The organism is Ectopseudomonas oleovorans, assembly GCF_029845265.1.
GTDB lineage: Bacteria > Pseudomonadota > Gammaproteobacteria > Pseudomonadales > Pseudomonadaceae > Aquipseudomonas > Aquipseudomonas oleovorans.
This window is the reverse complement of sequence record NZ_JAOCLK010000010.1, coordinates 55,729-111,065: the sequence shown is the minus strand read 5'-3', so window position 1 is coordinate 111,065 and position 55,337 is coordinate 55,729. Positions and strand designations below refer to the sequence as shown.

Below are 55,337 nucleotides of genomic sequence, written 5' to 3'. Positions count from 1 at the left end.
ACAGGCCGAGGAACTGCACCAGCACGAAGTTATTGACCAGGATGGCGCTGACCATGATCAGGACGAGTTCGGTCATCGGGTTGCCGTCGAGTGCGCAAAGGCCATAGGAAAAGGGCGCCTATTATCGGGAAGCGCGTAGATGCAAACAAGCCGGCATTGGCCGGCTTGTTCGACGCCTATAAGCCTAGCTGGTGCTTACTTGACGCGCTGGCCAGGCTTGGCGCCGCTGTCCGGGCTGAGCAGGTAGATTTCCTCACCACCGGGGCCGGCCGCCAGTACCATGCCCTCACTGATGCCGAACTTCATCTTGCGCGGTGCCAGGTTGGCGACGTACAGGGTAAGGCGGCCTTCCAGCTTGCTCGGGTCCGGGTAGGCGGACTTGATGCCGGAGAACACGTTGCGCTTCTCGTCACCGATGTCCAGCGACAGGCGCAGCAGCTTGTCGGCGCCTTCGACGAACTCGCACTTCTCGATCAGGGCGATACGCAGGTCGACGGCGGCAAAGGCGTCGAAGTTGATCTCAGCGGCCAGCGGGTCCTTGGCCAGTTCGCCATTGCCCTGTGGCTTGGACGCTTCGGCGGCCAGGTCTTCCTTGGAGGCTTCGACCATGGCGTCGATCTTCGCCGGCTCGATGCGGGTCAGCAGCGGGTTGAACGGGTTCAGCTGGTGGTTGGCCAGCGGCAGCGAGAGATCGGCCCAGGTTTGTGGCTTCACATTGAGGAAGGCTTCGGCATCGGCGGCCAGCTTCGGCAGCACGGGCTTGAGCATGATCACCAACTGGCGGAACAGGTTGATGCCCAGCGCGCAGATTTCCTGCACTTCGGCCTGCTTGCCTTCGACCTTGTTCAGTGCCCAGGGCGCCTTGTCGGCGATCCAGGCGTTGGCGCGGTCGGCCAGCGCCATGATCTCGCGCATGGCGCGGGAGAAGTCGCGCGCTTCATAGGCCTCGGCAATGCTCGGTGCGGCGGCCTGGAAGGCGTCCCACAGCTCCGGCTCCGGGTTGGCGGCGACCAGCAGGCCATCGTTGCCCTTGTGGATGAAGCCCGCGCAGCGGCTGGCGATATTCACTACTTTGCCGACCAGGTCCGAGTTGACCTTCTGCACGAAGTCCTCGAGGTTCAGATCGAGGTCGTCCACGCCACGGCTCAGCTTGGAGGCGTAGTAGTAGCGCAGGTATTCCGGGTTCAGGTGGTCCAGATAGGTGCGCGCCTTGATGAAGGTGCCGCGCGACTTGGACATTTTCTGGCCGTTGACCGTCAGGTAGCCGTGCACGTTGACCGCGGTGGGCTTACGGTAGCCGGCGCCTTCGAGCATGGCCGGCCAGAACAGGGCGTGGAAGTTGACGATGTCCTTGCCGATGAAGTGATACAGCTCGGCGGTCGAGTCCTTGCCCCAGAACGCGTCGAAGTCCAGTTCCGGGCGTTTGCTGCAGAGGTTCTTGAAGCTGGCCATGTAGCCGATCGGCGCGTCCAGCCAGACGTAGAAGTACTTGCCCGGCTCGTCCGGAATCTCGAAGCCGAAGTAGGGGGCGTCGCGGGAGATGTCCCACTCCTGCAGGCCGCCATCGAGCCACTCGGCGATCTTGTTGGCCACCGCTTCCTGCAGCGCGCCGGAGCGCGTCCACTGCTTGAGCATGGCTTCGAAGTCCGGCAGCTTGAAGAAGAAGTGTTGCGACGCCTTGAGCACCGGTACCGCGCCGGAGATGGCCGAGCGCGGGTTCTTCAACTCGGTTGGCGAATAGGTGGCACCGCATTTCTCACAGTTGTCGCCGTACTGGTCCTCGGTGCCGCATTTCGGGCAGGTGCCCTTGATGAAGCGGTCGGCGAGGAACATGCCCTTCTCGGGATCGAAGTACTGGGTCACCGCGCGAGTGGCGATATGGCCCTTGTCGCGCAGCGCCAGGTAAATGGACGCGGACAGCTCGCGGTTTTCCTGCGAGTGGGTGGAGTGGTAGTTGTCGAAGTCCACCAGGAAGTCGGCGAAGTCGGCGGTGTGCTCGGCCTGCACGTTGGCAATGAGCTGCTCGGGCGTGATGCCTTCTTTCTCGGCGCGCAACATGATCGCCGAACCGTGGGCGTCGTCGGCGCAGACGTAGATCGCCTGATTGCCGCGCAGTTTCTGGTAGCGCACCCACATGTCGGTCTGCACGTACTCGAGCATATGGCCGAGGTGGATGGAGCCGTTGGCATAGGGGAGGGCGCTGGTAACGAGAATCTTGCGGGCTTCGCTCATGGTGATCGGCTGCACTGGTAAAACAAAGGGAGTCGGCAACTATAAAGCAGTGGACAGTTGCAAGCCACCTGCACCCGGCAAGCGTGGTCGATGTACCGCGCATGGTTCGATGCTGCTGCTATGATGCTGGCCTGTTTTTCCGCTGCCTTCTGGAGTCCATGCATGAGTGCCGTCACCCGCGAAGCGGTCGAAGCCTGTCTGCGTCAGTTCACCGACCCCCATCTCGATCAGGACCCGGTCAGCGCCGGTTGCCTGCGCGAGGTCGACATCCAGGGCGCGCGCGTCACCGTACGTCTGGAACTGGGCTACGCCGCCGGTTTGTTCAAAAACGGTTGGGCGCAGATGCTGCAGATGGCGCTGGAGAACCTCGATGGTGTCGACAGTGCGCAGGTAAAGGTCGATTGCGTGATCGACTCGCACCAGGGCCAGGCCCAGGTGCCGGCACTGGCCGGGGTGAAGAACGTGATCGCCGTGGCCTCGGGCAAGGGCGGAGTGGGCAAATCCACCACCGCAGCCAACCTGGCGCTTGCGCTGGCCCGTGAAGGCGCGCGGGTGGGTATTCTCGATGCCGATATCTACGGTCCTAGTCAGGGCATCATGTTCGGCATCGCCGAGGGCACGCGGCCGCAGGTCAGGGATCAGAAATGGTTCGTGCCGCTCGAGGCCCATGGTGTGCAGGTGATGTCCATGGCCTTTCTCACCGACGACAACACGCCGATGGTCTGGCGCGGGCCGATGGTCAGTGGCGCTTTGCTGCAGTTGATCACCCAGACCGCCTGGAACGACCTCGATTATCTGGTGGTGGACATGCCGCCGGGCACCGGCGATATCCAGCTGACCCTGGCGCAGAAGGTGCCGGTGGCTGGCAGCGTGATCGTCACTACGCCGCAGGACCTGGCGCTGCTCGATGCCAAGAAAGGCGTGGAGATGTTCCGCAAGGTGCACATCCCGGTGTTGGGCGTGGTGGAAAACATGGCCGTGCACATCTGCTCCAACTGCGGCCATGCCGAACACCTGTTTGGCGAGGGCGGCGGCGAGAAGCTGGCTGCGCAATATGGCGTCGAGCTGCTGGCCTCCCTGCCGCTGTCGATGGCGATTCGCATGCAGGCCGATGACGGCAAGCCCACCACCGTTGCCGATCCAGAAAGCCAGATCGCCATGATCTACCAGGACCTGGCGCGCAAGGTCGGCGCACGTATCGCTCTGGCTGGCAAACCGGCCATGCCCAGCATCGAGATCAGCGAGGACTAAAAGCAGCCGCGCAGCGGCTTTCTGATGACCCTCTCCCATTTATGGGAGAGGGTGCCCGAAGGGCGGGAGAGGGCAATGCAGGCGACTCGGTTCTGGCTTGGCTTTCCAATTGCCCTGCGACGTGGGCATCCTGCGCAGCTCTACCACCCGACTTAGTTCAAGCGTCGGAGTATCGAATTTGTAGGAGCGGCGCCCCGCCGCGAATCAGAGCGGCGCACATTTGAAAAGCTTCGCCCCGGGGCGGGGCTCCTACGAAAAGCTGCTTTGGCAGCCTTTCCTGCTTTTGTAGGAGCGGCTGGGCGGCATTCCGCTTCAGCCGCGAATCGCGGATAAATCCGCTCCTACAGGGCGTGCAAACACCCATAAAAAAGCCCCGCACTAGGCGGGGCTCTTTTCAAGCAGGTCAGCTCAGGTTAGACAACCTGAACTTCCTCAGCCTGCATGCCTTTCTGACCACGGGTGGCCACGAAAGTCACTTGCTGGCCTTCTTTCAGGCTCTTGAAACCATCGCTCTGAATGGCTTTGAAGTGTACGAAGAGGTCGTCACCGGATTGCGGGGTGATGAAGCCGTAGCCTTTCTCATCGTTGAACCACTTAACGGTGCCAGTCTGACGATTGGACATGTGATGTCTCCTAACAAAAGTAATAGCAGCCCTGGAAAAGCCCAGGCCGGGACTGAGTGCAACGAGTACTAGGAGTCGGACGATGTTTGGATCGAGATCTAGGCATCAAGTAGCGATTCGCGGTGACACATGCAGCACAGTGGGGACACCATACGTGTTTTTATCGCCAAGTGCGAATAGTCGATGCACCTTTTTTGCAAATAATCTCCGGCGCTGGAGGCTGCGCTCTTTGAAGCGTGGCGCCTGCATCGGTAAGATGCGCTCACTTTTCTTGCAATAGCCCACTCAGGACACCTCGCCATGAGCATCAAATCGGACAAGTGGATTCGCCGCATGGCCCAGGAACACGGCATGATCGAGCCCTACGTCGAGCGCCAGGTACGCGGTGCCGACGACAGTCGCGTCATCTCCTATGGCGTTTCCAGCTACGGCTACGACGTACGCTGCGCTGATGAATTCAAGGTGTTCACCAACATCCATTCGGCCATCGTCGACCCGAAGAATTTCGATGAGAAGAGCTTCGTCGACATCAAGAGCGACGTTTGCATCATTCCGCCTAACTCATTTGCCCTGGCCCGTACCGTCGAATACTTCCGTATTCCGCGTGACGTGTTGACCATCTGCCTGGGCAAGAGCACCTATGCGCGTTGCGGCATCATCGTCAACGTCACGCCGCTGGAGCCGGAGTGGGAAGGTCACGTGACCCTGGAGTTCTCCAATACCACCAACCTGCCGGCGAAGATCTATGCCAACGAAGGTGTGGCGCAGATGCTGTTCCTGCAGTCCGACGAGGCCTGTGAGGTGTCCTATCGCGATCGCGGTGGCAAGTACCAGGGGCAGACCGGTGTAACCCTGCCCAAGGCCTGATCGAACCTCCTGATGCGAAGAAGCCGGGCATTGCCCGGCTTCTTCGTTTCTGCCCTCTGCGATCAAGGCACCAGCGGCAGCTCGCGCTTGTGGCGGGTGGCGTCGTAGGTGCGCACGATGGTGGCATAGGCCTCGACGCTGACGGTCTCACCATGCAGGAAGGCGTCGATCTCGGCATAGGTCACGCCATGGGCTTCCTCGTCCGGTTTGCCCGGGCGCAATTCTTCCAGATCGGCAGTCGGCGTTTTCATCACCAGATGCTGCGGTGCTCCCAGGTGTGCGGCGATGGCGCGTACCTGTTTCTTCACCAGGCCAGACAGCGGGGCCAGGTCGCAGGCGCCATCACCGAATTTGGTGAAGAAGCCCATGACCGCCTCGGCGGCATGATCGGTGCCGATCACCAGGCCGTTGTTGGCATTGGCGATGGCGAACTGGGCGACCATGCGGATGCGTGCCTTGATGTTGCCGATCACGAAGTCGCGGCGGGCGTCGCTCAACTGTTGCAGGTGGCTGACCTGCTGGACCAGGCCGTTGACGCTGTCGGCAATGTTGACCGTGGTGTTCTCGTCAGCGCGGATGAAGTTCAGCGAGGCCTGGGCGTCGTGCTCGTCATGCTGGGTGTTGTGTGGCAGGCGTACGGCAATGAAGCGATAGCCCGCATCGCCGGTCTCTGCACGCAGCTCTTCGACCGAAAGTTGGGCCAGACGCCCGGCCGTGGTCGAGTCGACGCCACCGCTGATGCCCAGCACCAGTACCTTGAGGCCGGAATTCTTCAGGGTGTTCTTGATAAAGGTCTTGCGCCGTTCGATTTCGGCGCTCAGCGCTACCTCATCGGCGAACGGCGGCACGACGTCGAGGGCGGCGGCGATTTCGGCTTGGCGGTTGCTCATGTCTGGGTCCTCACTGGGTCACGCGAAAGACGTGTTTCAGGTAACTGACGAAATTCTCGTCGCGGCATTGGGTCTTGCCAGGCGTATCGGAAATCTTCGCCACCGGCTGACCATTGCAGGCGGTCATCTTGATCACGATGTTCATCGGAGTGACGCCAGGGATGTCGCAGGTCAGGTTGGTGCCGATGCCGAAGCTTACGTGGATTCGCCCGGAAAGTGCACGGTAGAGCTGCAGCGACTTGGGCAGGTCGAGCCCGTCGGAGAACACCAGGGTCTTGCTTCTGGGGTCGATGCCGAGTTTCTCGTAGTGGGCGATGGCTTTTTCCGCCCATACCAGTGGGTCGCCGGAGTCATGGCGCAGGCCGTCGAAGAGCTTGGCGAAATACAGGTCGAAATCGGCCAGGAAGGCATCCATGGTGATGCAGTCGGTCAGGGCGATGCCAAGTAACCCGCGGTATTCGCGCACCCAGCAGTCGAGTGCGGCGATCTGGCTGTCGATCAGGCGCGGGCCGAGTTGCTGGTGCGCCATCAACCATTCGTGGGCCATGGTGCCAATGGGCTTGAGGTCGAATTCGCGGGCCAGGTGCACGTTGCTGGTACCGACGAAACGCCCGGGGAAGTCGCGCTTAAGGATATGCACCGCCTGCTCCTGCACGCGGTAAGAGAAGCGCCGGCGAGTACCGAAATCAGCCAGCTGGAAGCCGGCCAGTTCGCTCGGCGAGGCTTCGGCCTTGAGCCAATCGAGCTTCTCGTACAGGCGCTCGGCGGCCTGTTCGAGCAGCACTTCGCGGTAGCGATAGCGGTTGCGCACTTCGCTGACGATGGCCAGCAGCGGTACTTCGAAGAGGATCACGTGCAGCCAGGGACCGCGCAGGCGGATGTTCAACTGGCCGTCTTCGATGCTGGTGTGCACGTAGCGCAGGTTGAAGCGGAACAAACTCAGAAAGCGGATGAAGTCGGGCTTGATGAAGGGAATGCTGTCGAGAAAGGCGAGCTGGTCGACGCTTAGACTCAGCTCGCTGAGACGTTCGATCTGGTAGCGAATCTCGGCCAGGTAGGGCGTCAGATCCTCGCTGCTGCGGCAGCGGAACTCCCATTCCACTTCGGCGTTGGGGTAGTTGTGCAGCACCGCCTGCATCATGGTCAGCTTGTAGAAGTCGGTGTCCAGCAGGTTCTGCACGGTGCGCTCGGCGAAGATGCTCTCGCTCATCGCAGGTTCTCCTTGGCGAGGGTGTCATCCAGCTGTTCCAGGCTGGTGGCAAGTGTGATGCCCTGTTCGCGCATGGCGATGCAGGCGGTTTCGGCCGTTTCGCTGGCAATGGCTCGGCAGGCCGGCAGATGCACGATCACCTCGAAGCCGGCGCGGCGCAGCTGCAGGGCGGTGGTCTTGACGCAGTAGTCCAGGGCCAGGCCGCCGACCAGAACGAGGTCGACGTCATTTTGCCGGAGAAACTCGATCACGCCCGTGCTGCGCTTCTCGGCCAGGTCGTGATAGCAGGCACCGTAGGGGTGCAGATCCGGTTCGACGCCTTTCCATACGAAGTAGTCGTAATCCAGCGGCGCGGGCAGGTCATCGAGCAGTTCGAAGCCGGGCGTACCAGGCACGCAGTGGCTGACCCAGGTCAGGTCTGCATTGGCCAGCGGCAGGGGGCGCAACATCTCATCGTGTTTGTCGACGACCCAGGCCGCTTGCGGGCTATGGGCATCCTTGCTGCCGATGCGCAGCTGGGCGCGTGCGGCCAGTTGGTTCAGCGCCGGGACGATGGTGTCGCCCTCGGGCACCGGTAGCTCGTTGGGGCACAGTGGGGTAAAGCCTTTCTGAGCGTCGACGTCGAAGCTGGCGATCTTCATGGTGCGCCTCCCTCTCTTGGGTGAGTGACTACATATTTCATCTGATGAAATATGTAGTCAGGTGTTTTCGCCAAATCCTGCGTGAAAAAATATGAGTTATTGGTCAAGATGAAATAAGTACATGAGGGAGCAAGCAACAGGATGAGTGCAGTTGAGGTGCTGGCCGGGGTAGATATCGTCGCTTTGCGTCTGAGCGAGGAGGGGACGCTACAGGTGCTTCTGTTGCGTCGCCAGCGTGAACCTTACGCTGGGCAATGGGCGCTGCCGGGCGTGCTGGTCAACGGCCGTTGTGCCGATGCCAGCCTGGACGCCGCCGCTGCCCGTGCACTGGCCGACAAGGCGCGCCTGCAACCGCAGTATCTGGAGCAGGTGGCGACAGTTGGTAATGGTGTGCGCGATCCGCGCGGCTGGTCGCTGAGCACCTGCTATCTGGCGCTGTTGGCGTCTGATGCGGAGCCACAGGATGAAAACCTGCGGTTCGTCGAGTTGGCGGGCGTCATTGCAGGGGAACAGGCATTGCCGTTCGACCACACGCAGTTGGTGCGTCTGGCGGCTGAACGGCTGCGGGGCAAGTCGGTCTACAGCTCGCTGCCGCTGTACCTGCTGGCACCGCGATTCACCGTGACCGATGCGCTGACGGCATTTCAGGGGTGTCTGGGGGAGCCTGTGCAACATACCACCTTGCGCGGGAGGCTGGAGCGGATGAAGGCGCAAGGCTGGATCAGTGATACCGGCGAGAAGAATTACCCGAAGATGGGGCGGCCGCAGAATCTGCTGGCGCATAGCCCGCACGCGGGTGAGGCGTTTATCTTCGACCGCAGCCTGCTGGCTTAGCAGGCGTTCTCTGAATTGCAGGCAAAAAAATAGGCGCCAGAGGCGCCAGGGGAGCATTTCAATCGATGCATAGTCTCTGAACCTGCTTTGTCCGAGAAGTTCCATTCGGTGATGGAAAAAAGCCATCTTTTTCTTCGGGCAAAAGAAAAGGCGCCAAGGGCGCCTTAAAACGATGATCTATGGAGTAAGTCGAATATTCAGAGTGGGGCGCTGAGGCAAAGGTTCAGCGCCGCCCGACGAACGGTCATTACTTGGCCGGCATCAGCAACAGGCGCTGGTTGCCATAGACCTTGTCCAGATTTTCCGCCTTGAACGGGAAGCTCATGTAGCCGCCCTTGAGCCATGCCTCGATGCCGTCGGCGTAGTGTGGGCTGGCTGGGTTGCCCGACTGCCCTGCGCTGTTGACGCCGACCAACGGCTCGTCGGCGGCAAAATCCACCACGATACGCATGGCCGGGATGAGGAAGGTATTGAAGTCCTGGCCCCAGGCGTAGGCAGAGACGTTCAGCGTGCTGTGGTCGCCCCCGGCCGGATAGGGGCCGCGATCCAGATAACCTTTCAAGGCGTTGATGCTGCTGCGCTGGCTGGCGCTCATGTAAGGCGCCATGCGCGTGGTGTCGGTCACCCACTCATAGGTGTGCAGCTTGCCCCATTGCCAGTTGCGACGCTCGGCGCCCAATCGGCTCTCCAGCAGCTCGATGCTGGCGGCCAGGCTGCGCGCGAGGATAGTCGGTTTGTCTTCCTGCTCTGGCGTGCGGATGTCATTCCAGAAGGGGCTGTCGGCACGGCCGAGCAGGTGGTCGGCCTGCGCCGAGTAGGAGGTGTTGGCGGCTTGCACTAGCGCCTGCCAGGCCGGGCTGTCTTCCGGGCCCAGTTCGTCGAGGAAGATCTGCCGTGCGCTTTCATGCAGGAAGGCGCCGTAGATGGCGGCATCGGCCGAACTGGCGGCAAGCTTGCCGTCGAACGCCAGCAGGCGCTTCAGGGCTTCATCGGCACGTGCGCGCTGGTCAGCCGGCAGGGCCGCGATGGCCTGGCGCAGCGAGTCGTGCATGGCCGGGTCATTGAACATGGCCTGCAGTTTGGCGACAAAGGGTGAGGTCTGGTCGTACTGCATGGCGATCATGCTGCGGCCATCGTGACGGCCATTGCCGGCCAGCTCGGCGATGCGTTCGGCGCGTTCCGGGTAGTACCAGGAGCTGGACAGTTGCATGCCGTAACCGGGCGGCACGCTGCGTTCGTTGGCGGTGCCCAGCCAGCCTTGCGGCGGGTCCTGATCATAAGGGTGCAGCATCGGGTCAGCGAAGCCGTCCCAGGCGTAGCGCTCGTCCCAGCCGGGGGAGGGCAGCAGGCCACGACCTTCGCGGCGATTCGGGTAGCGCCCGGTGACCTGCCAGCCGATATGCTGGGCGTCGGCGAAGACGATGTTCAGCGGCATGGCGCGGATCTCCCGCGTCGCCTCGAAGGCCTGGTCCACCGACTGTGCTCGCGACAGGTCGAAGAAGGCGTCGAGGCTCTGGTCACGCTCGAACTGGGTGGTTTTCAGCGCCAGGCCGTAGCCGCTCTGCAGCACCAGGGGCTGCAGCATATGCTTGCGTTCGCCCAGTACCGAGTTGAGCAGCGGCCCGTTGCGGGTTTCATAGAGGGTTTCACGAATCGGGCGTTGGCCCTTGATGAAAAAGGTTTCCTGGCGCTCCATCACTGGCAGCCACGTGCCGTTGGCCTGATACATCAGACGACTGCCTTCGCGCTTGATGCGCTCCAGGTAGATGTCCTGATTGTCGCCCATGACCATGGTCATGCCCCAGGCCAGCTTGCCGTTGTAGCCGGCCACAATGGCCGGCACGCCGGCCAGCGAGATGCCAGCAGCCTGGTACTTGGGCGAGCGAATCTGCACGAAATTCCACAGCGAAGGCATGCTCAGCGGCAGGTGCGTGTCGTTGGCCAGCAGGCTCTTGCCGCCACGGCTGCGCTGCGGGGCGATGGCCCAGTTGTTCGAGGCAGCAACGCCGAGCATGTGCTGGTCGGCGATCTGCGCTGCAGTGCGGGAAATTGCCTGCAGGCCTGGCAGCTGGCCCTTGAGGTCGAGGCCGGCGAGTTTTTCTGCTTCAGCAAAAGGCAGCGGCTCGTCCGGGTAGATCGGCAGCAGCCAGGGCAGCTTGTCGGCACCCACCTGCTGGGCCATGGTCAGTGCGGCGATCTCTTCCTGCAGGTTCACTGCCAGGCCGAAATTCAGCAGGCAGAACAGCAGTACCGAGTCCTCGGGCTTCCAGTACTCGGGGCGGTAACCGGACTCGGCCAGATCCATCGGCAGGCGGTTGCGATAGCGGAACATATAGGCGTTGACGCCACGCGAATAAACCTCAAAGAAGCGCTTCAGGCGCGGTGAGGCATCGGCGTAGAGGATTTCTGCGCTCTTTTTCAGGTTGACCGCGCGCATGAAACGGTCCATTTCCAGCACGCCAGGGCCGGCCATCTCGGCCAGGCGGCCCTGGGCCAGCAGGCGCATGCCGACCATCTGGCTGAGGCGGTCACCAGCATGCACATAACCGAGGGTAAAGAGGGCATCGTGGAAGGTGCTCGACTCGATCAGCGGCATGCCCAGGGCGTTACGCCGCACCGACGCACTTTCGGCCACGCCCTGAATGCGCTCGACGCCACGCGTGGGCGGCACGCTGTCGGCATAACGGCTGTTGAGCAGGGACTGGCAGCCGGCGAGGCTGGTCAGAGAGGCGGCAAGAGTCAGGCAGGCCAGCGCGCGCATGGCGAATTTCCTTGGTGTGCGGACGGTCGAGGCCGGTCGCGCAATGACCGGCCACAAAGGCGCCAAGTTAATGAGGCCAGTGAAGCCTGGCAAGAGGCCTCAGACGCTCGTTTGAGGCTTCTTCAGCCCTTCATCGAGTAACCAGCGCGCGGCGCTGCGTGCGGCGGCCTTGTGCTGCAGTTCCAGCTCGTTGAAGCGTTTTTCGAAGCGGCGCCGTTCGGTCTTGTCCAGAGCCTTCCAGGCTGCATGGGTAGGCACTTCGGCGGTGGCTTCGAAAAGCAGATGGAACACCTGGCAGCGGCTGTCATTGCTCAGGGCACTGTCATAGTTATCGAGCAGCACCTTGATGCGAATGGCGCCTTCGATCAGCGGCAACTGCTCGTCGAGCAGGCTGCTGGCGAGGATGCTCAGGTCGCCACCGAGACGCTGCTGGCGCTCCTGTTGCGCTTCATCACGGGCGCGCTGGGTGGCCCACACGCGGCGCCACAGGTGCCAGGCATAGGCGGCCAGCACGGCGATCAGCAGCAGGCCGCCAAGCAGGATTAGGGTCATGGTGCCCATGCGCGAGTCAGGCGCCGTGGCACTTCTTGAACTTCTTCTCGCTGCCGCATGGGCAAGGGTCGTTACGGCCGACATCCTTCAGTGCGTTGCGTACCGGCTCCTGATGGCCATGGTTGCAGTGCGGGCCATGTACATGGCCGTGATCGTGATGATCGTGATCATGGTTGCAGTCGGGGCCGTGGACGTGGGGTTGGTTGCTCATGGTGTCACTCGCACAGGTTATTCGGGGATGAAATCGCCGGGAATTATCTCGCCATTGCGCGCCATATGCACGCTACGGCCAAACAGCATGCCGGTTTTTACTTCACCTCGGAGGCTGTAGCGAATGGGCACGTCGGGTTTTTCCAGTGCCTTGACGATCTGTCGGACATGACGCCAGAGGTTGGTACGTACCAGCACCTCGAAAGTGTAGTGGCCGTGGGCGGGTACGGTGAACCACTCGTTGGAATAGCCTTCGGCGAGCTGGATGCCGTTGAGCTGGACGTTATAGTCCAGCCCGCGTACCGGCAGGCTGACGCCATTGGGATTGTCGATTCGAAAGCGCAGGCGAAACTCCTGCTCGAGCAGCCTGGCCTTGACCACGTCAACGTTGATGAGTTGGACGTCCGGATCCTTGAAGCTACCTGTTACCCAGGTGGAACATCCTGTCAGGCCTGAAAGCAGGCCTAAAAACATCAGTAGGATGGTAATTCTTATCATTTGCGCCTGAGAAAGCATTTCATACCCCCGTTGCGGCCCAGTGTAACAAGCAAGCGCTTGGCTGCAATGGGGTACAACCATTATTTTCAAGGCGATAGCGTGCCGGTCGCGGTCTGTCGGTAATCGATGAGGCGTGAATGAGACGTCTGCAGTGTCAGTGCAAAAGAACCTGCGCCATACTGAGCGGCGAATAGGACAGGAGTGTGACCATGAGTCGCTATGAGATCGCCTTCTCCGGGCAGCTGGTGCCGGGCGCCCAACCGGAGCTGGTCAAGGCCAATCTGGCCAAGCTGTTCCAGGCTGATGCTCAGCGTATTGCCCAGTTGTTCTCCGGGCGCCGCATCGTGATCAAGAACAACCTCGATGCGGCCGGGGCGGAGAAGTACCGGGCAACGCTGGAGCGCGCCGGTGCGCGGGTGGAGGTGGTCGATATGGACGTGCTGATCGAGGAGGTCGAGCTCGCACCGCCGCCACCTGTCGAGCCGCCTCCTGCCGTGGTGACTGCCCCTGCCGCCAGGGCCGGTCGCCTGCAGATTGCTCCGCGCGATGAATACATGGCGGCCTTCAGCGATGTCGATGCACCGGATTTCGGCATCGCTCCGGTGGGCAGCGATCTACAGGATGCCCGGCCTGACGTGGCTGCACCGGCGGTGGACCTGTCGCAATTCACGCTGGCGCCGGTCGGCAGTGATATGGGCCAGGCCACGTCCTCGACACCTGCGGCAGCACCGGATACCTCGCACCTGAAACTGCTGGACTGATCGTCCAGCAGGCAAGTGCCGTGAGTGGTGCAGGCTGTCACGGCGTTTTCATCTGTGATGCGTGTCAGCCGTGCAGATACGGTGCGCAGCACTTCTTGAATTTCTGCCCACCCTGGCAGGGGCAGGGATCATTGCGCCCAGCTTTCAGGGGCACTGTCGGATCGAGGAAATACCAGCGCTCTGCTACCTGCACGAAGGCGGAGCATTCGCGATGCCGATGCTCGCCTTGTGCGTCATGCCAGCGGGCGATGAAGGTGACCTGCGCGTGCTCCGGCTTGCCGCCGAACACCTCGCCACCCTCAACTTCCAGGCCCAGCCAGGTGCTCTGGGCGCTCCAGGCGGCCATGGCCTCACGGTCGAGCGCCTGCTGTTGAGCGGGTAGGGTGGTGGCTATCAGATAATCCACCAGGCCCAGCACATAGGCGCTGTAACGAGAACGCATCAGCCGTTCCGCGCTGGGGGCGTGGGTGCCGGCATGATAATGACCGCAGCACTGGCTCAGTGGATTGCCGCTACCACACGGACAATTGGAGTCGAGAGGGTTCATCGCTCTACCACCAGTACTTGCCGAAATTTTCCGGGTTGGCCCAGAACTTTGCGTTCAACCAGTCAGGAACTTGCTTGTAATCGAGCAGATCGTAGGTGAACAGATGCAGGGTCTGTCCCTCGCGCTGGAACTGTTCACTGGCTTGCATGGCCAGGGCGAAAAAGTCGGTTTCCTGCCAATCACCTGCCTTGAGGTCGAGCAACACGCCGACCCTGCTGGCGTTGAGGTTGCGAATGCCACCCAGTAGTTGCAGTCCTTCGCGTTTGGGTAAGTGCTCCAGACAGTCGATCAGAATTGCCAGGTCGAAGCGCTGTGCGGCCAGTTCCGGCGCCAGGGGAGCCGCGGGTGCAGTGGTGATCTGACACTGCGGGTGAGCGTCGCTAAAGGCGTTGACTGCGGGTAGTTCGCTTGCCCCGAGCAACAGCAGTTTCTCGGGGTTGTAGCGGGCAAGCAGTGCCGCAATGGCCTGCTGTGGAGTACGGGTGCTAAGGCTGGCGGTCATCGAACTTCCTCGAAAAGTTTGCAAAGACTAACGTGGTGTCGGTATCTGGCCTAGAGTGAGAGAAAATTATCCGCAGAAGCTGCTATAGCTGGCGGATTGTACAACTCCTGTCTTTACTACTATCGAGTCGGTTATGGGCCGATGAACATTGGAGACCTAAAGTATGAGTATCACAAGGAACGCAGTACCCCTGATTCTGGCTAGTACCATGCTGACCGGCTGCGCCGGCTTGCAGAAGACCGACTGGCCCACCTGCGCGGCGGTAGGCGGTGTTGGTGGTGCTGCATTAGGGGCAATCGAAAGTTCTACCTGGGCGGGCGGTGGTGCGCTGGTAGGCGCCGGCATGGCTGCGGCCTATTGCTGGGTGCATGGCGCCGAAGCTCAGCAGGTTGCCGTTGTCGAAGAAGAGGTCATGGTCGAGGAAGTTGCCGTTGCCGAGCCGGCTGAAGCTGTCCGCGTCGAACTGGACGTCAAGTTCGACTTCGACAAGGCCCAGGTCAAGCAGGAAAGCTACGGCGATATCAAAGCGCTGGCCGACTTCATGAAACAGTACCCGCAGACCAGCACCGTGGTTGAAGGTCACACCGACTCCGTGGGCAGCGATGCCTACAACCAGGGTCTGTCCGAGCGCCGCGCCAATGCCGTTCGCGAGGTACTGGTCAACCAGTACGGTGTAGAGTCCGGCCGCGTTCAGGCGGTTGGCTATGGTGAGAGCCGTCCGGTTGCTGACAACGCCACTGCTGAAGGCCGTGCCATCAACCGCCGGGTTGAAGCTGAGGTCGAAGCTCAGCCGTAAGGCGTTCGCTCAAGCCTGGCAAGGCGTTATCCACAAAGGCACGACCGGTTTCTACCGGCCGGGCTTTTTTGTGTGTACGACTCCGGCTGCACGGGGAGGCGCGTGCCCAGGGGATGTTCTGTGGCAAGGTCTGAGTGGGACTGTTCGAGCCTGCTTCTGGAGTTTGCGTGCGTCAAACAAAGTCATGAAAAAACTGTCGTCGCTATGGCAGTCCCGGTGGTGAGGGGGTAACGTGCAGCGCTAACTAGAAAAAGCGCTGCACGAGGGCGGGGATGAAAGCATTGTTGAGAATGGGCAAGGCGTTGGCCTTGATCTTCTGGCTGGTCTTCGGGGCCGCCTTGAGCAAGCGTTTGGAGGCCCCTTTCGAACAGCTCGTTTACCTGCTGGCGGGTTTTCTGGCGTTCTTGCACGTCGCGCAGTTATGGCTGTTTTCCAGCCTTGTGGCGGCGCGGGCCAACCCCTGGCTGGATCGTGTACAGGTCCTGCTGTTCGGCATTTTTCACCTCTATCCGCTGAAGACCGAGCAAGGGCCTGAAAGCGCTGCTGCTACAGTGCTTGAGGAGGCGGCTCATGCGTAGTCTCGCTCTGTTGCTCTGCCTGTTCGCAGGTCCGTCGTTGGCCGCTACGCAGGTCACGGTGGCGTCCAATACGCTGATGCGTTTGCCGGTCGCCAGTAGCAGCCTGCAGCTCGAACGGCTGGAAGTGGCGGATCAGGCGACCCTGATGATCCCGGCAACGGTGACCGAGTTGCATATCGGTGAGTTGCTGATGGGCCGCGACGCGCATATTGGCGTTGCGCCCAGCGATCAGCCACTGCGACTGGTGGTAGAGGACGCCAATATCGGCCCGGGCGCCTGGATCAGCGCCAAAGGTGCCGCTGGTACTTACACCCGGCCAGCCACGGCTGGGCGGGAGATCAAGCTCAAGCTGCACAAGCTGACATTCGAATCCTTGACTCTCGATGTGCGTGGTGGTCAGGGCAGACCGGGTTATGCCGGGCTCGATGGCGCGCATGGGCAGCCGGGTGGTTGCACCTGGGGTCAGGCCAGTGCTGGCCACGATGGTCAGGACGGCACCGATGGGCATGAAGGTGCTGCAGGCGGTAGCGTGGTGCTGGAGGTGCCGCACCATGTCGAGGTCGAGCGCATGCAGGTATTGCTCGATGGCGGCGCGGGTGGTGCCGCCGGTTCGGCGGGGCGCCCCGGTCGTGGGGGCGCTGCCAAGGGCTGCCTGCTCTACGGCGTAGAGGGTGCGGCCGATGGCAAGCCTGGCCAGCCTGGGCGCGAAGGTGCGGCGGGCCGCAGTGGTGCCGTGCAGGTCTTCCGTTTCTGAATCATCGCTGCTGCCTGGGTTCGCCAGGCAGCAGCAGTCAGAATACCGGGCGCATGGCCGCCAGCGTCATCAGTGCCAGGCCGATCAGCAGGTTGCTGCCGACCAGCCTGCGAATTCGCCCCAGCATCTCACCGCCTGCCGGCCAGTTCTCGCTCTCAACGGCGCGCCGCAGCTCCGGTAGCTGCAGTGCTTGAATACGCAGGAACAGGGCGAGCATCACCAGGTACAAGCCCATCATGATGTGCACATAGCGCGGTGCGGCATCGAAACCGGCATAGCTCATGTGCAGCATGCCGATGCCAGTCAGGGGCAGGACTGCCACCGCTCCCCAGACCCAAACGAAGAAACGTTTGAACACACTCAGCCATAGGCGCAGGCGTGCTGGCGGCTCCAGTATGTCCACCGCCGCCGGGCGCAGGATTATCCAGGCGAAGAACATCCCGCCAACCCATACGACGGCGGCCAGCAGGTGTAGCGCATAGAGTGGTGCGTAGGGTGTCATGCGGTATCTCCAGGGGGCCGTTTGGCAGGTCGGTTCATTCGATTGGCACGCGACTCAGCGCCAGATCGACAGGCGCGCTATGATAGCGGCCGCTCCGCGAATACTGAAAATTTATCCAGCCTTTTTCGTTTCAGAATCCATGCTCAGTACCGAACTCAAGTCCCAGATCCAGGGCGCCTATTCGCGCTTTCTCGAGGCCAAGTCGCTCAAGCCGCGCTATGGCCAGCGCTTGATGATCGCCGAGATCGCCAAGGTGCTCGGCACCATCAAGACCGATGACGAGGGCAAACGTCTGGGTGATCCGGCCGTGGTCGCGGTCGAGGCGGGCACCGGTACCGGTAAGACGGTGGCTTACAGCCTGGCCACCATTCCCACGGCCAAGGCTGCCGGCAAGCGTCTGGTGATCGCCACCGCGACGGTCGCCCTGCAGGAGCAGATCGTGCACAAGGATCTGCCGGATCTGTTGCGCAACAGCGGCCTGAACTTCAGCTTCGCCCTGGCCAAGGGTCGTGGCCGCTACCTGTGCCTGTCCAAGCTTGACCACCTGCTGCAGGACGGCGCCGCGCAGAGCGCCACCGCGCAGTTGTTCGAGGAAGAAGGTTTTCGCATCGATGTGGATGAACAGGGTCAGAAGCTGTTCACCGCGATGATCGAGAAGCTCGCCGGCAATAAATGGGATGGCGACCGTGACAGCTGGCCGGAGGAACTGGAGGACGTGAGCTGGGCGCAACTGACCACTGACCATAGCCAGTGCACCAACCGCCACTGCCCGAATTTCCAGCAGTGCGCCTTCTACAAGGCGCGCGAGGGCATGGGCAAGGTCGACGTGATCGTCACCAACCACGACATGGTGCTAGCCGACCTCGCGCTCGGCGGCGGCGCAGTACTGCCTGACCCGCGCGAGACCATCTATGTGTTCGACGAGGGCCATCACCTTCCGGACAAGGCCATCGGCCACTTCGCCCATTTCACTCGCCTGCGTTCCACCGCCGACTGGCTGACCCAGATCGACAAGAACCTGACCAAGCTGCTGGCGCAGAACCCGTTGCCGGGCGATCTCGGCCGCCTGATCGAACAGGTGCCGGAGCTGGCCCGCGAGCTCAAGACCCAGCAGCAGTTCATGTTCACCGCCTGCGAAGAAATCGCCGACTTCAAGGCCGGCGAAGACATGGAAGGCCGCGAGCGCCCGCGTCACCGCTTCGTCGGCGGTGTGGTGCCGGAGCACCTGACTGAGTTGGGGCTGGAGCTGAAGAAGGGCTTCTCCAAGCTCAATGACCTGTTCACCGGCGTTACCGAGCTGCTCAAGGAGGCCATGGACGGCGAGGGCGCCGTGGGTATCGCCAGCCACCAGGCCGAGGAGTGGTATCCGCTGTTCGGCAGCCTGATGGCGCGAGCCAAGGGCAACTGGGAGCTGTGGCTGGCTTTCACCGCTGAAGACCCCGAGGAAAGCCCGCCCATGGCGCGCTGGCTGACCCTGGCCGAGAGCGGTGCGCTGTTCGACATCGAGGTCAACGCCAGCCCGATCCTCGCCGCCGAGACCTTGCGCCGCAACCTGTGGAATGTTGCCCATGGCTGCTTGGTGACGTCTGCGACCCTGACCGCGCTGGGCACCTTCGATCGCTATCGCATGCGTGCCGGGTTGCCCAAGGTGGCGGTCGCGGCGATAGTGCCAAGCCCCTTCCATCATGCCGATGCCGGCTTGCTGCGGGTACCGGATCTGAAGGCCGACCCGCGCGAGGCGGCTGCGCACACGGCGGCCATCATCCGCGAGCTGCCGAACCTTGTGGCCGGCAGTCGCGGCACGCTGGTGCTGTTTTCCTCGCGCAAGCAGATGCAGGACGTGTTCGACGGCCTGGATCGCGACTGGCGCAAACGGGTGTTCATCCAGGGCAACCTGTCCAAGCAGGAGACCCTGAACAAGCACAAGGCACGCGTCGATTCAGGTGAGGAAAGCGTGCTGTTCGGCCTGGCCAGTTTCGCCGAAGGTGTCGATCTGCCGGGTGCCTACTGCGAGCACGTGGTGATCGCCAAGATACCCTTTGCCGTGCCGGATGATCCGGTGGAAGCGGCGCTGGCCGAGTGGATCGAGGCGCGTGGCGGCAATCCCTTCATGGAAATCGCCGTACCGGATGCCTCGCTGCGCCTGGTGCAGGCCTGCGGCCGCCTGCTGCGCACCGAGGCCGACCGCGGCACCATCACGTTGCTGGATCGCCGTGTGGTGACCCAACGCTACGGCAAGGCCATCCTCAATGCCTTGCCGCCGTTCCGCCGGCAGATCGACTGACTGATCTATTCACCGCCCCTGTTGCGCTGCTCCAGCTCATCACCCAACCGCCCGAGCGTCGGCCGAATGCCGGCGCGATGTGCAGCGCGGGCAATGGCGTGCGCCGCCAGCGGGGCGCTGGCCAGCAGAATCAGCAGGCCGATAAAGGTCTCCAGGGCCAGCTCGCCACTGCTGGCCAAGGCCACTGCGCCCAGTAACAGGACGGCGCCGAGAACCCCGGCCTTGCTCGCCGCATGCATGCGGCTGTAACTGTCGGGCAGGCGCAGCACGCCAATCGCACCGAGCAGAGAGATCACCGCGCCGCTCAGCACCAACAGCGAGGCCAGCCAGGCTTGTACGTCGTTCATGGGCGTTCCTCTCTCTTGTCCGGTATCTGGCTGTGGGCGTCGTCGAACAGGAAGGCGAAGGCTGCCGTTCCAAGAAACGACACCAGTGCCAGCAGCACGGCGACGTCGATGAACAGCGCCTCACCGCGCATCAGGCACAGCAGCGCCATGGCGGCGACCGCCAGCAGGGTCAGGGCATCGATGGCCACCGCGCGATCCGGTCGGCTCGGCCCGCGCAACAGGCGATAGAGGACGATAAGGCCGCTCAGCGCGAGCAGGGCAGCAGCCAGGGGCAATACCCAGGCGGCCCCGGCCAGATGTAGGGTCATGGCGTTACTCCTTCGGCTTTGCCCGCGTCGAGCCAGGCCAGCAAGCGGCGCTCAAGCTCGGCCAGCGCGTCGGTCACGTCCTCGCGGTGACGGGCATCGAGTGCATGGATATAAAGCAGGCCTTGCTCCTCGTCATAATCCAGGGCCAGGGTGCCGGGGGTAAGGGTCAGCAGGGTGCCGAGCAGGGTGACCTTGTCGACTTCGCGGCGGGTCACCGGGTAGGCAAGCACTGCTGGTTCCACGTCGACCCGGCGCGCCAGCACCAGAATGGCGACGTGGTAGGTCGCGAGAAATACCTGGGCGATGAACCACAGGCAGAAACTGACGCCATGTTCCAGGCTGCGTGCATAACGGCGCAGGCGTCCGATTGCCAGGCCCAGCAGGCGCGCGAGCAGGTAGAGCAGGGCGAAGGCCAGCAGACCGCCACCGAGGTGGCCGGCGCCGAGACTCCAGGCCAGACCGACGCTGGCCAGCAAATGGATGATAAACAGCATCAGGTCCCTCCTGCGCCGGTAAAGGGTTGCAGATAGGCCTGCGGGTCGGCGAGCTGCGCGGCGGCCGCTACGGCGTAGTCGATCAGCGGGCCGGCGCCGAGGCCGATCAGCACGGTCAGCAGTGCCAGGGCGCTCATGCCCAGCCACGCCGCGCGTATGCCGGTAACCGTTTGCAGCGCCTCTTCACCGCGTGGATGAGGCTTGAGAAATGCTTCGTTCCAGATCTTGTTCATCGACAGCAGGGTGAACACGCCAGTCAGCAGGGCGATGCCCGCCGCCCACCAGGCAGCGGCATCCAGGCTGGCCTTGACCAGCAGGAACTTGGCCCAGAAACCGGACAGCGGCGGAATACCCGCCAGCGACAGCGCCGGAATGGCGAACAGCAGCGCCAGCCAGGGCATGCGCTTGTACAGCCCGCCCATGTCGGCCAGGCGCTCGGAGCCGCAGATGCGTGCCGCCAGGCCGCCGATGAAGAACAGGTTGGCCTTCACCACGATATGGTGGATCAGGTAGAACACTGCACCGGCCAGCGCCAGCGGGGTGGCCAGGGCGAGGCCGAGGATCATGTAGCCGACCTGACTGACGATGTGGAACGACAGGATCCGGCGCACCTCGGTCTGCGCCGCCGCGCCCAGCACACCCACCAGCATGGTGGCGCAGGCGACCCACAGTAGCAGTTGATGCGGCAGGCCATGCTCCGGCCAGAGCAGGGTCACCAGGCGGATCAGCGCGTAGACGCCGACCTTGGTCAGGAGCCCTGCGAACATCGCCGACACGGCTGTCAGGGCGACGTGATAGGTGGCCGGCAGCCAGCCGAACACCGGGAACAGCGCAGCCTTGATGGCGAACGACAGCAGCAGCAGCAGCAGCGCCGGCGTCACGCCCGGTGGCGCCTCACCGCTGCGCATGATCATGGCCAGCTCACCCATGTTCAGCGTGCCGCTGGCGCCGTAGACCAGGCCGGCGGAGAGCAGGAAGATCAGCGTGGCGAACAGGTTCAGTGCTACGTAGGTCATGCTGCCGGCCAGCCGGCGGCTGCCGCCGCCAAGCGCCATCAGGGCGAAGGAGGCGATCAACAGCACCTCGAACCAGACATAGAGGTTGAAGATGTCGGCGGTGATGAAGGCGCCGCAGATGCCGGTCAGCAGCCCCTGGATGAACAGGTGGAAGTCGCGGCCGATGGTGCTGTCGTTGTCCTTGGCCACGCCATAGAGCAGGGTGACCAGCGCGACCAGGGCGCTGATGGCGATCATCACCGCCGACAGCCGGTCGATCACCAGGCTGATGCCGAAGGGCGCCTGCCAGCCGCCGACCTGGCCACTGAGCACCACGCCTTGCGCGGCCTGCCACACCAGCATCAGGCCAACGGCCAGCAGCAGCACGGCACCCGTCAGGCTGAGCACGCGCACGGCCAGCAGATGGCGGCGCAGGATGATTGCCAGCAACAGGCTGCACAGCGGGATGAGAATCGGGGCAACCAGTAACGCGTGATTCATCGGCGAGCCTCCGTACCATGGGCGTCCTGTTCGTGCTCGCTGTCGTGCCAGTCCGGTGCCGGTTGCTCGGTGATTGCGCTGACCGAGTCGGTGGTCTTGTCGCCGTGCAGTTCGCGGGTGCGTTTGAGCAGCGCCAGCGTGAAGATGAACAGGCTGAAGCCGATGACGATGGCCGTCAGTACCAGTGCCTGCGGCAGCGGGTTGGCCGTGCTCACTGCGTTGCCGGCCTCGACGAAGGCCGGGCGTTCACCGAAGAAACGGCCGGCGGTGATAACCCCCAGGTTGATTGCATTACCCAGAACCACAATCCCCAGTACGACACGCTTGAGGTTGCGATCCAGAAGCATCCACAGGCCCAGACCCGCCAGGCCACCGGTGGTGATTGCAGCTAGCCATTCCATTACTGGCGAACTCCCGTGAGCTTGTCGATCATGTGCAGGGCGGAGCCGAACACGGTGAGGAATACGCCGACATCGAAGAGCAGGGGCGTACCCAGCGGCAAGCCGCCGGGGAAAGTCCACAGACCGGTGAGAAAGGCGCTGCCGGCGATCAGCCCGAGGATACCGGCGCCCGCCGCGCAGCCCAGGCCAATGCCGATCAACTGCGCGGGGGCCACGGGCAGTACGCGGCGAATCTGCCCGTGACCATAGGTCAGCACCAGCAGAATCAGGCCGCAGGCCGCCACCAGGCCACCGATGAAACCACCGCCCGGCAGGTTGTGGCCGCGCCACAGCAGCAGCAGTGAGCCAGCCAGCATCAGCCAGGCCAGCGGGCGCAGGCCCTGGCGCAGCAGTGGCGAATTGAAGGCGTCTTCGCCGCTGTGTTCATTGCCGACGCGTTGGCCGGTGCCCAGCAGGCTGGCTGCGGCGAGGGCGGAGAGCGCGACCACGAGGATTTCGCCGAGGGTGTCGAAGGCGCGGAAGTCCACCAGAATCACGTTGACCACGTTATGCCCATGACCACCCGGCAGGCTGTTGGCCTGATACCACTGGGCGATGTCGCCTGGCAGCGGCAGGCTCACTGCGAGCAGCAGGGCGCCTGTCACACTGAGGCCGAAGAGAATCGCCACGCCGGCATGCAGGCGGCGCTTCCAGGGAGTGCGGGCGCCGCTGGCCGGCACGGTGGGCATCTTGCGAAACACCAGGGCGAGGAAGATCAGACTGAGGGTTTCCACCATCAGCTGAGTCATCGCCACGTCCGGTGCATTGACCGAGACGAACACCAGTGCCAGGCCCAGGCCGCAGGCGCCGAGCGCGGCCAGCAAGGTCAGGCGGCCAGGCAGGAACGCCGCTGCCACACCGCCGGCCAGTGCCAACAGGCAGCCGGCCAGGCCCAGCGGCGAGATCGGGCTGTAGCTGCCCTGCAGCAGTTGCGGCAGCGCCGGCAACAAGCCGACCGCCAGCAGGCCGCCGACCGCCAGGGCCAGCAGCACCAGATGCTGACGCAAGGAGCCGTGCTGAAAACGTGCGGCAAGCAGCCCTGCGAAGTGGAATACGCGTTTGAGCAAGCGATCCCAGATCAGGTCGCCGCTGACGTTCCAGGCCGCGTTGGCGCGATCGAGCACTTGTCGCACTCGGTCGCGCATCACATAGAACAGCACGCCCAGCGACACAGTCAGCAAGCTGGCCACAAGCGCCGGGGTGATGCCGCCCCACAGATACAGGTGCACATCCACCGGCCCGCGTGCCACGGCTTGCACCGCGTTGTTCACTAGCCAGGTTTCCGGCCAGGCATTCCAGGCGCCAAGCAGGAAACCGCCGATGGCCAGCAGCATCGGCCCCAGCCACATCGGCAGGCCGACTTCGTGCGGCGTGCGCGGATAGTCGCCGCGCTTGCCGAGGAAGGTCTGCAGGAAGACCAGGCCGGCAGCGGCAAATAGCAGGGCGTTGGTAAGGATCATCACCAATGTCACCGCCCAGCCGATATGACCCATCTCGATCAGGCCGGTGTACTTGAATTCCTTGGCGATGAAGCCGAAGAACGGCGGCAAGCCGGCGTTGGAAAACGCTGCCAGCGCCACGGCTGCGCCAGTCAGCGGCATGAAGCGGATCAGGCCGCCAAGACGGGCCACTTCACGGGTGCCGGTGGCGTGGTCGATGGCGCCGACTGCCATGAACAGCGCGCCTTTATAGAGAGAGTGCGCCACCAGATAGAGCACGAACGCCTGCAGGCCATAGCTGGTGTTGGTGCCGATCAGCATGGTCAGCTGGCCCAGCACGGTGACCGTGGTGTACGCCAACAGGCGTTTGAGGTCGGTCTGGCGGAAGGCGAGGAAGGCGCCGAGCACGGCAGTGGCCGCGCCGAAGGTAATCAGCAGCGTGCCCCAACCGACGGAGCCGCCGAGCACTGGGTTGAGGCGGGCCAGTAGATAGATGCCGGCTTTTACCATGGTTGCCGAGTGCAGGTAGGCCGACACTGGCGTCGGTGCGTTCATCGCATTGGGCAGCCACAGGTGGAAGGGCACCTGTGCCGATTTGGTGAAGCAGCCCAGCAGCACCAGCGCCATGATGGCCGGCAGCAGCACGTGGCCTTCGATCTGCTCGGCGCTGAGGCTGGAGAACTGCCAGTTGCCGGTTGCACCGCCGAGCAGGATCAGCCCGGCCAGCAGCGCCAGCCCACCGCCGCCGGTGATCAGCAGCGCCTGCAACGCCGCACGGCGCGATACCGCTTTGTCGTGTTGAAAACTGATCAGCAGGAAGGAGGCGATACTGGTCAGCTCCCAGAACACGAACATCGCTACCAGGTCGTCGGCCAGCACCAGGCCGAGCATCGCCAACATGAACACCAGCAAGTAAGCGTGAAAGCGACCCAGGTGGGCGTGGCTGGACAGGTAACTGCCGGCGTACAGCACGATCAGGCTGCCGATGCCGCTGATCAAGAGGGCAAAAACCAGCGAGAGGCCGTCCAGGCGCAGGCTCAGGTTGATGCCCAGTGCCGGAATCCAGCTCAGGCTCTGCATCACCGCGCCACCGTCGGCGATCAGCGGAATCTGTTGGACGAACCAGACGAAGGCCGCCAGCGGCGCCAGCATCAGCAGCCAACCTGTGCGAGCACCCAAAAGGCGCGTCAGGCCGGGTGCCATGATGGCAGCCAGGGCGATCAGGGACAGTAGGTAGAGCACTCGTTTCTCCTGTGCCGAGCGTCGAATCCAAGGCGGCCTGACGAATACGTACGCACCGTAGCTGCGCTATTCAGGGCGTATTGATCATATCAGGCCGCATTTGTTTCATCATAGGAAAAACCAATCGAACATCGCTATTTTATGAAGTTTCAGAACATTGCATGATAGGCGGCTGCCATCATTGGCAGTATTGAGATAAGCAGTGAAACAGGAGAGCAGCGTGCAGATTCAGGGCTATTTCGACTTGCGCTTCGAAGCGGTGAGGGACGCATTTGCCGCCCTGTTCGATGACACGCAGGAGCGGGGCGCGGCCCTGTGCGTGAAAGTCGGCGGGGAAACCGTGGTCGACCTGTGGGCCGGCGTCATGGACAAGGACGGCCAGCAAGCCTGGCACAGCGACACCATCGCCAACCTGTTCTCCTGCACCAAACCCTTCGCCGCCGTGGTGGCCTTGCAACTGGTGGGCGAGGGCAAGCTCGATCTGGATGCACCGGTGGCGCGCTACTGGCCCGAGTTCGCTGCAGCCGGCAAGGCACGCATCAGCGTGCGTCACCTGCTCTGCCACCAGGCCGGCTTGCCGGCGCTGCGCCAGGCACTGCCCGCCGAAGCGTTGTATGACTGGCAGACCATGACCGCTGCGCTGGCGGCAGAGGAACCCTGGTGGCCGTTGGGGGAGGGCCATGGCTACGCGCCTATTACCTACGGTTGGCTGATTGGCGAGCTGATTCGCCGCATCGAAGGCCGTGGCCCGGGCGAGAGCATCGCCGCACGCATCGCCAAGCCACTGGGGCTGGATTTTCATGTCGGCCTGGCGGACAGCGAGTTCGACCGCGTCGCCCATATCGCTCGCGGCAAGGGCAATCTAGGCGACGCTGCAGCGCAGCGTCTGCTCAAGGTGATGATGAGTGACGCCCAAGCCATGAGCACGCGCTCGTTCACCAACCCTCCGTCGATCATGACCAGTACCAACAAACCGGAGTGGCGGCGCATGCAGCAGCCGGCCGCCAATGGTCATGGCAACGCGCGCAGCCTGGCGGGTTTCTATGCCGGTCTGCTCGACGGCAGCCTGCTCGATGCTGACCTGCTGGGCGAAATGACCCGCGAGCACAGCGTCGGTGACGACAAGACCCTGCTGACTCGCACCCGCTTCGGCCTGGGCTGCATGCTCGATCAGGCCGACGTAGCCAATGCCACCTATGGCATGGGCGCCAAGGCTTTCGGTCATCCCGGTGCCGGTGGCTCCAGTGGCTTTGCCGATCCGGAACGAGACCTCGCATTCGGCTTCGTCACCAACAATCTAGGACCGTTCGTCTTGATGGACCCCCGCGCGCAGAAACTTGCGCGACAGATTGCTGACTGTATCTGATTGAAACGGCTAAACTTGCGCCAGCCGTTCAGTACCAACCATAACGATCCGACCATTAGTTTTGACCCCGGGGGCTACATGCGTGCCAACAAGATTTTTGCCTTTACCTGCTGCCTGCTGATCGCGGGCTGCGCCGGCTCGGAAAAGAAGGAAGTCGCCAAGCCGGCAGTGATGCCACCGCCTCAAGTTACCCGCGCTTGGCTCGACGAGTACGAGCCAAAACTGCGTGAAGCGGTCAAGGGCAGCCACTTCGAGTTCGAGCGCCGCGAAAACCTGCTGGTGGTCACCGCCCCGGTACAGGGCTCGTTCAATCCGGATCGCCCGCACATGCTGCTACCGGTCAGCCTCGGCCCCATCACCCGCGTAGCCAAGTTGCTGGAAAGCGACGAAGACGTTGCTGTGGTCGTGCTCGGCCATGCCGACAGCAGCGGTGACGACGCCCAGAACCGCGACCTGAGCCAGCAGCGTGCGCGGGCCGTGACGTCCATCTTCCGCCTCAGCGGCCTCAGGCAGAATCGCCTGCAGGTTATGGGCCTGGGCTCCGACGCACCCCGTGCGGCCAACGACAGCGCGGCCGGTCGCGCACTCAACCGCCGCGTGGAGATTCTCCTGACTTCGCGTGACACCATGCAGGGCCTGATCGCCAAGTACAGCCAGCCGGTCATGGCGGAGCTCAAGGATGCACCCAAGGTAGCTGCCGCAGATCAAGGAAAAGTGCGCAAGTCGGAGTAAGCTTGCGGGCACTTCCACCCTGCGCGGGCAGGCACTGGAAACCAGGCGGATTGGTTTCTGGCTCTGCCCTGAGGAATTGCCATGACCCAAACCCTGGCCGATATGCGCCGCGACTACACCCGCGACGGCCTGAGCGAAGCCCAGGCCCCGCTGGAACCCTTTGCCCTGTTTCGCCAGTGGTTCGATGACGCGGTCAAGACCGAGCAACTGCCGGTCGAACCCAACGCCATGACCCTGGCCACCGTCGACGAAGACGGCCGCCCGCACTGCCGGGTACTGCTGCTCAAGGGCCTCGACGAGCGCGGCTTCACCTTCTTCAGCAACTACGACAGCGCCAAGGGCCGGCAACTGGCAGCACGCCCGTTCGCCGCCATGACCTTCTTCTGGCCCAGTCTGGAACGTCAGGTGCGTATCGAGGGGCGGGTCGAGCAGGTCACCCCGGCCGAATCCGACGGTTACTTCCAGGTACGCCCGCTGGGCAGCCGCATTGGTGCCTGGGCCTCGCCGCAGAGCAAGGTGATCCGCGACCGCGCCGAGCTGGAGAACCTGCTGACGGAAACCGAAAAACGCTTCCAGGGCCAGACTCCCCATTGCCCTCCGCACTGGGGGGGCTACCGCCTACTGCCGGAACGCATCGAATTCTGGCAGGGTCGTCCCAGCCGCCTGCACGACCGCCTCAATTACCGCTTCAAGGGCGAGGCCTGGATTCGCGAACGGCTGGCACCTTGAGGGACTGCCCATCAGGTTTGGCACTGGCGAAACTCTACCGTTAACGAGCAGAGCGGATTGCGTTGAGTCGTGACGCCAAATAGGTGTTCCTTGTCTTGGTTCCCCTGGCTGCATGGCTCCTGCTGTCGGTGTACCTCGGGTATGTGGGGAGGAAGCCTTGGCTGACATTGTTGAAAGCCAGGAGCGACACGCTGCCCCACTCCCAGCGGCAGGGTATTCTCCGTGTGCAGGGTTGCGAAGTACTCCAGGTTCTCGGGGATGGTCTTTGAATCTATATATTTGCATTTCTAGATATATGGGTTAGAGTTGCTGCCATTCGGCAGTCCCTCAATCAACTCTCCTACTGGAAGCGCGTTGAGCTAAAGCCTTCTCAGAAGCGAGGCGAAGCGTCTCGCTAGATCTGTATTTTTAGATATCTGGATTTAATAATGAGTATCAACAAACTGTTTAGCCCGACAAGGATCGGCCCCTATGACCTCCGTAATCGTATTGTGTTGCCGCCGCTCACTCGCTCGCGTAGCTCGCAGCCGGGGAACATTCCCAACGACTTGATGGCTACCTACTATCGACAACGAGCCAGTGCGGGTTTCATGGTCACAGAAGGAACTCAGATCGAGCCGCGAGGCCAGGGCTATGCTTGGACCCCGGGAATTCACAGTCAAGAACAGATCGAAGGCTGGAAGAAGGTCACCGAAGCGGTACATGCAGAGGACGGCGTAATTTTTGCGCAGCTGTGGCACGTTGGCCGGGTGTCCCACACCTCGCTGCAGCCAAATGGCGATGCTCCTGTAGCGCCATCAGCACTGCCAGCCCGTAGCGTGAAAGTGTTCATCGAAACGGGGCCTGGTACGGGTACCCTGGCGGATCCGTCTGAGCCAAGGGCGCTTTCCACTGCAGAGGTGAAAGAGCTCGTCCAGCTCTACGCCACAGCAGCGCGTAATGCTTTAGAGGCTGGTTTCGATGGGGTAGAACTGCACTGCGCCAATGGTTATCTGGTAAATCAATTCATTTCAGCACACACCAACTGCCGCACGGATGAATATGGTGGAAGCCTGCAGAACCGCCTGCGATTCCTGCGCGAGATAACACACGCTGTCGCTGACGTGGTGGGCGCTGATCGTTTGGGCGTGCGATTTGCTCCACTGTTCGCAAGCACCGATGAGCTTCGGGTCTATCTGGGCCTTTTGGAAGATAATCCACACGAGACGTACATCGAGGCCGTCAAGGTACTCGAGGAAATCGGTGTCGCTTACTTGTCGCTGGCCGAAGCAGACTGGGATGAGGCTCCGGAGTTGCCAGCTACATTCCGCAACGCGGTACGAGAGGTCTTCAGTGGTCGCATTATTTATGCGGGGCGGTACACGGCGGAGCGCGCTGCCGCAGCGATCGAAGCCGGTTGGGCTGACTTAATTGCCTTCGGTCGCCCCTTCATTGCCAATCCAGACCTTCCGCAACGGATCGCCAATGGCTGGCCGCTAAACCCAGTGGATGCCAGCAGCATGTATGGTGGTACCGAGAAAGGTTACATTGATTACCCCTTCTATGAAGGCTGACAGCGCCAGGGCTGCGCGCCTCGTCGGAGTGCGCGCAGCAACTAAAATTGAAATATCGTAAAATAGCGAAAACCAGCCATGTGTCATTGACTATGAACATCGACCTCAGCGAAGCGCTAAAGGCTCTGGATAATCCAACACGCCTCGCCATCCTCACCCTGCTCAAGAATCCAAGGAAGAACTTTCCTGAGCAGGAAGCAGATCCTGATCAGCTTGGTGTGTGCGTGAGCATCATCCAGGAAAGAGTAGGGCTGTCCCAGTCGACCGTATCAAACTACCTCGCAGCCCTTCAGAGAGCTCAGCTGGTTACATCCCAGCGCGTTGGCCCCTGGACTTACTACAAGCGCAATGAGAAGAAGATCGAGCAGTTGCTGAGCGCGCTTGAGAAGACCATTTGATACTCAGCGCCGAATGGCTACAGCCTCGCGGTGTAGATGGCCTTGCGCAGCAGAATTTCCTGCAGCTTCGACCAATGCTCATCACTGAGCAGTAATCGGGGCATTGCAAGCTCGTATCGGTGTTGGGTCAGAGCTTCAACGATACGAGTTTGCTCTTATATATCAACTGGTTAGCGCGAAACGGCAACAGCCCCTAGCTACCAATCAGTTTGCTGAAAGTGCAGGAAAATGAGCCTGGTCTGCGAGTCGCACTCTGGCGCTATCTGCGACTGCATCGCTGCAGGTTTCGTAAGCGCTTCCAAGCCCTGATCGAGGTCCGCTAAACCTGCGCACCGGCCCACTTTTTTGCCGAAAGCGGCCCTCTACAAGTCCCTCAAAGGTCTGTCCATCACCTGCAGCCAAGCACCCCAGCTATCAATAAGGCTGTACGAAACGAGCACATAAGATACCCTTGCGCCACGAACCAACCAGGACGCTGCGAACCGAACGATGGGTTTTGAACAATTAGCCGAGCTACGTGACCGCCTGCGCGCCGAGAAGCAGCAGGTCCAGCAGGTAAAGACCGAAAGCGCGAAGCCGCAAAAGCGCAAGCAACCGCCCAAAGCCAAGCCGCGCGAGCAGGATCCTACCGTCGAGGCGATCTGGCGCTTGCAGAAGCACTTCCCCTTGGCCTTCCCGGTCAATCCGGCGCCCAAGGTGCCGTTGAAGGAAGGCATTCTCAAAGATGCCGAGCAGCATCTGCAGTTGCTCGGCATCACCGTTGAGCAGCTCAAAGCGGGTATTGCCGCCTGGTGCCGCGGTGGTCGTTACTGGGCTGCCATGACCGAAGATGCACCGCGTCTGGATCTGCAAGGCCAGCCCGTTGGCGTGGTGACGGCGTCGCAGGCGCTGCATGCCAAGCAGCAGGCCAGGCGGCACCGTGCTGAAGCTCGGCGCAATCAGGCCAAGGCGAAAGCACCTGCGGACGACAAGGCCGCCGAGAGCGCTGTAGCGCCTGCTGCGGAGTAAATGCTGGCTACCTGAAGGTTTCGCCGGCGCTGCGAGGGATACTTCGTGAGGCGCCGCTGACACGCCTACAATGACGGCCTCATTCGCGAGGCCGTTTCTCATGCTCGAACTCGACTCCACCCTGGCGCAGCATATCGTCGACCGCGCCATGGCCATCCTGCCGCACAACATCAACGTGATGGATGCCCAGGGCATGATCATCGGCAGCGGCGACCCCAGCCGCCTCCACACCCGTCATGAAGGTGCACAGCTGGTGCTGGCCAACCGACGTGTGGTGGAAATCGATGCGCAGGCGGCGGCCTGCCTGCGTGGCGTCAAACCCGGTGTCAACCTGCCTTTGCTGCATGCCGAACGCCTGATTGGCGTGCTCGGTATCACCGGTGACCCCGAGATCGTGCGGCCCTATGCCGAGCTGGTGCGTATGGCTGCGGAGATGCTGGTCGAGCATCGCGTGTTGCAGGCCGAGCGGCATTGGCAGCGGCATCAGCAGGTGGCCTGGTTGCGACAGCTGCTCGACCCCATGCTGCGCCTGTCCAGTCTCGAGGTCGATGCCGAACGCCTGGGCCTGCAACTGACCTGGCCACGACAGATGTGCCTGCTGCAACTCGATGGAGAGGGCGATCCGCTGCCGCGTCAGGCGCGTCTGCTCGCCGCACTGGGGGGCAAGAGTGAACATCTGGTAGCGCCGCTCGGGCGTCATGAGCTGCTCTGGTGTCGGCCTTACAGCACCACGCGCGATGATCGCGCCTGGCTGCAACAGGCTGACGAACGCGAGTGGGGCGTGAGCTCGCTGGCGCTCAGCGACCCGCTGCATGATCTGACCGAGCTGCGCCAGGCCAGCCTGGTCCTGCGCGATCTTCAGGCCTACGGTCAGGCGCGTTTTCCTGGTCGTCGTCTGCTGCGTCTGGACGAATTGCGTCTGCCGACGCTGCTCTATGCCCAGCGCCACAGTTGGTTGCTGCAGGGCTGGCTGGCGCCGTTGCGGCAGGTGCTGATGCAGGACCCACAAGGCACGCTAAGGGCGACGCTGGAAGCCTGGTGTGCGCATGACGGCCAGGTGCAAACCTGTGCGCAGGAGTTGGGCATTCATCGCAATACGTTGCGTTATAGGTTGGAACGCATCGGCGAGTTGAGCGGGCTCGACCTCAATCGCTTCGATCAGCGTCTGCAGCTGTCGCTGGGGCTTGGTCTGCTGGGGGTGGAAGACAGCAAGGCGTCCTGAGCAATGTTGTGCGGCTGAACGAAATTACCACACCAGGCTTCCTGTCTTTTGGTGCTGGTGCACAGGATCTGTTGCTCAGGGCTGAGCCACAATTGCCTGCCTGTCGGCATTCCCAGTCGGACATCGAGTCCGGTCATAACAACAACGAGGAGACTGGTCATGGGCCTGGTCCTGATCCTGGTGGCGCTCATCGCGTTCATCGTACTGTCCACTACACGTTTGAAACTTCATCCTTTTCTCGCCTTGCTAGGCGCCGCGATCATCGCCGGCTTCGCCTATCAACTTCCCGCTTCCGAGATTCTCAAGACCGTCGCTTCTGGCTTCGGTGGCATCCTCGGATACATCGGTATCGTCATCGCGCTGGGCACCATCATCGGTGTGATCCTCGAGCGTAGTGGTGCTGCCATCACCATGGCGGAAACCGTGATTCGCCTACTAGGCCAGCGGTTCCCGACGCTGACCATGTCGATCATCGGCTATCTGGTGTCGATTCCGGTGTTCTGCGATTCCGGCTACGTCATCCTCAACTCGCTGAAAAACGCCCTGGCCGCACGCATGAAGGTATCCGTGGTGGCCATGAGCGTGGCTCTGGCCACTGGTCTCTATGCCACCCACACCTTCGTGCCGCCGACCCCCGGCCCGATTGCCGCCGCCGGTAACCTCGGCCTTGAAAGCTCGCTGGGCCTGGTGATTGTCGTCGGCCTGTTTGTCTCCTTGGTCACTGCGTTGGCCGGTATGCTCTGGGCCAACCGCTTCCTCAAGCAGAACGACAAGGAGCTGTTGGAAGAGGCGCCGAGCGAGCTGCTCGACGATGCGGTCGATTTCGAGGCGCTCAAGGCCCGCTATGGCAAGCTTCCCAGCGCTTTCCAGGCCTTCGCGCCGATCTTCGTGCCCATCGTGCTGATCTGCCTAGGCTCGATTGCCGTGTTCCCTAGCAAGCCCTTTGGCGACGGCCTGCTGTTCGGTCTGCTGAATTTCTTCGGCCAGCCCATCGCGGCACTGTTGGTCGGCTTGGCGCTGGCTTGCACGTTGCTTAAGAGCAACGATAAGCGTCAGGAATTCCATGATTACGTCGCCGATGGGCTGGTGTCCGCCGCGCCGATCCTGCTGATCACCGGTGCTGGTGGCGCGTTCGGGGCGATCCTCAAGGTTACGCCGCTGGGTGATTACCTGGGTACGACCCTGTCGGCGCTGGGGATCGGCCTGTTCATGCCGTTCGTGGTGGCCGCTGCGCTGAAGAGTGCTCAGGGCTCTACCACGGTGGCACTGGTCACAACCTCGGCGCTGGTCGCACCGCTGCTCGGTCAGTTGGGGCTCGATAGCGAGATGGGGCGCGTGCTTACCGTAATGGCCATCGGTGCCGGTGCGATGACGGTGTCCCATGCCAACGATAGCTTTTTCTGGGTCGTGACCCAGTTCAGCCGTATGAAGGTCTCCACGGCCTACCGTGCGCAGACGGTCGCAACCCTGATCCAGGGGATCGCCGGCATCATCACCGTCTGGCTGCTCAGCCTGGTTCTGCTGTAATCCGCTTTATCGGCAGGCGGCTATGGTCGCCTGCCTCCTTTCGAGGTACCTATCATGAAAATCGTCATTGCTCCTGATTCCTTCAAGGAGAGCCTCAGCGCACCCGACGTGGCCGCTGCCATCGCCCGCGGTTGGCAGCAGGTGTTTCCCGAGGCCGAGTGTTTGCTGAGGCCAATGGCCGATGGCGGCGAAGGCACGGTCGATGCGCTGCTCGCTGCCGTCGGCGGCGAGCGCCGCGAGTGTGAGGTGCGGGGCCCCATGGGTGAGCCGGTCAAGGCGCATTGGGGTTGGCTGGGGCAGGGCACAGCGGTTATCGAGATGGCTGCTGCCAGTGGCTTGCACTGGGTGCCGCGTGAACAACGCGATGCTCGTCTGGCCTGCAGCTTCGGCACTGGCGAACTGATCCGCGAGGCGCTGGATGCCGGTGCTACGCGCATCATCCTGGGGCTGGGCGGCAGTGCCACCAATGACGCCGGTGCTGGCCTGTTGCAGGCGCTGGGGATGCGCTTTCTCGATGTCCAGGGGCGCGAGCTAGCGCCGGGTGGCGCGGCTTTGGCCGGTCTCGACCAGCTTGATCTGAGTGGGCTCGACGCGCGTCTGCTCAAGGTGCAGATCGAGGTCGCTGCTGATGTCGACAATCCCTTGTGCGGGCCACGCGGCGCAACCGCGGTGTTCGGTCCGCAGAAGGGGGCGAAGCCTGAGCATGTCGCGGAGCTGGATACGGCGCTCGGTCGCTTCGCCCGTATCGTGGCGGCGACGCTGGGCGAGGACCACGCCGAGTTCCCTGGTGTGGGCGCGGCGGGCGGTCTCGGCTTCGCTGCGCGTGCCTTCCTCAAGGCCAGTTTCCGCCCCGGTATCGCGCTGGTGGCCGAATTGTCCGGCCTCGCCGCGGCGGTGGAGAACGCGGATCTGGTGATTACCGGGGAAGGGCGCATGGATGCCCAGACCCTGCACGGCAAGACACCGGTCGGCGTAGCGCGCGTGGCGCGTGCGGCCGGGGTGCCGGTCATCGCCTTGTCCGGTAGCCTGGGCGACAACTATCAAGCGCTGTACGAGGCGGGTATCGAAGCTGCATTCAGCCTGGCGCCGGGCCCGTTGTCCCTGGAGCAGGCGATGGCCTGTGCGGCGGCTGAGTTGCAGGCGCGTACCGCGGATATCGCCCGGCTCTGGCGCCTTGCTCGCTCCTGATAGGGCGAACCTGGCTGAACTTGGTCTGTCTGAAATAACTATTGTTCAGGCTCCTCCGTGACAGATACGCTCGCCCGGCGTCTAATGGATTGAGATACCTCTGGAGGAATTGCTATGCGTAAACCCACTCTGCTCATTACCTCGCTGGCCGCGATGCTGGCCCTCGGGGGTTGTCAGTCCAGCCTGACCGGCGATACCTACAGCCGCGATGAGGCCCGAGCGGTGCAAACAGTACGCATGGGCACCATCGAATCGCTGCGCCCGGTGAAGATCGAAGGAACCAAGACACCGATCGGTGCAGGTGCCGGTGCTGTGGTTGGTGGCATCGGTGGTAGTGGCCTCGGTGGCGGGCGCGGCAGCGCGGTCCTGGCTGTGGTCGGTGCCGTTGCCGGTGGTTTGTTGGGCGCCGCTGCTGAAGAAGGTCTGACCCGGACTCAGGGTGTTGAGATCACCGTGCGTGAGGACGACGGCACCATGCGCGCCTACGTCCAGGAAGTCGAGCCGAACCAGGTGTTCCGCGTCGGCGAGCGCGTGCGCATCATGACGGTCAACGGTACCAGTCGCGTTACCCACTGATCGTTACAAGCCAGCCGGAGCAGCTTTGGTTGCTCCGGCTTTTTGTTGTCAGTGATCCCGGGCGACAACTTGTCGGGCTTGCGCAAAAGAAGCGTTCCCGGCAATTTTTTGTGGCCTCGCTATAGTGCTGGCCGGCTTTCAGCAGCGCTTCCAGTCGCCTGCATGTTACCAAGTGTGTTTAACGATAATTCAATGCATGACGTTGTCTTGATAGTTATGGATAATCGGTCGTTATGCTTATGCCGACAACGACTTAGCTGCTTCGTTGTGGTGCATGGACTGTCACCGTCAGGGAGTTGCGACTCCAATTCGCGTCGTTGGGTCGTTTGACCTGGCGTGCCTGCTAAAGGGGTTTTTCGATGGCGCTTGCGTTGATTGTCGCCTTGCCATTTCTGGGTCTGTTTCTACCCGTGTTGGCTGACCGCCTGGGCCGTTCCGCCTGCGCGGCGGCAGCGGCCATAGCGCCCGTTGCGGCGCTGATCCTGTTGTTCAACCACCAGTCAGCGGTGTTTGCCGGTGAAGTGCTGCGGGTCAAGCTTGAGTGGTTGCCGCATCTTGGCCTGAACCTCAGCCTGCGCCTCGACGGCCTGGGTTTCCTGTTTGCCCTGCTGATTCTCGGCATCGGCCTGCTGGTGATCCTCTACGCCCGTTATTACCTGGCCAAGACCGAGCCAATGGGGCGCTTCTTCGCTTTCCTGCTGCTGTTCATGGGCGCCATGCTCGGCGTGGTGCTCTCGGAAAACCTGCTGCTGATGCTGATGTTCTGGGAGCTGACCAGCCTGTCGTCGTTCCTGCTGATCGGCTTCTGGGGTTCGCGCTCCGAGGCCCGCAAGGGCGCGCGCATGGCGTTGGCGATCACCGGCGGCGGTGGTCTGGCGCTGCTTGCCGGCATCCTGCTGATCGGCCATATCGCCGGCAGCTTCGAGCTGTCGCAGGTGCTGGCGGCTGGTTACGCGATTCGCGCACATGAGTTGTATCCGCTGGCGCTGGTACTGGTGCTGCTGGGTGTGTTCACCAAGTCGGCGCAGTTCCCCTTCCACTTCTGGCTGCCCCATGCGATGGCAGCGCCAACGCCGGTTTCGGCCTATCTGCACTCGGCAACCATGGTCAAGGCCGGGGTATTTTTGCTGGCGCGCCTGTACCCGGCGCTGGCCGGCTCCGACTGGTGGTTCTACATGGTCAGCATGACCGGCTTGGCCACCTTGCTGGTCGGTGCGGTCATGGCACTGTTCCAGCATGACCTCAAAGGCTTGCTGGCGTACTCGACCATCAGCCACCTGGGCCTGATCACGTTGCTGTTCGGTCTCGATACCCAGTTGGCTGCCGTGGCGGCGGTGTTCCACATCATCAACCATGCCACTTTCAAGGCCTCGCTGTTCATGGCTGCGGGCATCATCGATCACGAAACCGGCAGCCGCGACATGCGGCGAATAAACGGCTTGTGGAAGTACATGCCGCATACAGCGGTGCTGGCGATGGTGGCAGCTTCGGCGATGGCTGGCGTGCCGCTGCTCAACGGTTTTTTGAGCAAGGAAATGTTCTTCACCGAAACCCTGCACCAGCACCTGCTGGGCGGTTTCAACTGGGTGATTCCGGCAGCGGCAACCCTGGCCGGCGTGTTCTCGGTGGCCTACTCGCTGCGCTTCATCCATGACGTATTCTTCAACGGCGAGCCGATCGACCTGCCCAAGTACCCGCCGCACGAGCCACCGCGCTACATGAAAGTGCCGGTTGAGGTGCTGGTCTTCCTCTGCCTGCTGGTCGGCATCGTGCCAGCCTACACGGTAGCGCCGTTGTTGGCCGCCGCCGCCGCTTCGACCCTGGGTGGCGAGCTGCCTGAGTACAGCCTGGCCATCTGGCACGGCTTCAACCTGCCGCTGCTGATGAGTTTCGTTGCGCTGTTTGGCGGCATTCTCGTCTACACCTGCCGCAAGCCATTGTTCCGCTGGTACGAGGGGCTGCCCAACCTCGATGCCAAGGATGCCTTCGATCAGGTGGTGCGTTACATGACGCGCCTGTCCGTGCGCATCACCGTGCTGCTGGAAAGCGGCTCGCAGCAGCGTTACCTGGCCTGGATGCTGGGCAGTGCCCTGACCCTGGTGATCATCGCGCTGTCGCCGCTTGAGCAGTTGACCGGTAGCGTGGCGATGACGCCGATCGATCCGCTGACAACCATTGGTATGTTGATTCTGATGCTGACTGCGGTGCTCACCGTGGTTTTCCACCGTCGCCGTCTGGTGGCACTGATGATTCTCAGCGCTGCAGGTCTGATGGTGGCGCTGGCCTTTGCCCGCTTCTCCGCCCCGGATCTGGCGCTGACCCAGCTGTCGGTGGAAGTGGTGACCATCATCCTGCTGATGCTCACCCTGTACTTCATGAGCGATCGCACTCCCTCGGAGTCGAGCAGCTTGCGTGGTCTGCGTGATCTGACCCTGGCGTTGGGCAGCGGCACCATGGTGGCGATGCTGACCTATGCGGTGCTGACCCGTCCCTATCAGAGCATTTCGTCGTTCTTCCTCGAGAACAGCGTCTCCGGCGGTGGTGGCACCAATGTGGTCAATGTGATCCTGGTGGACTTCCGTGGTTTCGATACCCTGGGTGAGATCACCGTTTTGGCGATTGCCGCCATCGGCATCTACGCGCTGCTGTATGGTTTGCACCTGCCACATCCGAGCCACGACAAGAACGGGCGGCCGTGGTCGACCGATGCGCACCCGATGATTCTCGATATGCTCTCGCGCGCCATGCTGCCGATGGCGTTGCTGGTATCGGCGTTCATCTTCCTGCGCGGGCACAACCTGCCAGGTGGCGGTTTCATCGCCGGCCTGATCACCTCGGTGGCGCTGATCCTGCAGTACATCTCCCACGGCGTAACCTGGACGCAGGAGCGTCTGAAGTTCAGCTATCACGCCACCGCCGGTTGGGGTGTGCTGATTGCCGGCCTGACCGGTCTGGGCAGTTGGGCCTTTGGCTCGCCGTTCCTGACCTCGGCGTTCGGCCATTTCCATATTCCGCTGATCGGCGAAATCGAACTGGCTACTGCCATTCTCTTCGATCTCGGGGTGTTCCTGGCTGTTGTCGGCGCCACTCTGTTGATTCTTTCCAATATCGGCCATGTCAGTCAGGACGAGTCGTGCAAGGAGGTCATCTGATATGGAGGCAGTATTCGCAATCACCCTTGGAGTACTGACGGCCAGTGGCGTGTACCTGCTGCTGCGCGCGCGCATCTTCCCGGTGGTGATGGGGCTGACCCTGATCTCGTATGCGGTCAACCTCTTCATCTTCTCCATGGGACGCCTCGGCACCGGCGTGCCGGCGGTAATCGGCAAAAGCGCCGAGCACGGTGATCCGCTGCCGCAGGCACTGGTGCTCACCGCCATCGTCATTGGCTTCGCCATGACCGCGTTCGTCGTGGTGCTGGCCTTGCGCGGGCTGGGTGAGCTGAAAACCGATCACGTCGATGGTGAGGAGCCGCGCGCATGAGTCACGCCATCATCCTTCCCATTCTGCTGCCGTTGTTCATTGGGGCGTTGTTGCTGGTTGGCCACAGTTGGTCGCGTACGCTCAAGCGCGGCATTTCCCTGGTGGGCTGCCTGGCCTTGCTGCCGGTGTGTGCCTATCTGGTGGCGCTGGCCGGAACCGGACAGTTGCAGGTCTACGCCCTGGGTAATTGGGCGCCACCGTTCGGCATCATGCTTTTGCTCGACCGTTTCAACGCCGCATTGCTGCTGCTCACCGCGGTGCTGGCGTGCTTGGCGCTGATCTATGCCTGCCGTGGCGACGATGAGCGTGGGCCGAACTTCCATGCGCTGTTTCAGTTTCAGTTGTTGGGTATCAATGGTGCGTTCCTCACCGCTGACCTGTTCAACTTGTTCGTGTTCTTCGAGATCCTGCTGATCGCCTCCTATGCGTTGCTGCTGCATGGCAACCGCGCCAATCAGGTGCGGGCCGGCGTGCATTACGTGGTGCTCAACCTGCTGGGTTCGTCGTTCTTCCTGATCGGCGTCAGCCTGCTGTATGGTCTGACCGGCACCCTGAACATGCCGGATCTGGCTGTACGCGTGGCCAGTGCCGAGGTTGCCGATGCGCCGCTGATCAAGGCGGCCGCCTACCTGCTGCTGATCGTCTTCGGCCTAAAGGCTGCGGTGCTGCCGCTGTGCTTCTGGCTGCCGCGTGCCTATGCTGCGGCGCCTGCTTCGGTGGCCGCGTTGTTCGCGATCATGACCAAGGTGGGCTTCTATGCCATCGTCCGCGTGTTCACCCTGGTGTTCGGCGAACAGGCCGGGCCGCTGGCCAATCTTGGTCATGAACTGCTCTGGTGGCTGGCGTTGCCGACCATTGTCTTTGGTGTGATCGGTGCCCTTGGGGCGCGTCAACTGCAGGCGCTGCTGGCCTATCTGGTGGTGATTTCGGTGGGTACGCTGATGGTGGGGTTTGCCATCGGCAATGTCGCGGCCCTGAGTGCGGCGCTTTACTACCTGCTGCACAGCACGCTGATCAGTGCGGCGTTGTTCCTCCTGGCGGGCCTGGTGGTCGCTCAGCGTGACAGTGCCGGTGGCGATCTGCAGCAGGAACGTGTACTGCGTCAGCCACTGGTGCTGGGCAGCCTGTTCTTCTTTGCCTCGATTTCCGTGGCCGGGCTGCCGCCATTCTCCGGCTTCCTCGGCAAGATGCTGTTGCTGCGCGCAGCCGAGCCCGGCTGGCAGGCCTGGAGTCTGTGGCCGGTGGTGCTGATCGGCGGGCTGTTGACACTGGTGGCGCTCAGCCGCGCCGGGACCAGCCTGTTCTGGCTGGGCCATGGCGCCGACGCGGCACCTGCTAAAGCCGAACCGGCTGACCGCGTCAGCCTGCTGGCTGCGCTGGGCTTGCTGCTGGCCAGTCCGCTGTTGATGGTCGCTGCGGCGCCGATCATGACCTACCTGGAGGCTGCTGCTGCGCAATTGCTCGATCTGCAACCCTATCTGTCCATCATTGCCGGAGGTGCGGCATGAGGCGTTTCTTCCCCCATCCGCGGATGATGCTGGTGCTGACAGTGCTCTGGCTGCTGCTGGCCAACACCTTCAACCTGGGGCATGTCCTGCTCGGTCTGTTTCTCGGCTGGGCCATCGTGCACCTGTGCGGCGACTTTCTGCTGAACGTGCCCAGGGTACGCAAGCCGCTGGGGTTGCTGCTGTTCATTGGCAAGGTTTTCTACGACATCGTGGTGGCCAACCTGCAGGTAGTCAGGCTGGTGCTGGGGCCGAAATCGCGGCTCAACCCGGCATTCGTCGAGTTGCCGGTGGAGATCGAGGATGAATTCGTTCTGGCTGCGCTGGCCTGCATCATTTCGCTGACGCCAGGCACGGTGTCTGCCGGGCTCAGCTCTGATCACAAGACGCTGTTGCTGCACGGCCTGGACGTGCCTGACCACGATGCGCTGATTGCCGAGATCAAGAGCCGTTACGAAGCACCGCTGCTGGAGATTTTCGAATGCTCGAGAACGTAGTCTTTCTGTGCATGGGCATCCTTACGCTGGCCATGCTGCTCAACGTTGCGCGTCTGGTCATGGGGCCGAGCGTGGTCGACCGTGTCCTGGCGCTGGATACGCTTTACATCAACGCACTGGCGCTGATCGTGCTGTTCGGCATCTGGCTGGCCTCGGATCTGTTCTTCGAAGCTGCCCTGCTGATCGCGGTGATGGGCTTCGTCGGTACGGTCGCGGTGGGTAAACACCTGCTGCACGGCGACATCATCGATTAAGGGAGAATGCCCATGCCTTTCTGGCTGGAACTGTTGATTTGCGCCTGCCTGATCCTCGGCAGCCTGTTCGCCCTGGTCGGTGCCATCGGGCTGTATCGCCTGCCGGATTTCTTCACCCGCCTGCACGGCCCGACCAAGGCCACGACGCTGGGCGTCGGCGCTACGCTGATCGCTTCGATGCTGTTCTTCGCTCATCACACCGGCAGTCTCAGTCTGCATGAGCTGCTGATCACCTTGTTCCTGTTCCTCACTGCGCCGGTCAGTGCGCACATCCTGTCCAAGGCGGCGATGCAGCAGAAGGTCGAGCTGACCGAGAAGACCCGTGGCCAGCCGTGGGACGATGATCACTGATTCACTGTCAGGTATTTCTCGTGCCTGGCTGTCACTGTCGCCAGGCAATTCCCCGGCCTAGACTGCGCCCTGAAATCAAGTTCAGGGGGAGTTGGGAGCATGAGCGAGCTGATCATTCGTCAGGCCGTTGCCGAGGATATCGAAGCGCTCTGCGCGCTGATTCTCGAGCATGGGCCCAACCCCTGGAATCATCTGCCCGAAGCCGAGGTTCGCCAGCACCTGCAGGGTATTGCGGCAAGTACGACCTTGGCCATGCTGGCCGAGGTGCAGGGGCAACTGCTGGGGTTCGTCAGTTATCGCCTGACCCAGGATTTCGCCGCTCATCAACCTGCGGCGCGTACCAGGCATGTGCATGGCTACATCTGCGAGGCGGTGGTGCATCGCGACTGTGTCGGCCGAGGATTGGGCGCGCGCCTTCTGCGCGAGGCCGTCACCGAGCTGTGGCGGCTGGGCGTCAGCGATATCTATATCGATCGTCACGAAGAGAATGCGGCATCGGCAGGGATGATGCGCAAGGCTGGCTTCAGTGAGCTGCTGACCTATGCCGACCCGGCGCGTCGACCAAATGGTTCGCGGCGTTCGACCCTTTGCTGCCAGCGCCACGAGGATCTTTGATGCTTCTGCGGCTGGGCGCTATCACGACTGACGGATATCCGTAGGGTGGGTTAGGCGCCTGTCACCTATCCCGATGAGCCTAAAAAATCGTTGCGCCGTAACCCACCATTGGCGCAGCGCAGGACAATCGCCTGGTGGGTTACGCGGCGCACTACTATGGCGGTGATCAGACATTCGCAGGCTTGGCGCCGCTAACCCACCCTACCAGGCTGCCCGAGATCCGTAGGGTGGGTTAGGCGCCTGTCACCTATCTTGATGAGCCCGCAAAGTCCGTTGCGCCGTAACCCACCATTGGCGCAATGCTCGACCATCGCCTGGTGGGGTACGCGGCGCACTACGATGGCGGTGATCGGACCTTCGCAGGTTTGGCGCCGCTAACCCACCCTACGTGGTATGTGATCCGAAGAGAGTTTAGCGATTCAACCCAAGCATGCTCTTGGCCACGGCCTCGGCCACACGAATGCCGTCGACCCCGGCCGAGAGGATTCCACCGGCATAGCCGGCGCCTTCACCGGCCGGGTACAAACCCTTGAGGTTCAGACTCTGCAGGTCGTCGCCACGGGTGATGCGTACCGGTGAGGAGGTGCGTGTCTCGATGCCGGTGAGCACTGCATCGGCCAGGTCGAAGCCCTTGATCTGCTTGCCGAAGGCCGGCAATGCTTCGCGGATGGCTTCGATGGCGAAGTCCGGCAGCGAGGGCGCCAGATCGCCCAGTTTCACGCCCGGCTTGTAGGAGGGTTGCACTTCGCCGAGGGCGGTGGACGGCTTGCCTTTTATGAAGTCGCCGACCAGTTGTCCGGGCGCCTCGTAGTTGCGCCCGCCGAGCACGTAGGCGTGCGATTCCAAGCGTTCCTGCAGTTCCACACCGGCCAGCGGGCCACCCGGATAGTCCTGCTCGGGAGTGATGCCGACGACGATGCCGGCGTTGGCGTTGCGCTCGTTGCGCGAGTACTGGCTCATGCCGTTGGTGACCACGCGCTCCGGCTCGGAGGTGGCGGCGACCACAGTACCGCCCGGGCACATGCAGAAGCTGTAGACCGAGCGACCGTTGCTGGCGTGGTGCACCAGCTTGTAATCGGCAGCGCCGAGTTTCGGGTGGCCTGCGTATTTGCCCAGGCGGGCGCGGTCGATCAGCGACTGCGGGTGTTCGATGCGGAAGCCGACCGAGAAGGGCTTGGCTTCCAGGTACACGCCGCGGGCATGGAGCATGCGGAAGGTGTCGCGTGAGCTGTGGCCGAGGGCGAGCACCACATGGCGGCTGAGGATCTGCTCGCCACTTTCCAGAACTACGCCGGTGAGCTGATCGTCTTCGATCAGCAGGTCGCTGACACGCTCCTGGAAACGCACTTCGCCGCCGAGAGCCTTGATCTCTTCACGCATGGTGGCGACCACGCCAGTCAGGCGGAAGGTGCCGATATGCGGCTTGCTGACGTAAAGGATCTCGTCCGGCGCGCCAGCCTTGACGAACTCCTGCAGCACCTTGCGCCCGTGGTGATGCGGGTCCTTGATCTGGCTGTACAGCTTGCCGTCGGAGAAGGTGCCTGCGCCGCCTTCGCCGAACTGCACGTTGGATTCCGGGTTGAGCTGGTTCTTGCGCCACAGGCCCCAGGTGTCCTTGGTGCGTTGGCGTACTTCCTTGCCGCGCTCGAGCACGATGGGGCGCAGGCCGGCCTGGGCCAGGATCAGCGCGGCGAATATGCCGCAGGGGCCGAAACCGACCACGATCGGGCGTTCGTCCAGCGGCGTTTCAGCTTTGCCCACTGGTTTGTAGGCGATGTCCGGTGCCGGGCCAACATGCTTGTCATCACTCAGGCGAGCGAGCAGGGCGGCTTCGTCTTTCACCTCACAGTCGATGGTGTAGATGAACGGCATGTCGCCGTACTTCTTGCGCGCATCGTAGCTGCGCTTGAACACGCTGAAGGTCAGCAGGTCATTGTCGGCGATGCCCAGGCGCTGGACGATAGCCGGGCGCAGGGCATCATCGGCATGGTCGAGGGGCAGTTTCAGTTCGGTCAGGCGAAGCATGGGCAGTGTCCTGGTTGGCCGGTGGTGATCCGGCAAGGTGGAAAAGGGCGGCAATTGTACAGGATCGCTGTCCCAGAGGCCCGTACGCTCGCTCAGGCCTCATCAGTTACGCATGGCGCCGAAATGCGCGCAGCCGCGTAGTACCTGGCCGTCGAGGCGCAGTTCGGCGCTGAGGTGATTGACCGTGCCGCTCATGCTGTCGACGCAGCGCTGCGGCGCCACCCACAGATCCAGATGCTGGCCGTTGGCTTCGCTGCTGAAATTCAGGCGGCCATCCGGCAGCTGCTCTTCCAGGTAGGGCAGGGCCAGCGGCTCCTGCTCGGGACGATTGAGCACCAGGCCCTTGCTGCCGACTTCCAGTTGCCAGAACGGCTCGTTGCCGCTGGCGCGCAGGGCCAGGCGTTTGAAGTTGAGGTCGTCGCAGCTAGGCCCCTCACCTTGCAGGCGATAGATCTGGTTGACCTCGAAACGGCCGTCGTTGCCTTTGCCCTGGCTGCCGCCCAGGCGACCGGTCAGATCGGCGAACAGGCTGCTGTGACCATCGTTGCCGAGTTGTGTGACTTCACGCTCGATGCTGGTGTTGCCAGCATCGGCCAGTACGAAGCGGCGCTGTTCCTGGCAGGGCATGAACACCAACTGTCCATTATCGACCTGTACCTGGCCTTGCAGGCGGGTGGCCGGGGGCGGGCCTTCCGGCTTGCCGGTGTAGACCTGGCAGGCAGCCAGAAGGGGGAGCAGGGCAACGCTGGTCAGCAGGGAGCGGGTGATGGACATGAGTCTCTCCAGATACGAGCAGCCACCATAGCCACAGCGCGACCTCGGCTCAAGCCGTGAGCATGAAAGTCGCGCAGCGACTTCCCCCCTGCTGTCCTTCTCCCTCTGGGAGAAGGTGGCGCGAAGCGCCGGATGAGGGGGCATACCACGCAGGCTTTCATTGTTCGGCTGCTGTTGCAGCATGCCCCGGCTTTGACTGAGCCGCGCGAGTACGGCCTAATTCGCCCCTTCATAAACCGTCGAGCAGCTTCTGCAATGCCCAACCCCGCCATGCGTCCCAGCACGCTTCATTTGCCCCAGGGCCGCTGGGCGACGGTGCTCGATTGCCTGTGCGATCACTTTCCCGCCATCGACCGCGCCACCTGGCTGCAACGTATGGCGCGCGGTCGGGTGCTGGATGCGGCCGGTGCGCCTATCGATGCCACGCACCCTTATCGCGTCTGGCTCAAGGTGCGCTATTTCCGTGAGGTGCCGAACGAGACGCCGATTCCCTTCGACGAGCAGGTGCTGTGGCAGGACGAGCACCTGCTGGTCGCCGACAAACCGCATTTTCTGCCGGTGATGCCGGCTGGTGAGTACGTCGAGCAGACCCTGCTGGCACGCCTGATCAAGCGCACCGGCAATCCTGACCTGGTGCCGATCCACCGCATCGACCGACTGACGGCTGGCCTGGTGTTGTTCTCGGTCAACCCGGCCAGTCGTGGCCAGTATCAGGCGCTGTTTCGCCAGCGCGCGGTGGAGAAACGCTACGAGGCTATCGCTCCGGCATTGGCGCAGTTGCAGTTTCCCTACCTGCACCGTTCACGCATGGTCGACGGTGAGCCGTTCTTTCGCATGCAGGAAGTCGCAGGCGAGGCCAACAGCGAAACCCGAATCGAGGTGCTGGAACGACGCGGCGAACTGTGGCGTTACGGCTTGTCGCCGGTAACCGGGCGTAAGCACCAACTGCGCGTGCATCTGGCCGGGCTCGGTGCGCCCATCGTCGGCGACGATTTCTATCCACAGTTGCTGGAGTCGCGTAATCAGCCGGATGACTACGGCAAGCCGCTCAAGCTGCTGGCGCGCGGCTTGCGCTTCGTCGATCCGGTCAGTGGTCAAGTGCGTGAGTTCGAGAGCGAGTTGCAGCTGCAGTGGTAGCTTCCGCTCGTAGGAGGGGCTTCAGCCGCGAGCTTTTCGCCGCTACGACTGCATGGATGCAGGAGGTAGCGCGAAGCAGGATGCCAGAGCCGAAAGCTTCTTCCACAGTCGCGTAGGGCGTACTCGCGAAGCAGTACGCCGCAGGGGGGCGCAAGCTCGCAGCCCAAGCGGCGGATTGTTCGCTGGCGCTCCGAGCGGTCGGCGTTCCGGTCCGCCCTACGCGTGGCGCTTGCACCAGAGCTTGAATAAGGGTTCTGCCAGGAACATCACCAGAAACAGCCGTAGCACCTGCAATGCAGTCACCAGCGCCACCGACAGCTGCAAGGCTTCGGCGGTCAGGTACAGCTCGGTAATGCCGCCGGGCATCATGCCCAGCATCAGCGACAGGTGGTCTTCGCCAGCCAACCAACCGAGGGCTTCGCCGAGCACGGCAGCGGCGAGCATCGCCAGCAAGGTGAAGGCCAGCACGCGGGCGAGAAAACCCGGTGCACTGCGGAAGAAAGCGCGATCGAAGTGACAGCCCAGAGCGCAACCAATTAGCCACTGGCCGAGCTGGCCGAGGCCTGGCGGCAGGCCCAGATGCAGGTCGAAGCCGGCGCTGGCAACGGCGCAGACAGTCAGTGGGCCGAGCATCCATGGGTTGGGTTGTTTCAGGCGGCCCCAGAGCATTGCTAGCAGAGCGCCAGCCGCGAGCAGGCCGATCAGCCAGGTCCAGTCCACCGGCGCGCGAGTCGGGGCGCTGACGGCGGGCAGACCCCAGGTGAACAGCGCCGGAATCAGCAGCACCACCAGCAGCAGACGCAGGCTGTGCGCCGCTGCCACTCTTGCCGGTTGGGCATCGTGACGCAGGGCCAGGTTGACCATCTCGCTGGCGCCGCCAGGCATGCTGGCGAAGAAGGCGGTGGCGCGGTCGACGCCAGCACGACGCAGGATGGCAATGCCGATCAGGCTCAGCAGCAGCGTGCCGAAGGCGCCCATAACGATCACGGGCAAGTGGCTGAGCACCTGTTCCAGCACTTCGCTGGTGAAGTGCAGGCCGATGCCGCTGGCGACCAGCCATTGGCCGGCCTTGCGCCCGCCCGGCAGTTCACTGAAGGCACGATTGGCCAGGCAGCGCACGAGGATTACCGCCAACAACGAGCCGACCATCCACGGCAAAGGCCAGCCGGCGAGGCTGGCCAGGTAACCGCCGACCACTCCGGCCAGCGGCGTTACCCAAAGATCACGCGGCAGTGGCATCAGCCCCAGCCTTGATCTGCTTGCGTCGACGCATCCAGCGGATGCCCGGCAGGGCCAGCATCAGTACAACAAGCGCCCACAGCACCAGGGTGATCGGGCTGCCCCAGAGGATGTTCAGCTCACCAGCGGAAATCGATAGGGCGCGACGCAGGTTGTCCTCCATCATTTCGCCCAGCACGAAGCCGAGTATCACCGCCGACAGTGGGAAGTCCAGCTTGCGCAGGATATAGCCGAACACACCGAGGCCGATCATCAGCACCAGGTCGAAGGTGGTGCTGTGCACTGCGTACACGCCGACCATGCTGATCACGGTGATGGCAGGTACCAGCACCCAGTTCGGCACGCTGAGCATGCGCGAGAACAGGCCGACCAGCGGGATGTTCATCACCAGCAGGATGACGTTACCGATGAACAGCGAGGCGATCAGGCCCCAGACCACATCTGGCTGCTGTTCGAACAACAGCGGGCCAGGGGTGATGTTGTACAGCGTCAGTGCGCCGATCATCACCGCGGTGGTGCCCGAACCCGGTACACCAAGCGTGAGCATCGGGATCAGCGAACCGCAGGCCGAGGCGTTGTTGGCAGACTCGGGAGCTGCCAGGCCGCGCAGGTCGCCCTCGCCAAACTTGCCGCTGTCACCGGCCAGGCGCTTTTCGGTCATGTAGGTCATGGCGCTGGCGATGGTCGCTCCGGCACCAGGCAGTACGCCAATCACGAAACCGGCGACCGAGCTGCGAATCATGGTCCAGAAGGTGAAGCAGTATTCCTTGAAGTTGAACAGCACGCGGCCGCTGGCTTTCACGGCTTTCTGGCCGTTGTGGGTGTTTTCCAGCATCAGCAGAATCTCGCTGACACTGAAGAAGCCGATGACCACGATGACGAACTGGATGCCGTCGGACAGGCTGACGCTGTCGAAGGTGAAGCGGTATACCCCCGTAGTGGAGTCCACCCCGACCGTGGCCAGGGCCAGGCCGATCAGGGCCGAGAGCAGGGTCTTGACCGGTTTGTCGCCGACCATACCGCCGAGACAGGCAATGGCGAAGATCATCAGCACGAAGTACTCGGCCGGACCGAAGGCCACTGCCCACTTCGCCAGAATCGGCGCGAACAGCACCACACCACAGGTGGCGATCATGCTGCCGGTGAAGGAGCTGACTGCCGACAACGATAGGGCGATACCCGCTTTGCCCTGACGTGCCAGCGGGTAGCCGTCGAGGGTGGTCATGACTGCAGCGGCATCACCAGGCACGTTGAGCAGAATGGCGGAGATACGGCCGCCGTACTCGCAGCCCAGGTAGACGGCGGCGAGCAGAATCAGTGCGGTTTCCGGCGGCAGGCCGAGGGCGAAGGCCAACGGCAGCAGCAGGGCCACGCCGTTGATCGGGCCGAGACCCGGCAGCAGGCCGACCACGGTGCCGACGAAGGCGCCGAACAGCGCCACCAGCAGGTTGGTCGGCCTGGTGGCGACGTCGAAGCCCTGCATGAGGAAGTTGAGGGTTTCCATTTCAGCTCTCCACGAAAGCGTCTAACAGGCCGAGCGGCAGGGGCACGTCCAGCAACAGGTCGAACAGGCTGTACAACAGCACGCCCATCAGCACCGCGCTGATCGCGCAGGGAAGCGGACGGCCGGTGAACAGCAGGCCGAGGGCGAAGGTGGCCAGGGCGGTGCTGACGACGAAGCCGAGCAGCTCGAAGGTCAGCGCATAGGCCAGCAGCACCACCACGCACAGGGCGCTGCGCAACGCCATGGGAACGTCCAGGCGTTGCTCGAGCATGCCGGGTTTGATGATCAGCCACAGGCTGCCGGCGCCCATCAGGCCCAGCAGCAGCAGGGGATAGGCGCGCGGGCCGACCGGGTCGTAGGCGAAGGGCGCCTGGAAGCCCCAGGCAACGACAGCGAGCCAGGCGCACAGCAGCAGCCAGATCGCGGAGAACAGGCGAACGTACATGGTGTTTTACCTCGGGAGCGCCGGCCGCCGCATGGCGGCCGAACGCGGATTGCGCAAGGAGTGTTACTGGACCAGACCGAACTCGCCGGCCAGCGCCTTGTATTCCTCCACCTGCTTGTGCACGAAGGCATCGAGCTCGTCGCCGGTCAGCGACAGGGGAAACAGGTCGCGTTGTTCACGCAGGGTGGCGAAATCGTCACGGGCGAGCATCTGGTCGAACTGGGTCTTCCACCAGTTGAATTCCTCGTCCTTGACCTGCGGGCCCATGTAAAAGCCGCGGATCACCGGCCAGCTGATGTCGAAGCCCTGCTCCTTGGCGGTGGGGATGTCGGCCAGCTTGCCCGGCAGGCGCTCGTCGGCCAGCACGGCGAGGATGCGGATCTTGCCGGCAGCCAGCTGCGGGGTGACTTCGCCGAGGCCGCTGGAAGTGACCTGGACGTGGCCGCCGAGCATGGCGGTGAGGGTTTCGCCGCCGCCTTCGAAGGCGACGTAGCGCAGGTTCTGCGGGTCGATACCGGCTGCGCGGGCGATCAGCGCGGTCTGCATCCAGTCCTGGCCGCCGATGGTGGCGCCAGCGCCGAACACCACGCTGCTCGGGTCCTTCTTCAGCGCCGCGACCAGTTCACCGAGGTTCTGCCAGGGCGCGTCTTCACGCACGGAGATGGCGCCGTAGTCGGTGCCGATGGCCGCCAGCCAGCGTACGGCGGTCTCGTCGTAGCGGCCGAACTTGCCCTGGGCCAGGTTGAGCAGGGAGCCCGAGGAGAAGGCGGTGATGGTGCCCGGGTCCTTGGCACGCTGCGCGACCACGGCGTTGTAGGCCACGGCGCCGACGCCGCCGGGCATGTAGGTGACGCGCATCGGCGCCTTGAGCAGGCCGGTGTCCTTGAGGCCGCTCTGGGCCAGCTTGCAGGTCAGGTCGAAGCCGCCGCCGGGCTTGGCCGGGGCGATGCATTCCGGGCGCTTGGGTTCGGCAGCCAGCAGTTGGCCGGCGAAGGCCAGGCAGGCGGTGGCCAGGGCGGCACGGGTCAGGACAGATTTCATGATGATGATTCCTCGCGAGTCTTGTTGTTGTTTACCAGATTGGCAGGGTGTAGCCGACGATGACGCGATTCTCGTCCGCATCGCGGGCGAAGTCGGAGCGGAAGCTGGCGTTGCGTACCCGTACGTAGAGGTCCTTGAGCGGGCCGCTTTGCACCACGTACTTGAATTCGATATCGCGTTCCCACTCGCCGCCACGCTCGTCTGAGCCGGCAACACGAGCGTCATCGCCACGGATGTAGCGGGTCATGAAGGTCAGGCCGGGAACCCCGATGCTGGCGAAGTTGTAATCGTAGCGGGCCTGCCAGGAACGTTCGTCGGCGTTGGCGAAGTCGTTGATCTGCACGAAGTTGACCAAGAACGGATCGCTGCCATCGATGTAGGCAAAGCCGGTGTCGCCGCTCATGTCCTGGAAGCCCAGGCCGAACTTGTGGCTACCCAGGCCGTAGCTGACCATGGCGTTGAAGGTCTGGTTGTCGACCTTGCCGGCGTTGGCCGCGCCGCTGTCACGACTGACGATATAACGCACGTCGCTGCTCAGGGTGCCCGCACCGACCTTGTGGCTGCTGAGCAGACCGAAGAAGTGCTGGCGATAGATGTCATCCAGATCGGCAAAGTAGTAACGGCCGGTGAAACCAGGGGCGAACTTGTAGTCGACGCCGGCCAGGTCCAGGTGGTCGGCTTCGACGCCAGAGGCGAAGCGGCGGTTCTTGGCGTTGAGCACCATCTCTTCGGAGTTGGTCGAAGCGCGGTCGATGACCTTGTCCAGGCGGCCACCGGTGAAGGTCAGGCCTTCCAGTTCGGAGGAGGTGAGCAGGCCGCCTTCGAATACCTGCGGCAGCAGGCGGCTGTCACTGGCCTTGACCACTGGCAGTTCCGGCACGTGCGAGCCGTAGCGCAGTTCGGTGGCAGAGACCTTGACCTTGCCCGTCAGGCCCAGGCGGCTGAATTCGTCGGCGGAGCGGCCATCGTCGTGTACCGGCAGCAGGTCGGTGCCGGTGCGGCCGCGACCGGAGTCGAGCTTGATACCCAGCAGGCCCATGGCGTCGACACCGAAACCGACAGTGCCTTCGGTGAAGCCGGACTGCAGGTCGAGGCGAAAGCCCTGGCCCCATTCTTCACGCTTGTTCTGGCCTTCGAACTGGCGGAAGTCGCGGTTCAGGTAGATGTTGGTAGCGGTGAGGCTGGCGCTGCTGTCTTCGATGAAGGCGGCGTTGGCGAGGGGGGCAGCGCCGGTAGCGGCGATGGCTAGGCAGAGCAGGCGGACAGGCGGCAGGGCCTGGCGTGAGGCTGCGAGCATCATGTGGTCTCCGTTTTTGTTCTTGTCGCCACCTGGCACCACTGCCAGGTCGCTTGAGCAGGTGGATCGAGCCACCTTGAAACGATGCTATGAGGGCAAGCTTTCACTAGGCTTTCATGAACGAAAGATTTTCATGATGATGTGTTGTTGCGTCATGGCGGATCACGCAAGACCGTAAACATATGCTGCTTTGGCAGTTGAGCAATTCACAGCAGCCGTGGCGGCGCTAAACTGCGCGCCTTTAACGATGCTGCAGCTGGAGGTGGCGGTGCGGATTCTGCTGGTCGAAGACCATCCGCAATTGGCGGAAAGCGTGGCCCAGGCGCTCAAGGGAGCCGGCTGGACGGTGGACGTGCTGCACGATGGCGTGGCCGCTGACCTTGCGCTGGGCAGCGAAGAGTACGCCTTGGCGATACTCGATATCGGTTTGCCTCGTCTGGACGGCTTTGCCGTGTTGGCGCGCCTGCGTGACCGCGGTCAGACCCTGCCAGTGCTGATGTTGACTGCGCGTGGCGAGGTCAAGGATCGTGTACATGGCCTCAATCTGGGGGCAGATGACTACCTGGCCAAACCCTTCGAGCTGACCGAGCTGGAGGCTCGGGTCAAAGCGTTGCTGCGGCGTAGCGTACTCGGCGGCGAACAGTTGCAGCGCTGCGGCGACCTGGTCTACGACCTTGGCGCGCGTCGTTTCAGCCTCGATGGCGAAGCGCTCAGCCTGACTGCCCGTGAGCAGGCGGTGCTGGAGGCGATGATTGCCAGGCCGGGCAGGGTGATGAGCAAGGAGCAACTGGCGGCGCAGGTGTTCGGTCTGGACGAGGATGCCAGCCCGGATGCCATCGAAATCTACATTCACCGCCTGCGCAAGAAGCTCGAGGGCAGCGCCGTACGTATCGTCACCTTCCGTGGTCTTGGCTACTTGCTGGAAACGGTCGAGGCATGAGTCGTGGTGTCAGTCTGCGCGGGCGTCTGCTGCGGCGCCTGGCGCTGCTGTTGTCGCTGATCCTGCTGCTGAGCAGTTTCAGTGCCTACTGGAGTGCACGCCGTGCCGCCGATACCGCCTATGACCGCACGTTGCTGGCATCGGCACGCGCGGTGGCCGATGGTCTGTATGCCGAGGACGGCCGGTTGCGCGCCAATATTCCCTATGTCGCGCTCGATACCTTTGCCTACGACAGCGCCGGACGCATCTACTACCAGGTGCTCGACCTGCAGGGTAATCAGGTTTCCGGCTATGAGGACCTGCCGCCAGCGCCGCCGGGCACGCCGCGTACTGACGATTATCCGGCGCTGGCGCACTTCTACGACGCCGAGTACCGCAACCAGGGCGTGCGTGTGGTCAGCCTGTTGCAGCCGGTCAGCGAACCGCAGCTCAATGGCATCGCTGAAATCCGGGTGGCGGAGACACAGGGCGCGCGCGAGCGCATGGCTCGTGAGCTGCTGATCGGCACCCTGTGGCGTATGGGGTTGCTCTCGTTCAGCGCGCTGCTGCTGGTGTGGTTGGCCGTGAATCTGGCCTTGCGGCCATTGGAGGCGCTGCGCAGGGAGGTGGCAGAGAGAGCCAGCGACGACCTGCAGCCGCTGCCGGATAGCGGTCTGCCGCGCGAGGTGCTGCCGCTGGTGGAGGCGTTGAACCAGTTCAACGAGCGCTTGCGAGGCCTGTTCGAGCGGCAGTCGCAGTTCATCGCCGATGCCGCCCACGAGTTGCGCACGCCACTGGCGGCGCTGAAAGCGCGTATCACCCTGGGTTTGCGCGCCGATCAGCCCGAGGAGTGGCGCAGCACCCTTGAACAGGTGGCGCAGCAAGGTGATCGTCTGACTTCGCTGGCCAATCAACTGCTGTCCCTGGCGCGTATCGAGAGTGGTGCGCGAGCCATTACCGAAGGCGGCGCACAGCGTATCGATCTCGGCCAACTGGCGCGTGAACTGGCTCTGGCCATGGCGCCACTGGCTCACGCCCGTGGCGTCGCGCTGGCGCTGGAGGCCGACCAGCCGGTGTGGATCGATGGCGAACCGACGTTGCTCAACGAGTTGCTGAATAACCTGCTGGATAACGCATTGGCGCATACACCGGCTGGTGGCAACCTGATCATCCGCGCACTGGCGCCGTCGGTACTTGAGGTCGAAGACGACGGCCCGGGCATTCCCGAGGCCGAGCATGAGAAGGTTTTCGAGCGTTTCTACCGACGCAGCAGCCTGGGTAGTGGTGCAGGCCTTGGTTTGGCCATCGTCGGCGAGATCTGTCGCGCCCATCAGGCTCGAATCAGCCTGCACCAGGTGCAGCCGCATGGCCTGCGGGTGCGTGTCGAGTTTCCGCTGTCAGTGGCTGAGGCTTAGCGGCTGCTGAATCTCCAGCAGGTACTGGGAAACCTTGCCACTGTCGCGCAATTGATTCAGGCCACGATTGAAGCGCTGCATCAGCTCGGCATTGCCCGGTACCTCTCGCGACAGCAGCAGATGCAGGCTGTCGCTGCGCAGGGGCTTGCGATGAAAGCTCAGGCGCTGGCGTTCGGCAGCGCTGAATTTCTGATAGAGCAGGTCGAAACCCACCACCTTGTCCACGGGAAACAGATCGATGCGTCCGGCCAGCAACTGGCGCAGGCCCTGTTCATCACCGGTCAGGCGCACCACCTTGAGTTCAGCGGCGGCTTCGGCACGTTCAAAGGCTTCGCCGTAGTCATAACCACGGGTACCGGCAATGCGCAGACCGCGCAGATCCTCGACATCGTTCCAGTCAAACGCGTGGATCTTGCGGTGAAAGAGGTAGTAGCCGCTTTCGACCACCGGCTCACTGATGTGAAAGCGCTGCTCGCGTTCGGGGTTGGCAAGCCAGACGGCACTGCCGTCGCGCAGGCCCTGTTCGGCCATTTTCAGCGAGCGGGCCCAGGGGTGAAATTCCCACTGCACTTCGACGCCCTGCAACGCGAACGCCTCGGCGACGATGCGTGACGCTACACCATGGTGGGGCAGGGTTTCACCGAGATAGGGCGGCCATTCGCCGTTGGTCAGACGTACCTGTTCGGCAGCCTGGGCACTGCCGAGCAACAGGACGAGCAGGACGAATGCGTAACGCATGGCTCTACTTCCTCAAGCGAGTCGTTCGAGTGTAGAGGCATTTTGTGATCTACGTCCCTGTAGATCACCCTTCGGCCGTCGCGCAGCGACGTCAAAAATTGCTCCCGACAATTTTTTGCCATCCATGGCGAGGTGCTTTTACTGCAGCATGCTCATGGCCGCTTCCATGGCGGCGGAGAGGTCTTCGTCGGCCTGCATGTCGACCTGCGGGTCAAGGCCGAGCTTGGCGAAGGCCGGGACCTTGCTCCAGTCCAGTTGGGTGTAGGGGTGCTCGCTGCCCAGGTAGCTCTGCAGCGTGGCAACCTGGACGATATCAACATAATCGACTTTGGCCGAGTCGCGGGTGAAGTCCAGATACTGGCTCGGTACGATGGCGATGGGCTCGGGAAATTCCCAGGTGCGCAGGATCTTGTCGCCGATGATCGGGTGAATCTGCTCGATGACATGGTTGAGGCTGATGGAGTCGGCCAGCAGCTCGTTATGCTCTTCGGCGTAGGTGAGGATCGGCAGCACGCCGATCTGGTGCACCAGGCCGGCGAGCGTGGCCTGATCCGGCATCAGGCGGGTGTAGTGACGGCACAGCACGTGGCAGATACCGGCGATCTCGGTGCTCTTGTTCCACACCTCGCGCATCTTGCGGTCGACCACGTCGCTGGTGGCCTGGAACATCTGCTCCATGGCCAGGCCGGTGGCCAGGTTGCAGGTGTAGTTGATGCCCAGACGGCTCACAGCCATCTGCA

At 62.7% G+C, this 55,337-nt stretch carries 56 protein-coding genes (2 of these 56 only partly in view); 28 read left to right on the top strand and 28 right to left on the bottom strand.

Annotated features, from left to right (window positions below; all coding sequences use genetic code 11):
- A protein-coding gene (rsxA, locus tag N5J71_RS07700) for an electron transport complex subunit RsxA (protein WP_004423752.1) crosses the window boundary here: on the bottom strand, positions 1-76 show its 5' portion. The gene continues 509 nt to the left of window position 1, outside the view; the window shows 76 of its 585 coding nt (coding positions 1-76); its start codon is at positions 74-76; its stop codon lies off the left edge, out of view.
- Positions 77-195: 119 nt separating this feature from the next.
- The gene (metG, locus tag N5J71_RS07695; protein WP_279916627.1) at positions 196-2,232 is read right to left on the bottom strand and encodes a methionine--tRNA ligase; all 2,037 of its coding nucleotides are present in this window, start codon (positions 2,230-2,232) and stop codon (positions 196-198) included.
- A 162-nt stretch (positions 2,233-2,394) separates the two neighbouring features.
- Between metG and apbC the strand changes: the two genes are divergently transcribed.
- Positions 2,395-3,483, top strand: a complete 1,089-nt coding sequence (gene apbC / locus N5J71_RS07690) for an iron-sulfur cluster carrier protein ApbC (RefSeq protein WP_279916626.1) — start codon at positions 2,395-2,397, stop codon at positions 3,481-3,483.
- Between the two features lie 413 nt (positions 3,484-3,896).
- On the opposite strand, the gene N5J71_RS07685 is transcribed toward apbC, so the two are convergent.
- Positions 3,897-4,106: a cold-shock protein gene (locus N5J71_RS07685; RefSeq protein ID WP_004423761.1), complete on the bottom strand. Its 210-nt coding sequence runs from the start codon at positions 4,104-4,106 to the stop codon at positions 3,897-3,899.
- A 300-nt stretch (positions 4,107-4,406) separates the two neighbouring features.
- Here N5J71_RS07685 and dcd point away from each other — a divergent pair, with 300 nt between their 5' ends.
- Positions 4,407-4,973: a dCTP deaminase gene (gene dcd / locus N5J71_RS07680; RefSeq protein WP_004423764.1), complete on the top strand. Its 567-nt coding sequence runs from the start codon at positions 4,407-4,409 to the stop codon at positions 4,971-4,973.
- Positions 4,974-5,035: 62 nt separating this feature from the next.
- On the opposite strand, the gene nadE is transcribed toward dcd, so the two are convergent.
- From nadE to N5J71_RS07665, 3 genes are read right to left on the bottom strand one after another with little or no spacing between them, the layout of a single operon-like run.
- The gene (nadE, locus tag N5J71_RS07675; protein WP_206408558.1) at positions 5,036-5,863 is read right to left on the bottom strand and encodes an NAD(+) synthase; all 828 of its coding nucleotides are present in this window, start codon (positions 5,861-5,863) and stop codon (positions 5,036-5,038) included.
- 10 nt (positions 5,864-5,873) lie between these two features.
- Positions 5,874-7,073 (bottom strand): nicotinate phosphoribosyltransferase, encoded by a 1,200-nt coding sequence (gene pncB / locus N5J71_RS07670; RefSeq protein ID WP_128579694.1) that lies wholly within the window; start codon positions 7,071-7,073, stop codon positions 5,874-5,876.
- Positions 7,070-7,714: a nicotinamidase gene (locus N5J71_RS07665; protein ID WP_084341338.1), complete on the bottom strand. Its 645-nt coding sequence runs from the start codon at positions 7,712-7,714 to the stop codon at positions 7,070-7,072. Before N5J71_RS07665 ends, pncB begins: the two co-directional genes overlap by 4 nt.
- Positions 7,715-7,855: 141 nt before the next feature.
- On the opposite strand from N5J71_RS07665, the gene N5J71_RS07660 reads away from it, so the two are divergent.
- Entirely contained in the window at positions 7,856-8,548 is a 693-nt protein-coding gene (locus N5J71_RS07660) for an NUDIX hydrolase (protein WP_084341337.1), read from the top strand.
- A gap of 247 nt (positions 8,549-8,795) precedes the next feature.
- Here the strand turns inward: N5J71_RS07660 and N5J71_RS07655 are convergent, their stop codons facing one another.
- The 4 genes from N5J71_RS07655 to N5J71_RS07640 form a co-directional block, all read right to left on the bottom strand.
- Complete coding sequence (locus N5J71_RS07655; protein WP_279916625.1) at positions 8,796-11,309, bottom strand: penicillin acylase family protein; 2,514 nt, start codon at positions 11,307-11,309, stop codon at positions 8,796-8,798.
- A 99-nt stretch (positions 11,310-11,408) separates the two neighbouring features.
- Positions 11,409-11,870 carry a DUF2489 domain-containing protein gene (locus tag N5J71_RS07650; RefSeq protein ID WP_279916624.1) on the bottom strand — a complete coding sequence of 154 codons (462 nt, stop codon included), beginning with the start codon at positions 11,868-11,870 and terminating at the stop codon, positions 11,409-11,411.
- Between the two features lie 7 nt (positions 11,871-11,877).
- On the bottom strand, positions 11,878-12,072 hold the full coding sequence (locus N5J71_RS07645; protein WP_147810524.1) for an SEC-C metal-binding domain-containing protein: 195 nt from the start codon (positions 12,070-12,072) through the stop codon (positions 11,878-11,880).
- A gap of 17 nt (positions 12,073-12,089) precedes the next feature.
- Complete coding sequence (locus tag N5J71_RS07640) at positions 12,090-12,587, bottom strand: LEA/WHy family protein (RefSeq protein WP_279916623.1); 498 nt, start codon at positions 12,585-12,587, stop codon at positions 12,090-12,092.
- A 191-nt stretch (positions 12,588-12,778) separates the two neighbouring features.
- Here N5J71_RS07640 and N5J71_RS07635 point away from each other — a divergent pair, with 191 nt between their 5' ends.
- Positions 12,779-13,330, top strand: coding sequence for a hypothetical protein (locus tag N5J71_RS07635; protein ID WP_279916622.1), 552 nt, complete (start codon positions 12,779-12,781; stop codon positions 13,328-13,330).
- A gap of 64 nt (positions 13,331-13,394) precedes the next feature.
- On the opposite strand, the gene N5J71_RS07630 is transcribed toward N5J71_RS07635, so the two are convergent.
- Together N5J71_RS07630 and N5J71_RS07625 are read right to left on the bottom strand one after the other, a co-directional pair.
- The gene (locus tag N5J71_RS07630; RefSeq protein ID WP_279916621.1) at positions 13,395-13,877 is read right to left on the bottom strand and encodes a YchJ family protein; all 483 of its coding nucleotides are present in this window, start codon (positions 13,875-13,877) and stop codon (positions 13,395-13,397) included.
- Between the two features lie 4 nt (positions 13,878-13,881).
- Positions 13,882-14,379 carry a DUF6231 family protein gene (locus tag N5J71_RS07625; RefSeq protein WP_279916620.1) on the bottom strand — a complete coding sequence of 166 codons (498 nt, stop codon included), beginning with the start codon at positions 14,377-14,379 and terminating at the stop codon, positions 13,882-13,884.
- Between the two features lie 163 nt (positions 14,380-14,542).
- Here N5J71_RS07625 and N5J71_RS22500 point away from each other — a divergent pair, with 163 nt between their 5' ends.
- The 3 genes from N5J71_RS22500 to N5J71_RS07610 all read left to right on the top strand — a co-directional run bounded on the left by N5J71_RS22500 (position 14,543) and on the right by N5J71_RS07610 (position 16,507).
- On the top strand, positions 14,543-15,175 hold the full coding sequence (locus tag N5J71_RS22500) for an OmpA family protein (protein ID WP_024307393.1): 633 nt from the start codon (positions 14,543-14,545) through the stop codon (positions 15,173-15,175).
- 272 nt (positions 15,176-15,447) lie between these two features.
- Complete coding sequence (locus N5J71_RS07615; protein ID WP_279916619.1) at positions 15,448-15,753, top strand: DUF1145 domain-containing protein; 306 nt, start codon at positions 15,448-15,450, stop codon at positions 15,751-15,753.
- A complete protein-coding gene (locus tag N5J71_RS07610) occupies positions 15,746-16,507 on the top strand; it encodes a collagen pro alpha-chain precursor (RefSeq protein WP_084341331.1) in 762 nt (253 codons plus the stop codon). Before N5J71_RS07615 ends, N5J71_RS07610 begins: the two co-directional genes overlap by 8 nt.
- Positions 16,508-16,544: 37 nt before the next feature.
- Here the strand turns inward: N5J71_RS07610 and N5J71_RS07605 are convergent, their stop codons facing one another.
- The gene (locus N5J71_RS07605) at positions 16,545-17,009 is read right to left on the bottom strand and encodes a CopD family protein (protein WP_279916618.1); all 465 of its coding nucleotides are present in this window, start codon (positions 17,007-17,009) and stop codon (positions 16,545-16,547) included.
- Between the two features lie 139 nt (positions 17,010-17,148).
- On the opposite strand from N5J71_RS07605, the gene dinG reads away from it, so the two are divergent.
- Positions 17,149-19,293 carry an ATP-dependent DNA helicase DinG gene (gene dinG, locus N5J71_RS07600; RefSeq protein ID WP_279916617.1) on the top strand — a complete coding sequence of 715 codons (2,145 nt, stop codon included), beginning with the start codon at positions 17,149-17,151 and terminating at the stop codon, positions 19,291-19,293.
- 5 nt (positions 19,294-19,298) lie between these two features.
- Here the strand turns inward: dinG and mnhG are convergent, their stop codons facing one another.
- From mnhG to mbhE, 6 genes are read right to left on the bottom strand one after another with little or no spacing between them, the layout of a single operon-like run.
- On the bottom strand, positions 19,299-19,640 hold the full coding sequence (mnhG, locus tag N5J71_RS07595) for a monovalent cation/H(+) antiporter subunit G (RefSeq protein WP_084341328.1): 342 nt from the start codon (positions 19,638-19,640) through the stop codon (positions 19,299-19,301).
- Positions 19,637-19,948 (bottom strand): monovalent cation/H+ antiporter complex subunit F, encoded by a 312-nt coding sequence (locus tag N5J71_RS07590; protein WP_279916616.1) that lies wholly within the window; start codon positions 19,946-19,948, stop codon positions 19,637-19,639. The genes mnhG and N5J71_RS07590 overlap by 4 nt, the downstream gene beginning before the upstream one ends.
- Complete coding sequence (locus N5J71_RS07585) at positions 19,945-20,442, bottom strand: Na+/H+ antiporter subunit E (protein WP_279916615.1); 498 nt, start codon at positions 20,440-20,442, stop codon at positions 19,945-19,947. The genes N5J71_RS07590 and N5J71_RS07585 overlap by 4 nt, the downstream gene beginning before the upstream one ends.
- Entirely contained in the window at positions 20,442-21,938 is a 1,497-nt protein-coding gene (locus tag N5J71_RS07580; protein ID WP_279916614.1) for a proton-conducting transporter transmembrane domain-containing protein, read from the bottom strand. Before N5J71_RS07580 ends, N5J71_RS07585 begins: the two co-directional genes overlap by 1 nt.
- Positions 21,935-22,339, bottom strand: coding sequence for a Na+/H+ antiporter subunit C (locus N5J71_RS07575; RefSeq protein WP_004423816.1), 405 nt, complete (start codon positions 22,337-22,339; stop codon positions 21,935-21,937). Before N5J71_RS07575 ends, N5J71_RS07580 begins: the two co-directional genes overlap by 4 nt.
- Complete coding sequence (mbhE, locus tag N5J71_RS07570; protein WP_279916613.1) at positions 22,339-25,059, bottom strand: hydrogen gas-evolving membrane-bound hydrogenase subunit E; 2,721 nt, start codon at positions 25,057-25,059, stop codon at positions 22,339-22,341. The genes N5J71_RS07575 and mbhE overlap by 1 nt, the downstream gene beginning before the upstream one ends.
- Before the next feature lie 220 nt (positions 25,060-25,279).
- On the opposite strand from mbhE, the gene N5J71_RS07565 reads away from it, so the two are divergent.
- From N5J71_RS07565 to N5J71_RS07485, 17 genes are all read left to right on the top strand, one after another.
- On the top strand, positions 25,280-26,425 hold the full coding sequence (locus N5J71_RS07565; RefSeq protein WP_004423818.1) for an EstA family serine hydrolase: 1,146 nt from the start codon (positions 25,280-25,282) through the stop codon (positions 26,423-26,425).
- Between the two features lie 78 nt (positions 26,426-26,503).
- On the top strand, positions 26,504-27,157 hold the full coding sequence (locus N5J71_RS07560) for an OmpA family protein (RefSeq protein ID WP_116619419.1): 654 nt from the start codon (positions 26,504-26,506) through the stop codon (positions 27,155-27,157).
- 81 nt (positions 27,158-27,238) lie between these two features.
- The gene (gene pdxH, locus N5J71_RS07555; protein ID WP_279916612.1) at positions 27,239-27,886 is read left to right on the top strand and encodes a pyridoxamine 5'-phosphate oxidase; all 648 of its coding nucleotides are present in this window, start codon (positions 27,239-27,241) and stop codon (positions 27,884-27,886) included.
- 428 nt (positions 27,887-28,314) lie between these two features.
- Complete coding sequence (locus N5J71_RS07550) at positions 28,315-29,439, top strand: alkene reductase (RefSeq protein ID WP_004423822.1); 1,125 nt, start codon at positions 28,315-28,317, stop codon at positions 29,437-29,439.
- Positions 29,440-29,531: 92 nt separating this feature from the next.
- Positions 29,532-29,837, top strand: coding sequence for an ArsR/SmtB family transcription factor (locus tag N5J71_RS07545; RefSeq protein WP_004423824.1), 306 nt, complete (start codon positions 29,532-29,534; stop codon positions 29,835-29,837).
- Positions 29,838-30,326: 489 nt separating this feature from the next.
- On the top strand, positions 30,327-30,845 hold the full coding sequence (locus tag N5J71_RS07540) for a ProQ/FinO family protein (RefSeq protein WP_004423826.1): 519 nt from the start codon (positions 30,327-30,329) through the stop codon (positions 30,843-30,845).
- Between the two features lie 100 nt (positions 30,846-30,945).
- Positions 30,946-32,067, top strand: a complete 1,122-nt coding sequence (locus N5J71_RS07535) for a sugar diacid recognition domain-containing protein (RefSeq protein ID WP_279916611.1) — start codon at positions 30,946-30,948, stop codon at positions 32,065-32,067.
- A gap of 159 nt (positions 32,068-32,226) precedes the next feature.
- Positions 32,227-33,594, top strand: coding sequence for a GntP family permease (locus tag N5J71_RS07530; protein WP_004423831.1), 1,368 nt, complete (start codon positions 32,227-32,229; stop codon positions 33,592-33,594).
- Positions 33,595-33,648: 54 nt separating this feature from the next.
- The gene (locus N5J71_RS07525; protein ID WP_279916610.1) at positions 33,649-34,782 is read left to right on the top strand and encodes a glycerate kinase; all 1,134 of its coding nucleotides are present in this window, start codon (positions 33,649-33,651) and stop codon (positions 34,780-34,782) included.
- Between the two features lie 114 nt (positions 34,783-34,896).
- Positions 34,897-35,358 carry an outer membrane lipoprotein gene (locus tag N5J71_RS07520; protein ID WP_017677796.1) on the top strand — a complete coding sequence of 154 codons (462 nt, stop codon included), beginning with the start codon at positions 34,897-34,899 and terminating at the stop codon, positions 35,356-35,358.
- 359 nt (positions 35,359-35,717) lie between these two features.
- Positions 35,718-38,510, top strand: a complete 2,793-nt coding sequence (locus N5J71_RS07515) for a monovalent cation/H+ antiporter subunit A (RefSeq protein WP_279916609.1) — start codon at positions 35,718-35,720, stop codon at positions 38,508-38,510.
- A gap of 1 nt (position 38,511) precedes the next feature.
- Positions 38,512-38,841 carry a Na+/H+ antiporter subunit C gene (locus tag N5J71_RS07510; RefSeq protein WP_084341320.1) on the top strand — a complete coding sequence of 110 codons (330 nt, stop codon included), beginning with the start codon at positions 38,512-38,514 and terminating at the stop codon, positions 38,839-38,841.
- Complete coding sequence (locus N5J71_RS07505; RefSeq protein WP_279916608.1) at positions 38,838-40,349, top strand: monovalent cation/H+ antiporter subunit D; 1,512 nt, start codon at positions 38,838-38,840, stop codon at positions 40,347-40,349. The genes N5J71_RS07510 and N5J71_RS07505 overlap by 4 nt, the downstream gene beginning before the upstream one ends.
- On the top strand, positions 40,346-40,843 hold the full coding sequence (locus N5J71_RS07500; protein WP_279916607.1) for a Na+/H+ antiporter subunit E: 498 nt from the start codon (positions 40,346-40,348) through the stop codon (positions 40,841-40,843). Before N5J71_RS07505 ends, N5J71_RS07500 begins: the two co-directional genes overlap by 4 nt.
- Positions 40,828-41,097 carry a K+/H+ antiporter subunit F gene (locus tag N5J71_RS07495; protein ID WP_017361639.1) on the top strand — a complete coding sequence of 90 codons (270 nt, stop codon included), beginning with the start codon at positions 40,828-40,830 and terminating at the stop codon, positions 41,095-41,097. Before N5J71_RS07500 ends, N5J71_RS07495 begins: the two co-directional genes overlap by 16 nt.
- 12 nt (positions 41,098-41,109) lie before the next feature.
- Positions 41,110-41,448, top strand: a complete 339-nt coding sequence (locus N5J71_RS07490; protein WP_106733157.1) for a Na+/H+ antiporter subunit G — start codon at positions 41,110-41,112, stop codon at positions 41,446-41,448.
- A gap of 99 nt (positions 41,449-41,547) precedes the next feature.
- Positions 41,548-42,063, top strand: a complete 516-nt coding sequence (locus tag N5J71_RS07485; RefSeq protein WP_279916606.1) for a GNAT family N-acetyltransferase — start codon at positions 41,548-41,550, stop codon at positions 42,061-42,063.
- 411 nt (positions 42,064-42,474) lie between these two features.
- Here the strand turns inward: N5J71_RS07485 and N5J71_RS07480 are convergent, their stop codons facing one another.
- Positions 42,475-44,088 (bottom strand): NAD(P)/FAD-dependent oxidoreductase, encoded by a 1,614-nt coding sequence (locus N5J71_RS07480; RefSeq protein WP_004423851.1) that lies wholly within the window; start codon positions 44,086-44,088, stop codon positions 42,475-42,477.
- 102 nt (positions 44,089-44,190) lie between these two features.
- A complete protein-coding gene (locus N5J71_RS07475; RefSeq protein ID WP_279916605.1) occupies positions 44,191-44,862 on the bottom strand; it encodes a COG3650 family protein in 672 nt (223 codons plus the stop codon).
- Positions 44,863-45,117: 255 nt separating this feature from the next.
- Here N5J71_RS07475 and N5J71_RS07470 point away from each other — a divergent pair, with 255 nt between their 5' ends.
- A complete protein-coding gene (locus N5J71_RS07470; protein WP_279916604.1) occupies positions 45,118-45,999 on the top strand; it encodes an RluA family pseudouridine synthase in 882 nt (293 codons plus the stop codon).
- Between the two features lie 216 nt (positions 46,000-46,215).
- Here N5J71_RS07470 and N5J71_RS07465 read toward each other — a convergent pair whose 3' ends face one another.
- The 5 genes from N5J71_RS07465 to N5J71_RS07445 form a co-directional block, all read right to left on the bottom strand.
- Entirely contained in the window at positions 46,216-47,238 is a 1,023-nt protein-coding gene (locus N5J71_RS07465; RefSeq protein WP_279916603.1) for an AbrB family transcriptional regulator, read from the bottom strand.
- Positions 47,222-48,742, bottom strand: a complete 1,521-nt coding sequence (locus tag N5J71_RS07460; RefSeq protein WP_279916602.1) for a tripartite tricarboxylate transporter permease — start codon at positions 48,740-48,742, stop codon at positions 47,222-47,224. The genes N5J71_RS07465 and N5J71_RS07460 overlap by 17 nt, the downstream gene beginning before the upstream one ends.
- Position 48,743: 1 nt before the next feature.
- Positions 48,744-49,187, bottom strand: coding sequence for a tripartite tricarboxylate transporter TctB family protein (locus tag N5J71_RS07455; RefSeq protein ID WP_090426552.1), 444 nt, complete (start codon positions 49,185-49,187; stop codon positions 48,744-48,746).
- Positions 49,188-49,250: 63 nt separating this feature from the next.
- Positions 49,251-50,228, bottom strand: a complete 978-nt coding sequence (locus N5J71_RS07450) for a Bug family tripartite tricarboxylate transporter substrate binding protein (protein ID WP_090426549.1) — start codon at positions 50,226-50,228, stop codon at positions 49,251-49,253.
- 31 nt (positions 50,229-50,259) lie between these two features.
- Entirely contained in the window at positions 50,260-51,525 is a 1,266-nt protein-coding gene (locus tag N5J71_RS07445; RefSeq protein ID WP_279916632.1) for an OprD family porin, read from the bottom strand.
- Between the two features lie 268 nt (positions 51,526-51,793).
- On the opposite strand from N5J71_RS07445, the gene N5J71_RS07440 reads away from it, so the two are divergent.
- Both N5J71_RS07440 and N5J71_RS07435 read left to right on the top strand, forming a co-directional pair.
- The gene (locus N5J71_RS07440) at positions 51,794-52,465 is read left to right on the top strand and encodes a response regulator (RefSeq protein ID WP_100547492.1); all 672 of its coding nucleotides are present in this window, start codon (positions 51,794-51,796) and stop codon (positions 52,463-52,465) included.
- On the top strand, positions 52,462-53,859 hold the full coding sequence (locus N5J71_RS07435) for a sensor histidine kinase (RefSeq protein ID WP_100547451.1): 1,398 nt from the start codon (positions 52,462-52,464) through the stop codon (positions 53,857-53,859). The genes N5J71_RS07440 and N5J71_RS07435 overlap by 4 nt, the downstream gene beginning before the upstream one ends.
- On the opposite strand, the gene N5J71_RS07430 is transcribed toward N5J71_RS07435, so the two are convergent.
- Both N5J71_RS07430 and N5J71_RS07425 read right to left on the bottom strand, forming a co-directional pair.
- Positions 53,842-54,597: a substrate-binding periplasmic protein gene (locus N5J71_RS07430; protein WP_100547452.1), complete on the bottom strand. Its 756-nt coding sequence runs from the start codon at positions 54,595-54,597 to the stop codon at positions 53,842-53,844. The two genes, N5J71_RS07435 and N5J71_RS07430, sit on opposite strands and share 18 nt — an antisense overlap.
- Positions 54,598-54,735: 138 nt before the next feature.
- Positions 54,736-55,337: the 3' portion of an HDOD domain-containing protein gene (locus N5J71_RS07425; protein ID WP_017677773.1), read on the bottom strand. The gene runs 235 nt beyond the window's last position; only the last 602 of its 837 coding nucleotides appear in the window; its start codon lies beyond the right edge, outside the window; the stop codon is at positions 54,736-54,738.

Coding starts and splice junctions, on each gene's coding strand:
- metG (WP_279916627.1), bottom strand. CDS start 2,232: ATGAGCGAAGCCCGCAAGATTCTCGTTACCAGCGCCCTCCCCTATGCC.
- apbC (WP_279916626.1), top strand. CDS start 2,395: ATGAGTGCCGTCACCCGCGAAGCGGTCGAAGCCTGTCTGCGTCAGTTC.
- N5J71_RS07685 (WP_004423761.1), bottom strand. CDS start 4,106: ATGTCCAATCGTCAGACTGGCACCGTTAAGTGGTTCAACGATGAGAAA.
- dcd (WP_004423764.1), top strand. CDS start 4,407: ATGAGCATCAAATCGGACAAGTGGATTCGCCGCATGGCCCAGGAACAC.
- nadE (WP_206408558.1), bottom strand. CDS start 5,863: ATGAGCAACCGCCAAGCCGAAATCGCCGCCGCCCTCGACGTCGTGCCG.
- pncB (WP_128579694.1), bottom strand. CDS start 7,073: ATGAGCGAGAGCATCTTCGCCGAGCGCACCGTGCAGAACCTGCTGGAC.
- N5J71_RS07665 (WP_084341338.1), bottom strand. CDS start 7,714: ATGAAGATCGCCAGCTTCGACGTCGACGCTCAGAAAGGCTTTACCCCA.
- N5J71_RS07660 (WP_084341337.1), top strand. CDS start 7,856: ATGAGTGCAGTTGAGGTGCTGGCCGGGGTAGATATCGTCGCTTTGCGT.
- N5J71_RS07655 (WP_279916625.1), bottom strand. CDS start 11,309: ATGCGCGCGCTGGCCTGCCTGACTCTTGCCGCCTCTCTGACCAGCCTC.
- N5J71_RS07650 (WP_279916624.1), bottom strand. CDS start 11,870: ATGGGCACCATGACCCTAATCCTGCTTGGCGGCCTGCTGCTGATCGCC.
- N5J71_RS07645 (WP_147810524.1), bottom strand. CDS start 12,072: ATGAGCAACCAACCCCACGTCCACGGCCCCGACTGCAACCATGATCAC.
- N5J71_RS07640 (WP_279916623.1), bottom strand. CDS start 12,587: ATGCTTTCTCAGGCGCAAATGATAAGAATTACCATCCTACTGATGTTT.
- N5J71_RS07635 (WP_279916622.1), top strand. CDS start 12,779: ATGAGTCGCTATGAGATCGCCTTCTCCGGGCAGCTGGTGCCGGGCGCC.
- N5J71_RS07630 (WP_279916621.1), bottom strand. CDS start 13,877: ATGAACCCTCTCGACTCCAATTGTCCGTGTGGTAGCGGCAATCCACTG.
- N5J71_RS07625 (WP_279916620.1), bottom strand. CDS start 14,379: ATGACCGCCAGCCTTAGCACCCGTACTCCACAGCAGGCCATTGCGGCA.
- N5J71_RS22500 (WP_024307393.1), top strand. CDS start 14,543: ATGAGTATCACAAGGAACGCAGTACCCCTGATTCTGGCTAGTACCATG.
- N5J71_RS07615 (WP_279916619.1), top strand. CDS start 15,448: ATGAAAGCATTGTTGAGAATGGGCAAGGCGTTGGCCTTGATCTTCTGG.
- N5J71_RS07610 (WP_084341331.1), top strand. CDS start 15,746: ATGCGTAGTCTCGCTCTGTTGCTCTGCCTGTTCGCAGGTCCGTCGTTG.
- N5J71_RS07605 (WP_279916618.1), bottom strand. CDS start 17,009: ATGACACCCTACGCACCACTCTATGCGCTACACCTGCTGGCCGCCGTC.
- dinG (WP_279916617.1), top strand. CDS start 17,149: ATGCTCAGTACCGAACTCAAGTCCCAGATCCAGGGCGCCTATTCGCGC.
- mnhG (WP_084341328.1), bottom strand. CDS start 19,640: ATGAACGACGTACAAGCCTGGCTGGCCTCGCTGTTGGTGCTGAGCGGC.
- N5J71_RS07590 (WP_279916616.1), bottom strand. CDS start 19,948: ATGACCCTACATCTGGCCGGGGCCGCCTGGGTATTGCCCCTGGCTGCT.
- N5J71_RS07585 (WP_279916615.1), bottom strand. CDS start 20,442: ATGCTGTTTATCATCCATTTGCTGGCCAGCGTCGGTCTGGCCTGGAGT.
- N5J71_RS07580 (WP_279916614.1), bottom strand. CDS start 21,938: ATGAATCACGCGTTACTGGTTGCCCCGATTCTCATCCCGCTGTGCAGC.
- N5J71_RS07575 (WP_004423816.1), bottom strand. CDS start 22,339: ATGGAATGGCTAGCTGCAATCACCACCGGTGGCCTGGCGGGTCTGGGC.
- N5J71_RS07560 (WP_116619419.1), top strand. CDS start 26,504: ATGCGTGCCAACAAGATTTTTGCCTTTACCTGCTGCCTGCTGATCGCG.
- pdxH (WP_279916612.1), top strand. CDS start 27,239: ATGACCCAAACCCTGGCCGATATGCGCCGCGACTACACCCGCGACGGC.
- N5J71_RS07550 (WP_004423822.1), top strand. CDS start 28,315: ATGAGTATCAACAAACTGTTTAGCCCGACAAGGATCGGCCCCTATGAC.
- N5J71_RS07545 (WP_004423824.1), top strand. CDS start 29,532: ATGAACATCGACCTCAGCGAAGCGCTAAAGGCTCTGGATAATCCAACA.
- N5J71_RS07540 (WP_004423826.1), top strand. CDS start 30,327: ATGGGTTTTGAACAATTAGCCGAGCTACGTGACCGCCTGCGCGCCGAG.
- N5J71_RS07535 (WP_279916611.1), top strand. CDS start 30,946: ATGCTCGAACTCGACTCCACCCTGGCGCAGCATATCGTCGACCGCGCC.
- N5J71_RS07530 (WP_004423831.1), top strand. CDS start 32,227: ATGGGCCTGGTCCTGATCCTGGTGGCGCTCATCGCGTTCATCGTACTG.
- N5J71_RS07525 (WP_279916610.1), top strand. CDS start 33,649: ATGAAAATCGTCATTGCTCCTGATTCCTTCAAGGAGAGCCTCAGCGCA.
- N5J71_RS07520 (WP_017677796.1), top strand. CDS start 34,897: ATGCGTAAACCCACTCTGCTCATTACCTCGCTGGCCGCGATGCTGGCC.
- N5J71_RS07515 (WP_279916609.1), top strand. CDS start 35,718: ATGGCGCTTGCGTTGATTGTCGCCTTGCCATTTCTGGGTCTGTTTCTA.
- N5J71_RS07510 (WP_084341320.1), top strand. CDS start 38,512: ATGGAGGCAGTATTCGCAATCACCCTTGGAGTACTGACGGCCAGTGGC.
- N5J71_RS07505 (WP_279916608.1), top strand. CDS start 38,838: ATGAGTCACGCCATCATCCTTCCCATTCTGCTGCCGTTGTTCATTGGG.
- N5J71_RS07500 (WP_279916607.1), top strand. CDS start 40,346: ATGAGGCGTTTCTTCCCCCATCCGCGGATGATGCTGGTGCTGACAGTG.
- N5J71_RS07495 (WP_017361639.1), top strand. CDS start 40,828: ATGCTCGAGAACGTAGTCTTTCTGTGCATGGGCATCCTTACGCTGGCC.
- N5J71_RS07490 (WP_106733157.1), top strand. CDS start 41,110: ATGCCTTTCTGGCTGGAACTGTTGATTTGCGCCTGCCTGATCCTCGGC.
- N5J71_RS07485 (WP_279916606.1), top strand. CDS start 41,548: ATGAGCGAGCTGATCATTCGTCAGGCCGTTGCCGAGGATATCGAAGCG.
- N5J71_RS07480 (WP_004423851.1), bottom strand. CDS start 44,088: ATGCTTCGCCTGACCGAACTGAAACTGCCCCTCGACCATGCCGATGAT.
- N5J71_RS07475 (WP_279916605.1), bottom strand. CDS start 44,862: ATGTCCATCACCCGCTCCCTGCTGACCAGCGTTGCCCTGCTCCCCCTT.
- N5J71_RS07470 (WP_279916604.1), top strand. CDS start 45,118: ATGCCCAACCCCGCCATGCGTCCCAGCACGCTTCATTTGCCCCAGGGC.
- N5J71_RS07465 (WP_279916603.1), bottom strand. CDS start 47,238: ATGCCACTGCCGCGTGATCTTTGGGTAACGCCGCTGGCCGGAGTGGTC.
- N5J71_RS07460 (WP_279916602.1), bottom strand. CDS start 48,742: ATGGAAACCCTCAACTTCCTCATGCAGGGCTTCGACGTCGCCACCAGG.
- N5J71_RS07455 (WP_090426552.1), bottom strand. CDS start 49,187: ATGTACGTTCGCCTGTTCTCCGCGATCTGGCTGCTGCTGTGCGCCTGG.
- N5J71_RS07450 (WP_090426549.1), bottom strand. CDS start 50,228: ATGAAATCTGTCCTGACCCGTGCCGCCCTGGCCACCGCCTGCCTGGCC.
- N5J71_RS07445 (WP_279916632.1), bottom strand. CDS start 51,525: ATGCTCGCAGCCTCACGCCAGGCCCTGCCGCCTGTCCGCCTGCTCTGC.
- N5J71_RS07435 (WP_100547451.1), top strand. CDS start 52,462: ATGAGTCGTGGTGTCAGTCTGCGCGGGCGTCTGCTGCGGCGCCTGGCG.
- N5J71_RS07430 (WP_100547452.1), bottom strand. CDS start 54,597: ATGCGTTACGCATTCGTCCTGCTCGTCCTGTTGCTCGGCAGTGCCCAG.